Genomic DNA, 57,076 nt, shown 5'->3' on the forward strand with positions numbered 1-57,076 from the left:
CCGGCCTCGACACGAAGGCCGTGCTCGGGGTCGCCACCCAGCGGCTCATGGACCGCTTCTCGCAGCTCGCCGTCATCGCCGCCCGCGAGGCCGTCGCGGACGCCGGACTCGACCCCTCGGTGTGGGACAGCGGCCGGGTCGGCGTCGTCATCGGCTCCGCGCACGGCGGACTGCCCTTCTACGACGAGCAGCACACCGCCCTCACCGAACGCGGCGCCCGCCGGGTCTCGCCGAAACTCGCCCCGCTCACCGTCGTCAACGGCGCCGCCAGCAGCGTCGCCACCGACCTCGGCGCACACGGCCCCAGCCAGGCCGTCTCGACCGCCTGCTCCTCCGGCACCGTCGCCATCGGCACCGCCCATCAGATGCTGCGCACCGGCGCCTGCGACATCGTCGTCGCGGGCGGCGCCGAATCCGTCTGCTCCAGGCTGCTGATCGCCAGCGCCTGCCAGCTGAAGGCCGTCTCGACCCGGCGCGAGGACCCCGAGGCGGCCTGCCGGCCCTTCGACACCCACCGCGACGGCTTCGTCGTCGGCGAGGGCGCCGGCCTCCTCGTCCTGGAACGCCCCGAGCACGCGGCCGCCCGGGGCGCCGCCGTCCGCGCCCGCATCGCCGGCTACGGGGCCTCCAGCGACGCGTACTCCGCCGTCGCCCCCGACCCCGACGGGCTCGGCATCGAACGGGCCCTGCGTACCGCACTCGCGGACGCGGGGATGGCGGCCGCGGACATCGGGCACGTCAACGCCCACGGCACCTCGACCGTGGCGAACGACCTGATCGAGGCGACGATGCTGCGCCGGGTCCTGGGCGAACACCCCCTCGTCACGTCGACGAAGGCGATGACCGGTCACACCCTGGGCGCGGCGGGCGGCATCGAGACCGCGCTGACCGTCCTCGCCCTCCAGCACCAGCTCGTGCCGCCCACCGTCAACCTCGACGCCCCCGATCCGGAGATCCCGATCGACGTGGTGAGCAAGGAGGCCCGGCCGGGCGTGTTCGACGCGGCCGTGAAGACCTCGCTCGGCTTCGGCGGGCACAACGCCGCACTCGTCCTCACCAGGGCCTGACCGCGCAGCGGACGTAAGGACCGATGACCATGCCCGACGAGATCATCCGGAACCTGTCGGTGCACGGGCTGCGCTACAGCTACCGCACCCTGACGCAGCCCTCGCCCCGAACCGAACCGGTCATCGTCCTCGGCGGCGCCCTCCAGGGGATGTACGGCTGGCCGCAGATGGACGAGCACCTGGGCCCGCACGCCCCGGTCGTCACCGCCGACCTGCCCGGCATGGGAAGCGCCGATCCGCTGCCGCCCGGTACCGGTGACGACCTCCTGTTCGCGGCCGTCGCCGGCATCATCGACGACCTGGGCGTGGCCCGGGTCAACCTCTTCGGCTTCTCCTACGGCACCTCGATCGCCTTCGGCTGCGCCCGGCGGAACCCCGGCCGGATCGCCCGGCTGGTCCTCGGCGGCGTACCGGCGTACATCAGTGACGCCCAGCGCAGCCAGTGGGGCCGGGCGGTCGAGCGGCTGGGGGACGGAGACATGGAGGGGCTCGCTACGCTGACCGCCGAGGCGCTGATGTGCCTGGACCCACAGCGCCAGGTCCACCGCAGGGAGCTCGCGCGGCGCTATGTCCGGCGTTCGTTCGTGCACGCGCTCACCCATTCCCCGCACGCGGCACAGTCGCTGCGCAGGTCGCTGGGCCACCGGCCGGACTTCTCCGGCGGGCTGAGCGGGGTGCCCGCGCTCGTCTTCGCGGGCGAGCACGACACCGTGACCTCGCCCGAACGGCAGCGCGCCTTCGCGGCGACGATCGAGGGCAGCCGCTTTCTGACGATCGGTGACTCCGACCACTGGGTGGTGCTGGAGCGGCCCGACGACGTCGCGGACCTGGTGGCCCGCTTCTTCACCGACCGCCCCCTGGAGCAGGCCCCCGCCCTGTGGCCGATGGCCTCGCTGCCGCGCCCGCGTGCGGGCGCGGCAGGTCCGGTCCTGCCGCGGCCGGGCGGCTGAGCCGCCTTCTCGAAGGCGAGCCGCCCGGCCGGCGGGATCAGTGGCGGCCGTCGACCTTGACTCGCACGATCTGCGGGTCGTGGTCGCTCGCCTGGTCCGCGAACTCCGCGTTGATGTGCACGACGTCGTAGTCGAACCGGCGGATGCCGGGGCTCGTCAGGATGTGGTCCAGCGTCTGGGAGTTGCCCTCGTACACATAGCTGTACTGCTCGTTCGCCGGCAGTGTGGTGATGAGCGGCTTGAGAGCCTTGCCCGCGGTCAGCGCGGACATCGTCGGTGAGAACGCGAAGTCGTTGAGGTCGCCGAGCGTGACGACCCGCGCCGACTTGTCGGCCGCCAGCAGGGACTTCACGAAGGTGTTGACCTCCGCCGCCTGCTGGACACGCTTCGTCTCCGAACTGCGCGACGGCTCCTGGTAGCGGCCGTGCAGCGGCTGGTCGCCGCCCTTGGAGGCGAAGTGGTTCCCGATGACGAACACCGGCTTCCCATGGAAGCGGAACTCGCCGACGAGAGGCTTGCGGCTGTCGGACCAGGCCTCGCTCGCCGGGTTGATGCGGCCGGGTGACACCGACAGCGTGACGCCCTTCCTCGTCGGAACCGCCGTCACCGCGGTGGTCGCGTCGCCGCCCGCCCGGTCCACGAAGGAGACCCGGTGCGGGTTGAAGAGGAACACGTTGCGGATGTTGCCGCCGGGCTCGCCGCCGTCCTGGCCGTCCTGCGGGGCGACATAGCGCCAGGCATACCTGGGTCCGCCCGCCGCTACGATCGCGTCGGTGAACCGCTTCAGCGTCGCCTCGGAGCCGACCGTGCCGTCGCTGACCGCGCCGTTGTCGTCCTGGATCTCCTCCAGCGAGACGATGTCGGGGGAGGAGAGGCTGACCGCGACGCCCTCGGCGAGGGTGTCGAACTTGGCCTGCTCGTCCAGCGCGTCCAGGTTCTCCACGTTGTACGTGGCGACGGCGAGCTCGCCGCCCTTCTGCTTCCGGGTGACCTCGCGGCGGAGGTGGTTGTCGGTGAGCGTGCCGAGCTCGGTCGCCTGGAGGTTGTAGCCGCCGAACGAGGCGTAGTCGATCACGCCGGTGGTGGTGCCGGACAGCACGTCGCCGACGTTCCCGACGGGGAAGGGGCGCGTGGTGTCGAGCGACATCACCTTGATCCGGCCGGTGTTCTGGTCGGTGTACGAGGAGTACAGCGTGCCGCCGCGACGGGTCGGGTTCTGCTTCGGCTCGACGGTCACCCAGATCTCGTCGTACGAGGTCGTGGCACCCGTGACGCGGGTGTCGGCGATCCGTACGCGGGTGCCTTCGAGCGACTCGTAGAGGTCGAGTGCGTACGTCGACGGCTCCAGCGGCAGGGCGTCGACCGAGGCGCCGCCGGCCGAGGGGACGTACGCGGCGGGTACCGCGGCCGCGTCGAGCACGACCGGTGCCGGCAGGGCGTTGCCCGACGAGAGGACCGTGGTCCTGGGGGAGGTGATCTCGGTGATGGACTGCGTGGTGGCCGACGGGTAGTACTCGTCGACCGTGCCGCTGACCAGTACCGAGTCGCCCACCGCGACCGCCGGGGCGGTGGAGCCGGTGTAGACGAAGACGCCCTCGCCGGTCCGCGGGTCCGCGTCCGGCGCGGTGTCCTGGATCCAGAAGCCGCGCGAACCCGTGGTGCGCACCGCGGTGACGATGCCGGGCACCCCGGTGACCGCCTGGCCGTCCAGCGGGGAGACCCGGGTGATGCCCTGGATGTCGTGCACGCGCACGGTGCCGGGCTCGGTCGGGTTGCCCGGGTCGCCGGGGTCCTCGCCGCCGGACGTCTGCCCGGCCGCGTTGACCGGGGTGGGGGCGGCGGCGGACAGGTCCGCGGCGTTGTCGTCGGTGTCCAAGAGGGAGGCCGCGCGCGCCACGGAGGCGGTGGCGGAGGCGCCCGTGGCCGGTCCGACGCCTTCCCGGACGACCGCGGAGCCGTAGCCCACCAGGTCCACGATGCGGGTGTCGGCGGTGCAGTCGGCCGCCGTCTTGCAGGTCAGCGGCGTGGTTCCGGAGACCAGCGCGACGGTGCCGCTGGCGGCGGACATGGCGACGGTGCCGGTGGCGTCCGGGGCGGGCAGGGCGACGGTGCCACCGGTGCCCGCGGCCTGGGCGACCAGGTAGCGGCCGCCGGGCGCGACGGATCCGGTCAGCGCGGAGACCTGCCAGAGCGACCCGGCGGACGGGGTGCCGGGCAGGTACTGGACGCTGAAGCCGGACAGGTCGTACGCCGCCGTACCGGCGTTGGCCAGCTCGATGAAGTCGCGGGTGAGCGTCGCACCCGAGTTGCCGCCACCTCCGTACACCTCGGAGATCACGGCGGTCGAGGAAGGCGCCGCGAAGGCGGCGGGCAGTGCGGTCGCGGAGAGGGTTACGGCGACCGCACCGGCCAGCAGGACGGAACGAGATCTGGAAATGTGCACGGTGAGCTGCCCCTCAGAGTGTGATGAGGGGCATAAGCTATGCGCGTAGAACCGGTCATGACAAGGCATCAGAGGTTAATTCCAGGAATCGTCCTGGCGAGCTCAGGGCGCGCGACCCGGAGCGCACGCCTCAGGGCACGGGCTCAGGGCGCGTGACCGGGGTACGCGCCTCAGGGCCCGAGCTCAGGGTGTGTGACGGGGCACGCGGCCGCCTGCCGCCCCGGGCTACCGCCGGCGCCTCAGTTCGCTGACCCTGAAGTCGCTGATCCGGAAGTGGCTCAGCACGGTACGGAACGCGAAGTGCCCGCCGGTGTAGGGCTCGGGGTCGCGGTAGTCGAAGACCAGCCGTCCGTTGTCCCACCACTGGACCGTCGACCCGTCCGAGACGATGCGTACGTGGTTGGGCTCGTTGGCCGTCAGGAGCGGTTCGGTGTAGTCGAGCAGGAGGGGGCGGACGCCGGCCTCGCCGACGTAGCGCCGCAGACGGGTCGTGGCGTTGTAGTTCGCGCCGTAGCCCGAGTAGTACGTCGTGAGGTAGTCGTACTCGGGGAGCGCGCCGCCGCGCCGGGTGGCGAAGATGTCGGCCGGGGAGCGTACGTCGCTCGCGTTCCAGAAGTTGTTGAGGTCGGAGACCCGGTCGTTGGCCCCGCCCGCGGAGACCGGGGTGGCGGTGTACTCCAGGAGGTAGGGACCGCGCAGCGGCTGCCTGAACCAGACCGTGGCGCCACCGGGGACGTCGATGTCCAGAACGCCGTGCGAGGCGGTGACGCTGCCACCGCTCTCCAGCTCGGCCGTCCACTGCCCGAGGCCGTGCCGGAAGGAGTCGGAGGCGATGAGCCGGCCCCGCCGGGGGTGGTGCGGGCGCGGTGCAGCGGCTGCGGTGGCCGGGGCCAGGGCCGACAGTGCGGCCGCGGCAGCCAGGGCCCCGAAGCCGCGGCGGGTCGTGGGGGTCATGAGGTGAGGTCTCCTCGGGTGCGGCGGGGGAGGGGTGGCGGACAGAGCTGAACCCTGACTGTTGAATCGTTTCGGCGCCAGTGGTGTGGGAGATCCTGCAACGGAACTGCAATACGTCGACCACGTTTCAATCGACCCCGCAGCTGTGCCCTCCCGCCGGGGCGACGTCGCACCGCAGCTGTGCCCTCCCGCCGGGGCGTCGCACCGCCGCAATACGCGGGCAACACGCGCCACTTGTGCGGCTGTCCATGATGCGGGCAGTGGTTTGACCGGGTTACGTCGTTCCGGCTACCTTGCGCGACATGCAGCGATCCACACACCTGACGACGCGAGGTCATGTCGACCTCAAGCGTGTGTGCTCCGCCGCGTGTCATCAGGACTGAGAGCACGACGCCCGCGCGTCCGGCCACCGGGGCATTCTCCCGGGTGCGGTCCCCGGATCCCCGCAGGGTGTTTCTCTCCACCGGGAGAAGCAGAGCGCCTGGCTGACCCATCGTCAGCAGGTGTCTGCCACGCCCTCCTTCGAGGAGCGCGCACCGCGTCACCCGCTGCCATCGAGGACCTGGAAGACACGTGAAGAGTCTGTCCGCGGCCGCCCGCCGCCCCAGCCCCCTGCTCCGCTCCGACATACCCTCCACCGGACCTGCCCGCCGCGTCCCGGGCACCGGATCCGTGCTCGGTGCGATCCTCGACCACGGCCCGGTCGCCCGCTCCACCGTCGCCCGCCTCACCGGTCTCTCGCCCGCCTCGGTCAGCGGGCACGTCGGTCAGCTGCTCGCCCGCGGACTGGTCAGGGAGAGTGCGGAGACCGTCGGACCGAAGGGGCTCGGCCGGCCGCACATCCCCGTCGAGATCGACACGGACCGCTTCCTGGTGGCCGGGGCGCACATCGCCGTCGCCCACTCCACCGTGTCCCTGATGGATCTGCGTGGCCGGATCGTGGCCGAGGACCGGCAGCCTCACCGCACCACGGATCCCCGTCGCATGCTCGGTGAACTCGCCGCCCGCCTGACCCGGTTGGCCGCAGAGCATGGAAGCGGACGCACGCTGCTCGCCCTGGGCTTCGCCACCGGCCACTGGGTCGACCCCGCAGCCGGCGTGATCGTGGAGCATCCGCAGCTCGGCTGGCGCGATGTGCCGGTTCGCGACATCCTCTCCGCCGCGACCGGGCTGCCGGTCCATGTGGACAGCCACTCACGGGCGTTGGCACGGGCCGAGCAGCTGTTCGGTGAGACGTCGACCCGGACCAGCACGGTCCTGCTGTTCGTCGGCGCGGTCGTGGACGCGGCCTTCGCCACCGAGGGGGCCATGCACCGGGGCCCGCGGTCGGGGGCGGGCAGCGTGGCACATCTGCCGCTCGGTGCCGGCGGGACGGGCGGCGCGGAGCCCTGCTCCTGCGGGCGGACCGGCTGCCTCCAGTCGGAGGTCTCGGAGCGTGCCATGGTGCGGCGTGCGGCCGGGCAGGGGCTGGTCGTCGGATCGTTCCCGGAGCTGCTGGAACAGGCGCTGGCCGGTGATCCGCGGGCCGTTGCGCTGTTCCGTCGCCGGGCGCGCCTGGTGGGCCGGGCCGCGGCGCTTCTGCTGGACATGTTCGACCCCGAGGTCCTCGTGGTCGTCGAGCCGGGGGTCGGCCGGATCCCGGAGTGTCTGGCCGGCCTGCGGGCGGAGGTGGCGGAACGCTCGTGGGTCTGTGACGACCCGGCGCGGGTCGTCGTGCCGAGCAGTTTCACCGGTTCGGTCCTGGCCACGGCCGGGGGCGCGGTGGCGCTCGGCGCGCTGTACGTGGACCCGCTCGGCCCCTGGCCGGCGTTGCCGGCAGTGTCCTGACGCACTGTCACCCGCCGGCCGCCCCGTCATCGACTTAATTCAGTCAGTTGCATTGTTGACCGGACGCCGGGCCGAACGGGATGATGGATTCATGACCAGCCGACAGCGGAATTCAGGGTACGCGTCCTCGACGACGCGCATCTTCCGCTCGGCCGCGCCGGCGCTTCTTTCTGTCCGGCCGCTGTGTTGCCGCCCCTGTCCGGGCCTCCGGTAAACACCTGCTGAATTCTGGCGAAGGCCTCGCGCCGCCGCGCGCCTCTCTCTGCCGTACGCCTCGCTCCGCCTTTTGGCCGTTCTCTGCACCCCAGGCATTTCTCTGCCTCCTTCCAGCTTTCCATCCAGGGAGAGACGTTGACTGTCACCGTGTCCTCATACCGGGCGCCCGCCGCTGCCACCGCGACGGGAATCGCTCCGGACCGTTTCAAGCAGGCATTCCGCCGCTATCCCGCCGGAGTGGTGGTCGTCACCGCCGACGCGGGCCACGGCCCCATCGGCTTCACCGCGACCTCGCTCAGTTCTCTCTCACTCGACCCACCGCTGGTGTCGTTCGGGATCGGGACCGGCACCTCGTCCTGGCCGCACATCGAACGGGCCGGTACCGCCGTCGTGAACTTCCTCGGCGCCGAACAGCAGTCCCTGGCCACCACCTTCGCCACCAGCGGCATCGACCGGTTCGCCGCCCCCACCCGCTGGCGCCGCCTGCCGGAAGGGGAGCCGGTGCTCGACGGGGTGGCCGGCTGGCTGCGCCTGGAGACCGAACAGATCGTCCCGGCCGGCGACCACCGCATCGTCATCGCCCGGGTGGTGGACGCACGGCTCGACGAGGGACGCAGCCCGCTGCTCTTCCACGACGGCGCCTACCACTCCCTCTGATAGCCGGCCCACTCCAAAAGACTACGGATCAGGAATTCACCATGGCACGCCACGACACATACAGGACCGTCGGCCGCAGGTCGTTTCTCGCCCTCGCCGGCGGAGCGGTCATCGGCGGTCTTGCCGCCTGCTCACCCCAGGTCAAAACAGCGGCAAGCGCCGAGCCCGCAGGAAAACTCCCCTCGGGAGCGCCGCCGCCGGGGACGAAACTCTCCATAGCCGTCCGGTCCACACAACTCCAGCTGGGTCCCGCCGGATTGCAGAAGGAACTTCCCTTCACCGTTTCGCAGTGGCCGAACCTGAATGCGGGCCCCGATATCATCCAGGGATTCCGGGCCCATTCCATCGATCTCGCGGTCAATGCCGGAATTCCGCCGATCCAGGCCCACGCCATCGGCGTCGGAGCGAAGATCGTCGCCGTGCAGGTAAAGAAACATCCCTCGTACGTCTTCGCGACGGCACCCGGCTCGGACATCAGGTCCGTGGCGGACTTCCGCGGGAAGAAGATCGGCTTCTCCCAGGGACAGGCGCAGGGCGTCGTCGTCCTGCGCGCGCTGAAGCAGGCGGGCATCGCCAACAAGGACGTCGAACTGGTCGCCCTGCCCAGCACCCAGTTCCTCACCGCCCTGCAGTCCAAGCAGGTCGATGTGGCCCCGCTGGGCGAACCGACCTTCACCAAGTACCTCACCCAGTACGAGAAGGACGGGGCGCGGGGGGTGAGGACCGACGTCGTGGACCTGCTCTCGGTCCTCTGGGCGCCCAACGAGGTGCTGAACGACCGCGCCAAGGTGGCCGCCGTCCGCAGTTTCATCCCGCTGTGGGCCCGCGGCCTGACCTGGGCCTGGGAGAACACCGACGAGTGGATCGACACGTACTACGTCAAGGACCAGGGCGTCTCCCGCGAGGACGGCAAGCGCATCGTCGCCTCGCTCCGCAAGCCGCAGTTCCCGGTCAGTTGGGACAAGGCGATCGCGTGGGAACAGGAGACCGCCGACCTGCTGGCCGAGGGCGGCTTCGTGCCGAAGCAGGACGCCGCCGAGCTGTTCGACCGCCGCTTCGAGGGGATCGCAGCCAAGGCTGTGGCCGCCCAGTACCGGGAGACGTCATGACCGAACTGCTGACGAACACCCGCACCGCAGGCCGTGCGAGTACGGCCGCCGTGCCACTGAGGAAGGGGAAGGCCGGGGAACCGGCCGGCGGGCGGCCGCACGAGACGAAATCCGCCCCGCCCTCGCCCCGCACCCCCCGCCGGCGGCTCGGCCCCGGCCGCGCCGTCCCCTTCGGGCGGCTCATCGGCCCGGTGCTGGTCATCGCCCTGTGGTGGTTCGCCTCGGCCATCGGCTACCTCGACCCGCGGATCCTGTCCGGCCCCGGCACGGTCCTGTCCACCGCATCCGATCTTCTCTCCAGCGGCCGGCTCCAGGACAACGTCCTCATCTCGCTCCAGCGCGCCGGCCTCGGCCTGTTCTTCGGGGTGACCGCCGGGGTCCTCTTCGCCGTCGCCGCCGGACTCAGCCGCACCGGCGAGTACCTGCTGGACGGGCCGCTCCAGATCAAGCGCGCCATCCCCTCGCTGGCCATGCTCCCGCTGCTGATCCTCTGGCTCGGCATCGGCGAACAGATGAAGGTCACCGTCATCGCGCTCGGCGTCGCGGTGAACATGTACATCAACACGTACGCCTCGCTGACCGGCATCGACAGCAGGTACGTCGAGCTCGCCGAGGGGCTCGACCTGAGCCGCGCGCAGTTCATCCGCAAGGTCGTCGTGCCCGGTTCGCTGCCCGGCTTCTTCGTCGGACTGCGCCTCGGCGTCACCGCGTCCTGGCTCGGACTGATCGTCGTCGAGCAGATCAACGCCACCAGTGGCATCGGCTACATGATGTTCCAGGCCCAGCAGTACGCCCAGTCCGACGTGATCATCGTGGGCCTGGTGGCCTACGGGATCTTCGGCTTCGCATCGGACGCGGCGGTCCGCGCCGTCGAGAGGAAGGTCCTGTCATGGCGACGCACTCTGGCGGGCTGACCGCCCCCCGCGAGGAGACCGGGACGACAGCGGTCGCGAAACGCCCCGCCATCCGCACCCGGAGCCTGGTCCGTCGCTTCGGCGACCGCGATGTGCTCAAGGAGCTCGATCTCACCGTCGCACCGGGCGAGTTCACCGCCCTGCTCGGCCGCAGCGGCTCCGGCAAGTCCACCCTACTGCGGGCCGTCGCCCGCCTCGACCACACCGTCGAGGGATCCGGTGAACTCACCGTCCCCGACCGGGTGTCGCTCTCGTTCCAGGACTCCCGGCTGCTGCCCTGGCTCCGGATCATCGACAACGTGATCCTCGGCCTGCGCGGCCCCAAGGCCCGCGAACGCGGCCTCACCGCACTGGCCGAGGTCGGCCTGGAGGGCCGCGGCCGGTCCTGGCCGCACGAGCTGTCCGGCGGTGAGCAGCAGCGAGCCGCGCTGGCCAGGGCCCTGGTCCGTGAACCCGAACTCCTGCTGGCGGACGAGCCGTTCGGCGCCCTGGACGCGCTGACCCGGATCAAGATGCACGACCTGCTGCGCGAACTCTACGAACGCCACCGCCCCGCGGTCCTGCTCGTCACGCACGACGTCGACGAGGCCGTGGAACTCGCCGACCGGGTGCTGGTCCTGGAGGACGGCCGGATCTCCGTCGACCTCACCATCGACCTGCCCACCCCGCGCTCCCGCCGCGATCCCCGCTTCCAGGAGTACCGCGACACGCTGCTCACCGCTCTCGGCGTGGCGCAGACCCCGACCCTTTCCGAGAAGAAGGAAACCCATGGCCCGCACGCCTGAACGCAAGCAACTGCACCTCAACGCGTTCCTCATGTCCACCGGCCATCACGAGGCGTCCTGGCGGCTGCCCGGGAGCCCGGCCGAGGCCAACTCCGACATCGAGCACTACAAGAACCTCGCCAGGATCGCCGAACGCGGCAGGCTGGACTCGCTGTTCCTCGCCGACAGCCCCGTCCTGATGGGCGACCCCGGACGCCGGCCCGCCGCCAAGCTGGAGCCCACCGTCCTGCTCACCGCGCTCGCCGGGGCCACCGAGCGCATCGGCCTCATCGCCACCGCGTCGACGAGCTACAACGAGCCGTACAACCTGGCCCGCCGGTTCGCCTCGCTGGACCATGTCTCGGGCGGCCGGGCGGGCTGGAACATCGTCACCACCGCGGGCGCCGACGCGGCCCGCAACTTCGGCCTCGACGACACCCCGCTGCACCATGAGCGCTACCGGCGCGCCGGTGAGTTCGTCGAGGTGTCCACCAAGCTCTGGGACAGCTGGGCGGACGACGCGGTGATCGCCGACAAGGAACGCGGCGTGCACGCCCTGGCCGACCGCGTCCGGAGGATCGAGCACAACGGCGAGTTCTTCCGCGTCGACGGACCGCTGAACGTACAACGTCCCCCGCAGGGTTATCCGTTGCTCGTACAGGCCGGGTCGAGCGAGGACGGCAAGGACTTCGCGGCCCGGTACGCGGAGGCGGTGTTCACCGCCCAGCAGACCCTGGAGGAAGGCATCGCCTTCTACAAGGACGTGAAGCAGCGCGCCGAGGCCATCGGCCGCAACCCGGACGGCATCAAGATCCTCCCCGGCATCGTGCCCGTCATCGGTGACACCGAGGCCGAGGCGCTGGCGCTCGACGCCGAGCTGGAGAGCCTCATCGTCCCCGAGTACGCCAAGCGGCAGCTCGCCCAGCGGCTGAAGATCGCTCCCGACGACCTGGACCTCGACGCGGAGCTTCCCGAGGACATCCCGACCGAGGACGAGATCGAGGGTGCCAAGAGCCGGTACACGCTCATCGTGGAGCTCGCCAGGCGCGAGCGCCTGACCGTGCGCCAGCTCATCGGGCGGCTCGGCGGCGGCCGCGGGCACCGCACCTTCGCCGGCACCGCCGAGCAGGTCGCCGACACCATCGAGCAGTGGTACGACAGCGGGGCCGCCGACGGCTTCAACATCATGCCCGCCGTCCTCCCCTCCGGCCTGGAGGTCTTCGTCGACCGGGTGGTGCCGATCCTCCAGGAACGCGGCCTGTTCCGCACCGAGTACACCGCGAGCACCCTGCGCGGACACTACGGGCTGCCGCGGCCCGCCAACCGGCTCTTCGAGACCGTCGACCGCAACGAGGGCCACTTCGGTATCGGTCTGGCGGAGGCCCGGTGACGGACTGTCCGAACCCGGAAGCCGGTACGCACCGGCAGCCGCCGCCCGGCTGGGCGCGGCGGCTGCTGGGCTACTGCCTGCGGCACCGCACCGATCTGCTCCTGGCCTTCGGTGCCGCCGCGCTCGCCGCCGTCGCCACCGCCACCCTGCCCCTCGTGCTGCGGCACGTGGTGGACGGGGTGGCGGCCGGTACCACCGCCTCGCTGGCTCCCTGGACCGTCCTGCTCGCCGCACTCGGCGCCGTCCGCTTCGGTGCGAGTTTCACCCGCCGCTACCGCTCGGGCCGGCTCTCCCTCGGGGTGCAGTACGACCTGCGCAACGATGCGTTCGCCGCGCTGCTCCGGCTCGGCGGCGCCCAGCAGGACGATCTGCGCACCGGTCAGGTCGTCAGCCGGTCCATCTCCGACATCACCCTCATCCAGACCCTGCTGCAGTTCCTGCCGAACCTCACAGGCAACGCGCTGATGTTCCTGTTCTCGCTGGTCTTCATGGCGGTGCTGTCACCGCTGCTGACCGTCGTGGCCCTGGTCGTCGGCCCGCTGCTCTGGCTGATCGCCCTGCGCAGCCGCCGCGATCTCTTCCCCGCCAACTGGCACGCCCAGCAGGAGGCCGCGGAAGTCGCCTCCACCGTCGAGGCGACCGTCACCGGCGTCCGCGTGGTCAAGGGCTTCGGTCAGGAGCAGCGCGAACTCGCCGGACTCGAACAGCGCGCCCGCCACCTCTTCGCCTCCCGGCTGCGCGTCGTCCGCTTCACCAGCCGCTACAACCCGGCGCTCCAGGCGGTCCCCGCACTGGGCCAGGTCGCCGTCCTCGCTCTCGGCGGCTGGATGGCCCTGCACGGCCGGATCTCCCTCGGCACCTTCCTCGCGTTCACCACCTACCTCGGCTCCTTCGTCACCCCCGTGCGGCAGGTGGCGACCCTGCTCACCGTCTGGCAGCAGGCACGGGCCGGCGCGGAACGCGTGCTGGAGGTCGTCGACGAGGCGCCGGTCATCACCGACGCCCCCCACGCCGGGCAACTGCCGGACGAACCCCCGGCCATCGGCTGGCACGACGTCACCTTCGGCTACGGCGAAGGCGCCCCGCTCCTGAACGGCTTCACCCTGGACATCCGCCCCGGCGAGACCCTCGCCCTGATCGGTCCGGCCGGCTCCGGCAAGTCCACCGCGGCAGCCCTGCTGCCGCGCTTCTACGACGTACCGTCCGGATCGGTACGGGTGGGCGGCCACGACGTCCGCGATCTCGCCCTCGCCTCTCTCCGCTCCCGGATCGGCTACGTCTTCGAGGAGAGCCTCCTGCTTTCCGACACCGTGCGCGCCAACATCGCCTACGGGGTGCCGGACGCCACCGACGCGCAGATCCGCGCGGCGGCCCGGATCGCCTGCGCCGACGAGTTCATCGAACGGCTTCCCCGGGGGTACGACACCGTCGTCGGCGAACAGGGCCTCACGCTCTCCGGCGGCCAGCGCCAGCGCATGGCGCTCGCCCGCGCCCTGATCGGCGACCCGGCCGTCCTCGTCCTGGACGACGCCACCTCGGCCATCGACGCCCGGGTGGAGGCGGAGATCCACCACCGGCTGCGCCAGGACGACCGGCGTCGCACCACCCTGATCGTCGCGCACCGCAGATCGACGCTGGAACTCGCCGACCGCGTCGCGGTTCTCGACGGCGGCCGCGTCACGGACACCGGCACACCGGACGAACTCCTGGCCGGATCCGCCCTGTTCCGCGAACTCCTCTCGACGGACGACAGCCTCGACGACACCGCCGCCCCGGACCCCGGCACCGCCACCGGCTGCCCCACCCCGCACCTGTGGCTGCGTTCCGAGGGGAGCGACGACGAACAGCTGGAAGGGACCGCGGTGCGGGCCGCGCAGGCGCTCGCCGAGGCCGCGGCCACCTCGGGCCCGGGACGCGCCGGCCCCGGCGGCGGGGTGCTCGGCTCGGCACCGCCGAGCCCCGAACTCATCGCAGGACTGGCCAGACTTCCGCTGCCCGCGGCCGACCCCCAGGTGCCCACCGACCAGGCCGTCGCCTCCGAGGCCGACTTCGGCCTCGCCGCCCTGCTAAGGCCCTTCCGGCTGCCGCTCCTCCTCGGCCTGCTGCTCGTCGCGCTCGACGCCGGCGCGCAGATCACGGTGCCGGTCCTCGTCCGCCACGGCATCGACCAGGGCGTGGCCCACCACGCCGGGCACGTCCTGCTCGCCGCGGCAGCGGCCGCGGCCCTGGTGGTCGCCGCGAACTGGCTGATCGGGGTGGCCCAGGTCCGCACCACCGGACGCACCGGTGAACGGCTCCTCTACACCCTGCGGGTGAAGACGTTCGCCCAGCTCCAGCGGCTCGGCCTGGACTACTACGAGCGCGAGCTCGGCGGCCGGATCATGACCCGGATGACGACCGACGTCGATGCCCTGTCGAACTTCCTCCAGACCGGTCTGATCACCGCCGTGGTCAGTCTGCTGACGGTCCTCGGCGTCCTGGTCACCCTGCTGGTGATCGACGCGGAACTGGCCCTCGTCCTGCTCGCCGCACTGCCGCTGCTGATCCTGGCCACCGCGGTCTTCCGCCACTACTCCGTCCCCGCCTATCGCGAGGCCCGGGAACGGATCAGCGCAGTCAACGCCTGCCTCCAGGAGAACGTCACCGCGATCCGCGTCACCCAGGCCTTCCGCCGCGAAAGCCGCAACGCCGCCGACTTCGCCGAACTCGCCTGGTCCTTCCGGGACTCCCGGCTGCGCGCCCAGCGCTACATGGGCACGTTCTTCCCGTTCGTCGAGTTCCTGGGCACGCTGTCCTCGGCAGCCGTGCTCACCGTCGGCGCCGGGCAGGTCCGCTCGGGCGAGCTGAGCGCGGGCACGCTCATCGCGTTCCTCCTCTACGTCGAGCTGTTCTTCTCGCCGATCCAGCAGCTCTCGCAGGTCTTCGACGGCTATCAGCAGGCCGTCGTCGGCCTCGGCCGGCTCCGCAGCCTGATGCGCACCCCCACGGGCACCCCGCCCGCGAAGGACGCCCGGCCGGTGCCGGCGCTGCGCGGCGAGGTCGAGTTCGACTCGGTCTCCTTCGGGTACGCGGGCGGCGGCGGCCAGGAGGTCCTGCACGAGGTCTCCCTGCGCATCGCGCCGGGCGAGACCGTCGCCCTGGTCGGTGCGACCGGGGCGGGGAAGTCCACCGTCGTGAAGCTCCTCGCCCGGTTCTACGATCCCTCCGCGGGCACGGTCCGGGTGGACGGGCACGATCTGCGCGACCTCGACCTGCCCGGCTTCCGCCGCCGCCTGGGCGTCGTTCCGCAGGAGGCCCATCTGTTCAGCGGCACCGTCCGCGACGCCATCGCCTACGGGCGCCCCGACGCCACCGACACCGAGGTGGAGCTGGCGGCCCGCGCGGTCGGGGCGCACGAGATGGTCGCCGGGCTGCGGCTCGGCTATCTCCAGCCGGTGGGGGAGCGGGGCCGGAACCTCTCCGCCGGGCAGCGCCAGCTCCTGGCCCTGGCCCGGGCCGAACTCGTCGACCCCGACGTCCTGTTGCTGGACGAGGCGACGGCCTCGCTGGACCTGGCCACCGAGCGCAGGGTGGCCGCGGCGACGGAGGTGCTGGCCCGGCGCCGTACCACCGTCGTCGTCGCCCACCGGCTCACCACGGCGGTCCGCGCCGACCGGGTGGTGGTACTCGACGCGGGAACCGTCGTCGAGACCGGCACCCACACCGAACTGCTCGCCGCCCACGGCCCGTACCGGCGGCTGTGGGACGCCTTCCGGGAGACCGGTCACGCGACACCGGTCGACCACCTGAATGTCAGTGAACTCGTCAAGGAGAACGCAGGATGACGGAGTACCGCGATTTCGGCCGCACGGGCGTCAAGGTCAGCCCACTGTGCCTGGGCACCATGATGTTCGGCGCCCGGGGCAACCCGGACCATGACGACAGCATCCGGATCATCCACCACGCCCTGGACTCCGGCATCAACTTCGTCGACACCGCCGACGTCTACTCCGCAGGTGAGTCGGAGACCATCGTCGGCAAGGCCCTGGCCGGCGGGCGCCGCGACAACGTCGTGCTCGCCACCAAGTTCCACGGCAGCCTCGGCACCGACCCCAATGAGCAGGGGAACTCCCGCCGTTGGATCATCCGGGAGGTGGAGAACAGTCTCCGCCGGCTCGGCACCGACTGGATCGACCTCTACCAGGTGCACCGCCCCGAGCCCGGCACCGACTTCGACGAGACCCTCGGCGCCCTCTCCGACCTGGTCCACCAGGGGAAGATCCGCTACATCGGCACGTCGACCTTCGAACCGTCCGCCATCGTCGAGGGCCAGTGGATCGCGGAGCGCCGCGGCCGCGAACGCGTCGTCGCCGAGCAGCCTCCGTACTCACTGCTGGCACGCGGCATCGAGCGCGAAGTGCTGCCCACGGCCCAGCGGTACGATCTCGCGGTTCTCTCCTGGAGCCCCCTGGCCGGCGGCTGGCTCTCCGGCCGCTACCGCAAGGGCGCCGACCAGCCCGCATCCAGCCGGGCCGAGCGGCAGGCCGACCGTTTCGACATCGCCTCCACGGAGAACACCGCCAAGCTCGACGCCGCCGAGGCGCTCGCCCAGCTGGCCGACGAGGCCGGACTCACGCTCGTCCAACTGGCCCTCGCCTTCGTGCTGGAGCACCCGGCGGTCACCTCCGCGATCATCGGCCCGCGGACCCTGGAGCAGCTGACGAGCCAGCTCGGCGCGGACCGGGTACGGCTGAGCCAGGACGTCCTCGACCGGATCGACAAGATCGTCCCGCCGGGCACCAACCTGTCGTCCCGTGACGCCGGTTACCACCCGGCAGAACTCACCGACCCGGCGCTGCGCCGCCGTTCGCACCCGGTCGGATAGTTCAGGACACCGGCACGCGGTCCAGGAACCCGCTGACCGAGCTGATCCGCCCGTCGTCGGCGAGAGTGATCACGTCCGAACCGGCGACGGGCGCCGAGCCGTCGGCCGCCGCCACCAGCTCCCAGCCGAAGCGAGCGAGGGCATGGTGCCCGTCCACCGCCCCGGCCGGCCGGAACGTGAATCCGGGGAACTGCTGCTGCGCGCCGCTGATCGCGGCCGCCAGGGCCTCGTGTCCCCGCACGTCGGCCAGCGGGTCGGTGTAGGTGGCGTCCTCGGTGAAGGCAGCGGCGACGGCCTTCTCCAGCTCCTCGGGGGTGGCGGCGTTCCAGGCGTCGAAGTAGCGCTGGACGGCGTCGTCGTAAGCGGTCATCGTGCGGTCCTCTCATCGGGCCCCGGCCGATGGGCCGGGAGCGCTGTGCTCGTGAGGAACACGATGTCCGAGGGGGCGGACGGCGTCGATTACCTCCGGGGTAAGCGCGGCCGGGGGCGGTCCCGGCCGGGGTCAGCGCCGGTGCTCGTCCAGGAAGCGCATGAGGGCGCTGTTGACCTCCTCGGCATGGGTCCAGCCGATGTTGTGCGGCCCGTCCGGGATCTCCACGAGGCGGCTGTCGCGGATGAGGTCGGGCAGTCTGCGGCCGGTCGAGTCGATCGGCAGGATGCGGTCCTGGTCGCCCTGCACGACGAGTGTGGGCACGTCGTTCTTCGGCAGGTCCTCACGGAAGTCCGTCAGCCACGTGGGTACGCACGCGAGCGTGGCGTGGGCAGCCGCGCCGGCCGCCACGGTCCACTGGGAGCGCAGTGCCTGGTCGCTGATCCGCGTGCCGCCGAGCGCGTCGGTGTTGTTGAAGGCGTCGAGGAAGTCCGTCAGATAGGCGGGCCGGTCCGCCACGATGGCGCTCATGATGCCGTCGAAGACGCCCTGGTCGACGCCGGCCGGGTTGTCGTCCGTCTTCAGCAGGAACGGCGGGATCGGTGCCACCAGCACCGCCAGACCGACCCGGCGCGAGCCGTGGTTGCCGAGGTAGCGGGTGACCTCGCCGGTCCCCATGGAGAACCCGACCAGCACGGCGTCCTGGAGGTCGAGCTTCTCCATCACCGCGTTCAGGTCCGCCGCGAAGGTGTCGTAGTCGTAGCCGTCCGTGGGCCGGTCGGACCGCCCGAAGCCGCGCCGGTCGTACGTGATGACGCGGTACCCGGCTGCGAGCAGGACCGGCAGCTGCTTCTCCCACGACGCGCCGTTCAGCGGGAATCCGTGGATGAGGACGACGGGCCTGCCGGTCCCGTGGTCCTCGTAGTACAGCTCGATGCCGGCGGAGTTCTCCTGCCCGACGGTGATGTACGGCATGTGTCTCTCCCATGTGGTGGAGTGATTCTGCGGATTTCCTGCGGATTTCTGCGGATTCCTGCGGTGGTGCGGCTGAAGGGGCGGGGGCACAGCGGCACCCGGTGCCGAGGACCGAGAGTGTGAGGCGCCGCAGATCCTGGCCGCGGTGAGGGGCGCGAGGCGCCGCAGTTCCCGGCCGTGGCGGGACTTCTCCCGCCTCTACACCTGGCCGTCCGGAATGACGTGCATGGCCGCCTCCTCGGCGGACGCCGCCGCCCCGTCGATCCCGACGTCCTCGCCCGCCATGCTGTCCGGTTCGTTCAGGTCCAGCTCCCGGGTGAGCCGGCCGGCGCGTACGCCCCCGACCTCCGAGTCCCAGGGCTCGCCGTCCCCGTCGGACACGTCGCCCACGCCGTCTCCGGGCGGATCGCCGTTCTCGGGCAGCTCCCGGGCCAGCCGGCCGTCCAGCGTCTCCCCGCTGAGCTGCTCGGACCCGGTGGTGCCCAGGTCCTCCACGGCCCACGGACGCTCGGGAGGCGAGTACCCCTCGTCCAGGACATCGGCGAGCTGCCGGTTGTCGAGGGTGTCCGCCGTGTCGAGCTGCTCGACGGGGTCGGAGGCCTCCGGCTGCTGGGGCTGGTACACATCGTCGCCCCGGTCGGCACCTTCCATGACGCTTCCCTTCCCGGTTCGGGGATCCCGGTCATGCCTGCCGTACGACGCGGGAGCAATAGGGCATATCCACCCGATTGCCATCAAACTTCCCATACCCCTTCAGGATAGGCGGCCAGGGCCTGGGCCCGCACCGTGCGGGCGTGCACGGTGCGGGGGCGGCCGGTGTGCGGGACGATGGAAGGTGCAGGCCGGCCCGCGTACGCCGCACGAGCGGAGCCCTTCGCGCAGGCCGGACCGCACAGTCCGTCCGAAGGCCGTCATGGGGAGGCCGTCATGGATTATCCGGAGAGCTATCAGCTGGTGTTTCAGTCGTCGGCCGTCGAGGACGACACGGTGATCGTCCGGCGGACCGCACAGTCCGGGGCGGGCGGATACCCGGTCTACGAGGACGAGACCGGCATCGTCCGCGCGGAGATCAGTGAGCGCGGAGAGGTGCGCATGCTCGCCAGTGGCGGGCACCAGCTCCTCGGTACGCCGCTGGTGGTGCCGGAACCGACCGCCTGAGCGGGCCGGGCCGCCCCCACTCCCGTGGTGACCGCCCCGGGAGTATGGGCGCATGACCGAACCGCTTCCGCTCCCGCTCGCGGGCATCACCGTCGTCAGCCTGGAACAGGCCGTCGCGGCGCCCTTCGCCACCCGTCAGCTGGCCGACCTCGGCGCCCGCGTCATCAAGGTCGAGCGCCGAGGCGGCGGCGACTTCGCCCGCCGCTACGACACCACCGTGCACGGCCAGGCCAGCTATTTCGTCTGGCTCAACCGCTCCAAGGAATCCCTGACCCTGGACCTCAAGGAACCCGAGGGCTGCGAGATCCTCCATGAACTCATCGCCGGAGCCGATGTGTTCGTGCAGAATCTCGCCCCCGGGGCGGCGGACCGGATGGGCTTCGGCTCGGCCGCCCTCCAGGCCAGGTACCCCTCCCTCATCACCTGCACGGTCAGCGGCTACGGCACGAGCGGATCGTGGTCCGGCCGCAAGGCGTACGACCTTCTGGTGCAGTGCCAGACCGGTCTGCTGTCGATCACGGGCTCGCCCGACGAACCGGCGCGCTCGGGCATCTCCGTCGCGGACATCGCCGGAGGCATGTACGCCTACAGCGGCATCCTGTCCGCCCTCTTCACCCGGGCCACCACCGGCCGGGCCCTCACGGTCGAGGTCTCCCTCTTCGACGCTCTCGCCGAGTGGATGAGCCAGCCCGCGTACTACACGCGCTACGGCGGCACCCAGCCGCCGCGGATCGGCGCGCAGCACGCCACGATCGCACCGTACGGCCCCTTCACCGCCGCCGACGGCAAGGACGTGATGCTCTCCATCCAGAACGAGCGGGAGTGGGACGCCCTGTGCGTCACCGTGCTCGGCCTGCCCGCGCTCGTCGACGATCCCCGGTTCGTCACGGGCCCGGACCGGGTCGCCCACCGCGAGGAGCTCAACGCCATCGTCGCCGAACGGTTCGCGGACCTCGGAAGCGAGGACGCCATGGAGCTCCTGGACCGGGCGGCCATCGCCAACGCCGGCGTGAACTCCGTCGCGGAGTTCCTCGACCACCCCGCGCTCACCGAGCGCGACCGCTGGCGCGATATCTCGGTGCCCGGCGCCCCCGGCCCCGTGCAGGCGCTCCTGCCGCCGGTGGATCTCGGCGGGGTCGGTCCGCGGATGGACCCGGTCCCGGCGGCGGGCCGGGACACCGGGCGGATCCTCGCCGAGCTGGGCCGCAGCGCCTCGGACATCGAGGGGCTGTGCGCCCGGGGCGTCGTGGAGGTCGCGGATCCTTATCACGCAGACACGTCCGACCACATCGTGCCGACGCAGGACAATTCGTCTTGAGCCGTCCAACACTTGGTCGAAATTTTGCCCCTGATGGGCTGCATCCGGGGGACACCAGGCACACTCGACCTGTAGGAATCTCGCCACGAAGAGGATCACGCATGATCACGTTGAAGAAGGAAGACGGCCCGGCGGATCTGGACGGGGTGACCCACCTGTCCATCGGGGTGTCATGGGACCCCACCGTCGGCGCCAGTGGCGGCCTGATGGGGAAGCTTCGCCAGAAGAAGGGCACCGACCTCGACCTGATCGCCATCGCGATGCAGGGCGCGGAGCCCGTACGTCTGGCCGGCCTCGACTCCCTCGACCCGCTGGGCAACGGTTCGCTGGCTCACAGCGGCGACAACCAGACCGGGCACGGTGACGGTGACGACGAGACCGTGACCGTCGACTTCGCCAGGGTGCCGGGCAACATCACGTCCGTCGTCTTCATCGCCGCCGCGTACAAGAAGCACAGCTCCTTCCAGAGCGCGCGCAACATCAGCTTCAAGGTGTACGACGCGACGGGTGGCACCACCCAGCAGGTGGCGGACATCTGGCCGAGCCTGCTCAGCAACGACAACGGCTGCGCCGTGGCCAAGGCGTTCCGCGTCGGCGGGAGCTGGAAGCTCGAGGTGATCAACGAGACGGGGAAGATCAAGCAGGGCGACGAGCAGGCCCTGATGCGCTTCGCGGTCAGCAAGTAGCCGGTAGCGAGTAGCCGGCAGCAGGCGGCACGGCGCGAGCGCCCCGCCCCGGCCCGTACACGCGGCAGTCACTCGACCCGCCGCGTACGGGCCGGGGCCGTCGCGTTCCCGGCCGCCAGCGGTGAACGCGCCAGTTCCACGCAGCCCACGGCGATCAGGCAGAGCGCCAGCAGCTCGGGGAGCAGCCACCAGCCGGTGCGCAGCTCCTCGCCGAACAGGGTCACCCCGTACAGGACGCTGATCAGGGCGTCACCCAGGGTCAGGCACGGCTGGACCGCGACGAGCGTGCCGGCCTGCAGCGCGTTCTGGAGGAGGAACAGCGCGCCGACGCCCGCCGCGGCGGTGGCGTAGAGCTGCCACGACGAGAAGAGCGCGGCCGCCCCGCCGCCGTCGTCGAGCCGCGCCATGGCGTCCTTCATCAGGGCGGCGGTAAGCGCGTACGCGCAGGCGGCGGCCAGGCCCAGCAGCGCCGCCCTGGGATTGCCGCGGGTGGCCAGGGCGCCTCCGATCAGAGCCGCCTCGAACAGGCCCGTCAGGATCAGGGCGGGAACCCACGCCGCCCCGTGAACCGTGGCGCTGCCCCCTTCGGGAGCGGCCGACGCCATGCCGAGGGCCAGACCGGACGTCACGGCGGCCACCCCGAACCACACCGGCCGGGGCAGCCTCACCCGCATCATGAAGCCGGCCATCAGGAGTGTCGCCGGCAGCTCGATCACGAAGATCGGCTGCACCACCGCGATCGGCCCGGTGGCCAGCGCCACGGCCTGGCACACGGCGGCGACGATCACCAGGCCGATGCCGGCCAGCCACACTTTCTGGCGCAGCAGATGGCCGATCAGTGACAGGCGCATCGCCTTGCTGTCCGGGGCGGTGAGGGCGGCGCGGCGCTGGAGGACGGAGGCCGCGCCGTTGCTGAGCGCGGTGAGGATGGCGAACAGGACGCTGATCACCGGTCCATGATGCGGGTGCCCGGCGTGCGATCCGGGGTCCCGCCGCCGGTCGGCATGGCGGAAGACGTCATGTTCACCAGCAGCTGTCCCCATCAGGACCGAACCTGACCGCATGGCCGCGTAGCGTGCCCTTCATGGCCGTGAAGAAGAAGACCTCTGCCGCCGCCGTCCCGCCCGCCGTGCTCTCACCGCAGGCGCTGGGGCGCGCGACCCTGGAGCGCCAACTCCTGCTCCGTCGTGCCACGATGAGCGCCGAGGACGCCGTCCGCCACCTCGTCGGCCTCCAGGCGCAGAACACCAGGCCGCCGTACTACCAGCTCCTCGCCCGGCTGGAGGGCTTCGAGCCGGCCGAGCTCGCCTCGCTGATGGAGTCGCGCGAGGTCGTCCGTATCGTCACCCTGCGCTCCACGATCCACACCCACACGGCCGACGACGCCCTGACTCTGCGTCCGCTCGTGCAGGAGGCCCGCGACCGGGAGCTCAGGATCTTCAGCAAGGGGCTCGTGGGAGTGGAGCTGGACCGGCTCCGCGACCTCAGCAGGGCGTACGTCGAGGAGACGCCCCGTACCCCGAAGGAGATCCGCGAAAGGCTGCTCGTCGAGTGGCCCGACGCGGACCCGCAGGCGCTGAGCACGGCCGCCCGCTGCCTGCTGCCGCTCGTCCAGGTCACCCCGCGCGGGGTGTGGGGGAAGAGCGGCCAGGTCGCACTGACCACCGCGGAGCACTGGCTAGGCAGACCCTCCGAGCCGGCTCCGGCGCCCGATGCCACGGTGCTGCGCTATCTCGCCGCCTTCGGACCGGCGTCCGTCAAGGACATGCAGTCGTGGGCCGGGCTGACCCGGATGCGCGAGGTCTTCGAACGGCTCCGCCCGAACCTGGTCACCTTCCGGGACGAGAACGGCGCCGAACTCTTCGATCTGCCCGACGCGCCGCGCCCCGACGAGGACACCCCCGCCCCGCCGCGCTTTCTGCCCGAGTTCGACAACGTCCTGCTCGGGCACGCGGACCGGTCCCGTGTGATCCCGCCCCGTTTCAAGGGACGCAACGGGGTGGGCAACCAGGCGTACGGCAGCCTGTTGGTCGACGGATTCCTCGCCGCGATCTGGCGGCCGGAGTCCGACGGAGGCGGCGCGCCGACGACCGTCACCGTGCAGGAGTTGCGTCCGTTCACCGCGGCCGAGCGGGACGCCGTCACGGACGAGGCCGTGGCCATGCTCGCCGTGATGACGAAGGCCGCCACCGACGGCAACGGCTACGACGTCCGGTTCGCCTCGTTCATCGACTTCGACGGGTGAACGGGGCGCCGCCCCCGGCAGCAACGAGGCTCGTGGCACCCGTGCCGGTACCGGGCCGGGACCGGATCGAAAAGGATCGGACCGGACCGGATCAGGTCTGACCCGAACTGACCCGAACTGTTCCGGGCCGATCCGAACTGATCCGAGCCGGAGTCCCTAGTCCGCGCGGCCCGTGGCCGCCACCGTCACCCCGAGGCCGATCATCGCGAAGCCGCCCGCCCCGCCGATCATCGAAAGCCGCCGGTCCGAGCGGGCGAACCAGCTCCGGGCCGCCGAGGCGCCGAGCCCCCACAGCGTGTCCGTCACCAGACCGATGGCGATCGGCACCAGGCCCAACAGCAGCATCTGCGCCGGGAGATGCCCCGTCGAGGGGTCCACGAACTGCGGCAGCACAGCGGCGAAGAAGACGATCCCCTTCGGATTGGTGACCCCGACGAGCACTCCGTCCGCCACCGTACGCACATCACCGCGCGCGGGCCGCTCCGGCGCCGCCACCGAGCCGAGGTTCATCTCCCGGCGGTGCCGGAACGCCTGCACGCCCAGGAAGACCAGATACGCCGCGCCCGCCAGTTTCACCGCCAGGAACACCGTCGCCGACCGCTCGACGAGTGAACCGATCCCCAGCGCGACCGCGATCACCAGCACATAGCTGCCAGCCACATTGCCCAGCACCGTGGCCAAGGCGGTACGGCGGCCGTGTGCGAGAGCCCGGCCGATCACGAACAGCACGCTCGGCCCCGGGATGACGATCACCAGCAGCGACATCGCCGCGAACGCCAAGTACTGATGGGTGGACACCATGTCCCTCACCCCCTCACCACCGAACCTACGGCAGCAGCCCCGCCCGCCGGGCCGCAACGACCGCCTCCAGCCGGGTATGCGCGCCCAGTTTCCGCATGGCAGAGCGCAGATAGCCCTTCACCGTCTCCGGCCGCACCCCGAGCCGGTCCGCCGTCACCGCGTTCGTGGCACCCGAGGCGACACAGGCGAGCACGTCCACCTCGCGCGGCGCCAGCTGGAACCCGCGCACCGCGGGCACCCGGGCACCCGTCGCCGCGGCGAGCCGCCCGCACACCGCGAGCAACTCGTCGCGCAGCGCGGGGTCGACGACCTTCGGCGCGAGGGCACGCAGCTCGCGGTGCGCCTCCCGGACGTCCTCCCACGCCCCGGGCGCGGCCCGGGGGTCGGTGACCTCCTCCCGGGTCACGGCGAGCAGCTGCTGAACCTCGTCCCGGACGGCCAGCGCCTGCTCCACGTCGCGGGCCGCCGAGACAGCCGCGTCGAACGTACGGTCCCCGAGCGTGAGGGGCTCGCGCAGCGCCCCGTACAGCACCCCCCGCACCTTGCGGCGTACGACGACGGGCACGGCGACCACCGAGCGCAGACCCTCCGCGGCGACCGCCGTGTCGTACTCGTGGCTGATGTGACGCGAGGAGTGGTAGTCGGTCACCGCGCACGGCCGCGACAGCGCGATCGCCTTCCCGCCGAGACCGCTGCCGGCCGAGATCATGAGCCCGCGCAGGGCCGTGGTCTGCGCCCCGTTCAGCTCGGCGATCCTGGCGTGGCGGGTGTCGGAGAGCAGCCCGCCGAAGGCCACGGGCAGCCCGCTCGTCCGGCGCAGCCGCAGCAGCGCCGCTTGCATCTCGACCGCATCGACCGATTCCGGCACGCTGACGCCTCTCCGCCCGGCTCCGGGGAACACGGCATTCCCCACAGCACCCCCGTTCGGGGGTGGTGAGACCTGGGTCACTGTTTACATGATGTTAAGTGACCGGTCCGGTCCGCAATGAGGAGGGCACATGTCGGCACCCAGTGCGACGGAGACATTCCGGGCCGCCCGGGACTTCCTGCTTCGCCACCGCGAGGACTACACCGCGGCCTACGAGGGCTTCAGCTGGCCCCGGAGCGACCACTTCAACTGGGCGCTCGACTGGTTCGACGTCATCGCCGAGAACAACGACCGCACCGCCCTGCACATCGTGGAGGAGGACGGCGGACGCACCGAGACGTCCTTCGCCCGGATGTCCGCCCGCTCCAACCAGGCCGCGAACTGGCTGCGCGCCCAGGGCGTACGCGAGGGCGACCGCATCCTCGTCATGCTCGGCAACCAGGTCGAGCTGTGGGAGACCGCCCTCGCCGCGATGAAGCTGCGCGCCGTCGTCATCCCCGCGACGCCGCTGCTGGGCCCCGTCGACCTGCGCGACCGGGTCGAGCGCGGCCGGGTGCGGCACGTCCTGGTCCGGGACACCGACACCGGCAAGTTCGACGAGGTGCCCGGTGACTACACCCGGATCTCCGTGGGTGCCGACACCGAGGGCTGGATCTCGTACACCGGGGCCGACGAGCAGCCGGAGACCTTCACGGCTGACCGGGAGACCGACGCCGACGAACCGCTGATGCTGTACTTCACCTCGGGCACCACCGCCAGTCCCAAACTCGTCGAGCACACCCATGTCTCCTACCCCGTGGGCCACTTGTCGACGATGTACTGGATCGGGCTCAAGCCCGGCGACGTCCACCTCAACATCTCCTCGCCCGGCTGGGCCAAGCACGCCTGGTCCAATCTCTTCGCCCCGTGGAGCGCCGAGGCGACCGTCTTCATCTTCAACTACACCCGCTTCGACGCCGGCCGGCTGATGGCCGAGATGGACCGTTCCGCCATCACCAGCTTCTGCGCCCCGCCCACCGTCTGGCGCATGCTCATCCAGGCCGACCTCTCCCAGCTGAAGACCCCGCCGCGCGAGGTCGTCGCGGCCGGTGAGCCGCTGAACCCCGAGGTCATCGAAACGGTCCGGCGCGCGTGGGGCGTCACCATCCGCGACGGCTTCGGCCAGACGGAGACCGCCGTCCAGGTCGCCAACACCCCCGGTCAGGTCCTGAAGGCCGGGTCGATGGGACGCCCGAGTCCCGGCTTCAAGGTCGTCCTCCTCGACCCGGTCAGCGGTGAACCCGGGGCCGTCGAGGGCGAGATCTCGCTCGACCTGTCCGGCCACCCGGTCGGCCTGATGACCGGCTACCACGGCGACCCGGACCGCACCGCGGAAGCCATGGCGGGCGGCTACTACCGCACCGGCGACATCGGTTCCCGCGACGCCGACGGCTACATCACGTACGTCGGCCGCGCCGACGACGTCTTCAAGGCCTCCGACTACAAGATCTCCCCGTTCGAGCTGGAGAGCGCCCTGCTGGAGCACGAGGCCGTCGCGGAGGCCGCGGTCGTGCCGGCCCCCGACCCGGTGCGCCTCTCCGTCCCGAAGGCGTACGTCGTGCTCGCCGAGGGCTGGGAGCCGGGACCGGACACCGCCAAGGTGCTCTTCGCCCACTCCCGGGCGGTGCTCGCCCCGTACAAGCGGGTCCGCCGGCTGGAGTTCGCGGAGCTGCCGAAGACCGTCTCGGGGAAGATCCGCCGCATCGAGCTGCGCGAGCGCACCGCTCAGGGCACGGGGACGGAGTACAGCGAGGGGGACCTGACATGACGGAGCCGTCCTACGCCCACGGCACCGGCACCACCCCCCTCCTCGGCGACACCATCGGACGCAATCTCGACCGGGCGATCGAGGCGTATCCGGGCCGCGAGGCGCTCGTCGACGTACCGTCCGGACGGCGCTGGACGTACGCCGAGTTCGGCGCGGCCGTCGACGAGCTGGCCCGTGCGCTGATGGCCTCGGGCGTGGCCAGGGGGGACCGGGTCGGCATCTGGGCGATCAACTGCCCGGAGTGGGTGCTCGTCCAGTACGCGACCGCGCGCATCGGCGCCGTCATGGTCAACATCAACCCCGCGTACCGGGCGCACGAGCTGGAGTACGTGCTGAAGCAGGCAGGGATCTCCCTCCTGGCCGCCTCGCTCGCGCACCGCACCAGCGACTACCGGGCCCTGGTCGCCGAGGTCCGGGCGAACTGCCCCGACCTGCGCGCCGTGCACTACATCGGCGACCGCTCCTGGGACGAACTGCTCGCCGTGGCCGGATCGGTGACCGCCGGACAACTCGCTTCCCGTGAGGCCGGACTGTCCTGCGACGACCCGATCAACATCCAGTACACCTCGGGCACCACCGGCTTCCCCAAGGGAGCGACCCTCTCCCACCACAACATCCTCAACAACGGCTACTTCGTGGGCGAGCTGGTCGCGTACACGGAACAGGACCGCGTCTGTCTGCCGGTGCCCTTCTACCACTGCTTCGGCATGGTCATGGGAAACCTCGGCATCACCTCGCACGGTGCCTGCATCGTGATCCCGGCCCCCGCGTTCGAACCCGCGGCCGTCCTGGCCGCCGTCCAGGAGGAGCACTGCACCTCGCTGTACGGCGTCCCCACCATGTTCATCGCGGAACTGGACCTCCCCGATTTCGCCTCGTACGACCTCTCCTCGTTGCGTACCGGGATCATGGCCGGATCACCCTGCCCGGTCGAGGTGATGAAGCGGGTCGTCGCCGAGATGCACATGGACGAGGTGTCCATCTGTTACGGCATGACGGAGACCTCCCCGGTCTCCACCCAGACCCGCCGCGACGACGACCTGGAGCGCCGCACCGGCACGGTCGGCCGCGTCATGCCGCACATCGAGGTCAAAGTCGTCGATCCGGCAACCGGCGTGACGCTGGAGCGCGGTGTGTCCGGCGAACTGTGCACCCGCGGCTACAGCGTGATGCTCGGCTACTGGGAGCAGCCCGAGCGGACCGCGGAGGCGATCGACGCGGGGCGCTGGATGCACACCGGGGACCTCGCGGTGATGCGCGAGGACGGCTACGTACAGATTGTCGGCCGGATCAAGGACGTGATCATCCGAGGTGGCGAGAACGTCTACCCGCGAGAGATCGAGGAGTTCCTCTACCGCCACCCCAAGGTCGCCGATGTGCAGGTGGTGGGCGTGGCGGACGAGCGGTACGGCGAGGAGATCCTGGCCTGCGTCATTCCCGCCGACCCGGGGGACCCGCCGAGCCTGGCGGAGATCAGCGCCTTCTGTCACGAGCGGCTGGCGCACTACAAGGTCCCGCGACTGCTCCGGATCATGGAGGCCTTCCCGATGACGGTCAGCGGGAAGGTCAGGAAGATCGAACTGCGGGAGAACTACGACCGGTAGGGCCAGGGCGCGGGGTGTCGGGGTGCCGGGGCGGCGGGGCGGCGGGTCAGGCCTCGGACCTCTGGGGGTCGGCCGTGGCCGGTTCCGGTGCGGCGGGGTCGGGCGCATTGGTGCGGCGCGTGGTTCCCAGGTGCCAGAGGAGGGCCACGGCGGTGACGCCGGCGGCTGCCGGCCCCAGTTCGGCCGGTGCGAGCCCGAACCACTCCTGCGCCAGCCCGCCGAATCCGCCGCCGAGGGCGATCCCGATGTAGAGCGCGGAGGAGTTGAGACCGAGCAGGACCGGTGCGGCGGCGGGGCTGAGGGAGATGAGCCGGTGCTGCTGGGGTACGACGACGCCGCCGAGGGCCACGCCCCAGACCACGGCCCAGACCAGGGTGGGTGCGAGGGCTCGGATCGCCGACGGGGTCAGCACCAGGGCCAGAGCGGCGAGAGCGAGGGCGCCGGTGAGGACGCGTGCGGAGTCGTGGCGGTCGACCAGGCGCCCGGCGGTGATGTTCCCGGCCAGGACGCCGACGCCCCAGGCCAGCAGGATCAGGGTGAGGAGGGATTCGTTGCCGCCCGTGGTGTCCCGCAGCGCCGGGCCGATGTAGGTGTAAAGGGTGTAGGCGCCGAGGAAGGCGAGTGAGGTGACCGCCAGCAGCGCCAGTACGCGGCCCTGACCGAGGGGGCGCAGACGGTCGGGCAGCGAGGCGGCGGGGAGCCTCACCTCGGGGAGACCGACGGCGATGCCGACGGCCGCCAGCAGGCCGATCCCGGCCACGGCCCACAGGGTGACATGCCAGTCGGAGCGGCCGATCACCGTGCCGAGAGGCAGTCCCAGCGCGGTCGCCAAGGTCAGGCCGCCCAGGACGAGGGCCAGGGCCCGGCCGCGGCGTTCCGGCGGTGCGATGGCCGCGGCGGTACTGGAGGCCGCGGCGGTGATGGTGCCCGCTCCCACGGCGGTGACGATGCGGGAGACCATCACCACGCCGTAGCTGGTTCCCAACGCCGTGACGACGTTGCCGATCACGAACACGGCCAGGGCGATGAGCAGTGCTGAACGACGGTTCAGGGCACTGGTGAGGGCCCCCATGACGGGCGCGGACAACGCCATCGTCAGGGCGAAGACCGTCACCAGCTGACCGGCCGCCGGGGTGGAGACCCGCAGGTCGGCGGCGATGGAGGGGAGCAGGCCCGCGATGACGTAACTGTCGGTGCCGACGGCGAACGTCGCCGCGGCCAGGGGGAGTAAGCGTGTGAGCATGGGTCGTGCCGCCCTTCCGGAGCAGTGCGGAGGTAGGTGATCGGCACTCTAAGCAATACATGGATGCTTGTCCATGTATCAATGAATGACTAGGCTGGGGCCTGTCACGGATGGAGGTAAACGATGCGTGAGGTGATCCAGCCGGCGACCGAGGCGATCCGGATGGTCGAAGTGCTGCGCGCGCTGGCCGATCCGGTGCGGCTCGAGATCGTCCAACGGCTCGCCGTCACCGGCGAGGAGAGCTGCAACGCCATCGGCGGTGATCTGGACGTGCATCAGACGACGCTGTCCCACCACTACCGGGTGCTGCGCGAGGCGGGGGTCACCTGGACCACCGTCCAGGGCCGCTCCCGAATGGTGCGGCTGCGTCGCGACGACCTCGACGTCCTGTTCCCCGGCCTGTTCGATTCCGTACTCAACGGGGCCCGCCGCTGTGCCGAGCCGCGATAGTCGGCATTGCCCTCGCCCGTCCATGCCTGGATTCGAGGGTGGAGATGACCGACGTCACGCGTGCGATCGCGGCTGCGACTTCGGTCGCCGCATCGCTCGACCTGCCGGCCAGCTGCCGGGCCGCACTTCGCACTTGGGGCTGCGGTCAGGCGGCTTCGATGATGTCGCCGGCGGCGCCCTGGGTCGCGGCTGCCCATTCGATCAGGAGTACTTCGTAGGCCGCGGACTCCATGGGGGACCAGTCCTGGCCGGCCCGCGCGTCCACGAGCGCGCGGATCGCCTCGTTCGCCTCGACGGCGGCGGGGTGGGCCGGTTGTGCGGGAAAGGTGATGTGCGACGGAGCCGCGGGTGTCGCGGGTCTGGAAGGTGTCGCGGGTGGAGAGAGCCGTGGAGTTAAGACCATGCGCCCCACTCTAGGGCCCGTCACCGACAACAGACCGAACATCTGTGGCCCCTGGCTCGAACGTGACCGATAGCACTCACTGTGGCCGGACGGTTTCTGTGAGGTGCGGCACGTCGCGCCGCATGCAGACCCGCGGCCACCGGTCGAGGCCGTGTTCCGCCTCCTCGGCGCGAATCCTGCGCAGCCCGTCGGTGAGGTCGGACTCCGTCAGGACGCGGAAGCCGAGCCGGGCGTAGTACGGCGCGTTCCACGGCACGTGGGAGAAGGTCGTCAAGGTCAGCGCGCGCAGGCCGCCGGCCGCGGCCCAGCCGGCGACGTGGTCGATCAGCGCGCTGCCCAGGCCGCGCCGGGCTGCCGACGGATGGACGGAGACCTGCTCGACATGGGCGGAGCCGTCGACCTCGTCGGCGATGAGATAGCCGAGCAGCCGGTTGTCGGGGCCCGTGGTCACCCAGGCGCGGCCGGCCTCGTGGTAGCCGTTCAGCAGCTCCAGGGGCGGTGGGTCGTCGTCGGCCACCCGGGACATGCCGAGGGTGCGGAAAGGTTCACCTGCGGCGCGCTCGATGGCCTGAAGAAGCGGGAGATCGGAGCGGCGGGCGAGACGGATACGCATGGTTCAGTATGGCGCGCTACGCCTGTTCGGGAGTTGGTGTGCCGGACTCAGGCGCCGGTGCTGAGCAGTTCGTCCGCCGGGCTGTTCACCGGTTGCGGGGTCCCGGTGAGGTCCATGACGAACAGCGGGATGCCGAGGCCGTCCGCCCGCTCCCTGGCGTCCGGCGCGTACCCCGCGAGCGAGAAGAACACGCTCGACACCGAGGTGCTGAGCGCGTTGAGCCACAGGCATTCGACGTCGCGCAGGGCGGTCGGCCGGGTCGTGGAGTCGACCTGGGCGATCAGTCCGGCCGCCCGCAGATCGATCCGGGACGCCGGGCGTTCGGCGGGCTGCACGACGTCGCGGTAGCCCAGCCACTTCAGGTACAGCGCGGCGGCGCCGACCGCGTCGCGTGCGGTACGGATCGTCTGCGGCCGGAAGGCGGGCCGCGGTGCCGGAGCCGTACGCGGCAGAGGTATGTGCGACGGCCGCACGGACCGGGAGGACGCGCCGCCCGCGCGGCCGGAAGCCGTCACCGGCCGGACCGGGATCCGCAGCACGGCCCCGCACGGGCAGCACAGCTCGGGCTGCGGCCACTGGTCGTGCCGGCCGCAGCCACGGCAGCGCACCGTCACCCAGTCGTCGTTCCAGGTGCGATGGGTGATCTGAGTGACGGGGGCGCCGCGCAGCAGGGGCGGGGTGGTCGGCGCGCCGCAGGGACACGGGTAGACGGGGGTGACGTACGCGTGGTCGCGGCGGCAGGCCGGGCACCGTACCGGCACTGATTCCACCCTCGGACTCCTTCCGGCCACTGATTCCGGCCCACGGGCATGTGGCCGGCCCCCTGAATCCGGGCCGGCTCCGCTCCGTACCCCCATGCTCCACCAAGAGCGAGGCCCGGGGGAGGGACTTGGGGTACTTCGCGGGGCCCGTCCGCGCTCGTGGCGCCCCGCGCCCCCTCTCTTGACGGCTGTCCGGGCGCACTTTAGATTTGCTTCCGTATCGCAGAATCAAACTTCCGTAATGCGGAATTGGTGCTCTCAGGTGGCGCGACAGAGCCCGACTCCACCCAGGTCCGAGCAGGAGCACTCAATGCCTCGAATGACCGCTGCCCGAGCGGCAGTTGAGATCCTCAAGCGCGAAGGCGTCAGCAACGCGTTCGGTGTGCCGGGCGCGGCGATCAACCCCTTCTACGCGGCCCTCAAGGCCTCCGGCGGGGTTCATCACACGCTCGCCCGCCACGTCGAGGGCGCCTCCCACATGGCGGAGGGCTACACCCGGGCCCGCCCGGGGAACATCGGCGTCTGCATCGGGACGTCGGGCCCGGCCGGCACCGACATGATCACCGGCCTCTACTCCGCCATCGCGGACTCGATCCCGATCCTGTGCATCACCGGCCAGGCCCCGACCGCCGTGCTCCACAAGGAGGACTTCCAGGCGGTCGACATCGCGTCGATCGCGGGGCCGGTCACCAAGGCCGCCACCACCGTCCTGGAGGCCGCGCAGGTCCCCGGCGTCTTCCAGCAGGCCTTCCACCTGATGCGCACCGGCCGCCCCGGCCCGGTCCTCATCGACCTGCCGATCGATGTGCAGCTCACCGAGATCGAGTTCGACCCCGAGCTGTACGAGCCGCTGCCGGTGCACAAGCCCGCCGCGAGCCGCAAGCAGATCGAGCGCGCGCTGGAGATGCTGAACGCCTCCGAGCGGCCGCTGCTCGTCGCGGGCGGCGGCATCATCAACGCCGACGCGTCGGAACTCCTGGTGGAGTTCGCCGAGCTGACCGGCGTCCCGGTCGTCCCGACCCTGATGGGCTGGGGCATCCTCGCCGACGACCACGAGCTCAACGCCGGCATGGTGGGCCTCCAGACCTCGCACCGCTACGGCAACGCGAACTTCCTGGAGTCCGACTTCGTCCTCGGCATCGGCAACCGCTGGGCCAACCGTCACACCGGCAAGCTGGACGTCTACACCCGCGGCCGTAAGTTCGTCCACGTCGACATCGAGCCCACCCAGCTGGGCAGGATCTTCGCCCCCGACCTGGGCATCGCCTCCGACGCCAAGGCGGCGCTGAAGCTGTTCGTCGAGGTGGCACGCGAGCTGAAGGCGGCCGGCAAGCTGAAGGACCGCTCGCAGTGGGCGGCCTCCACGCAGGAGCGCCGGGCGCAGCTGCAGCGGCGCACGCACTTCGACAACGTGCCGCTGAAGCCGCAGCGGGTGTACGAGGAGATGAACCGGGCCTTCGGTCCGGAGACCCGGTACGTCACCACGATCGGCCTCTCCCAGATCGCGGGCGCGCAGATGCTGCATGTCTACCGGCCGCGCCACTGGATCAACTGCGGCCAGGCGGGCCCGCTCGGCTGGACGATCCCGGCCGCCCTGGGCGTCGCGACGGCCGACCCCGAAGGCTCGGTCGTCGCGCTCTCCGGCGACTACGACTTCCAGTTCATGCTGGAGGAGCTCGCGGTCGGCGCGCAGCACCGCATCCCGTACGTGCACGTCCTGGTGAACAACTCCTATCTGGGACTGATCCGCCAGGCGCAGCGCAACTTCGACATCGACTTCCAGGTCAACCTGGAGTTCGAGAACATCAACTCGCCGGAGCTCGGCGCCTACGGCGTGGACCACGTCAAGGTCGTCGAGGGGCTGGGCTGCAAGGCGATCCGCGTCACCGAGCCGGACCAGCTGCTGCCGGCCTTCGAGGAGGCCAAGAAGCTGGCGGCGGAGTTCCGGGTGCCGGTGGTGGTCGAGGCGATCCTGGAGCGGATCACGAACATCTCGATGAGCGGCACGGATATCGCGTCGGTCAACGAGTTCGAGGACGTCGCGTCGGAGCCGTCCCACGCCCCGACGGCGATTCGTCCGTTCGTGAAGGCCTGATCCGTCGGGCCTGCGGCCCCTGCTTCCCGTTCACCGTTCACCGGGTGAGCAGGGGCCGACGTGTGGCTGCCCACGATCCACTGCCCGGGCGTGGCAGTGGGTCAGGACAGGACCAGCAGGTCCATCCAGCTGGTCGCCGGCTCCGCGGGGCCAGCCTCGGCCGCCGCGCGCAGGTCCGCCATCCCGGCGGCGAACTCCTCGTCGGTGATGCCCCGCAGTTTGGAGTCGGCGTCGCGGCGGATGCTGTCCGCGAACGCCGCCAGCGTGGGCGCGCTCTCCTGCGGTACGGAGTGCAGAGCGACCCGGGAGAAGCCCGCGGTGGCGAACGCCTCGCAGATCCGTTCGACACTCGGGTAGGTGCTGATGGCGCGCTCGGTGGCGGGGAAGTACCGCACCCGCAGGTCGCGGGCGGCCCGTCCGGGGAACACGTTGCGGATGAGGACCGGAGCCCCGGGCTTCAGGGCCCGGCGCAGTTCGCGCGCCGCCGCCCGCGGGTCGGACAGGTGATGGATGACCGAGCCCAGCCAGGCCGCGTCGGCGCACCCGTCGGGTACGGGCAGGCTCTCGGCGCGCCCGTCGTGCACTTCGATGTCCTCGGCAGAGGGAATGAGGGCGCGCATCGCCTCGGACGGTTCGACGGCCAGGACGCGTACGCCGAACCACTCGTGGAACGCGGAGGCGAAGGCGCCCGTCCCCGCGCCGACGTCAAGAACTGTCATTCCGGGGGCGAGACGTGCCTCCTTGCTGATGATCTCGCGCCAGGCCGCGAGCCCGGCGCGGGGAACCTCCCGCGCGGCCCGGTAGTCCTCGGCAGTGCGCCGGTCGTACGGAACCGCTGTCATGTGCCCTCCAGGTGGTGCGCTGCTGTGCCGACTCGGCCGGTCCGCGGTGCGAGTCCGTTCAGTACGGGGGTCAGGTCCGGTTCCGTGCCGGCTTCCCGATCACCGAAGATCCCGTAGAAGAGCCAGCCTCTCGGGGGTGCGAGGGTGGACGCCGCGAGGGGGAGGATCCCCGGCCTGTCGTCGCCGGCGAGCAGCCCGGCATCGGACAGGGCGTGGACGAGCCGCTCGAAGTAGTCGTCGTCCGCGACCGGCACGAAGGCCATGCGGAGCCTGACACCGAGCCGGGCGGCGATCAGCGCGGGCGAGAAGCGGGCGTTCACCTCAAGTACGGGGACGAGCTCACCCGACGTGGTCGTCATCGAGTCGACGGCAAGCGGCCCGTGGTAGCCCTCGGCGGCCACCGCGGCCGCCACCGCCTCCACGGTCTCGCGGTACCCGGCGCGGTCGAGCTGTTCCAGCAGCGCGGCGCCCGCCGGGCCGGAGCCCCGGAAGGAGTGCCCCTCGTTGACCAGTTCGCGGGTCCCGTGCCAGGTCACCTGCCCCGCCGGACCGATGTCCAGGTGCGTGACGAAATCGGCCGCCCGTTCGTACAGCGGCTGGACGACGAGTTCGATCCGGTCCTCCCGCCGGGCCAGGGCGCGCAGGAGCCCGTCCAGCCTGGTGACCGTTTCGACCACGAAGTTGCCCTGGCCCGAGACGCCGTAGGGATCCTTGACCACGCACGGCGCCCCGGCGGCGGCCGCGCGCAGTTCGTCCGCCGAGGTGACGACCACGCCCGAGCCGGGGAAGCCGAGCCGGGTCGAGAACGTCTTGGAGTTGACCCGGCGGACCGTCCCGGCGTCGGGCTGCTGTCCCTCGAGCCCCATGCGGGTGAGCGCCGCCCGGGTGCTCGGCAGTACCGCGTACGGGGCGCAGGCCAATCCCGCGAGACCGGCCGTGTCCATGCCGTGCGCCGCGAGCCGCTCCTCCACCGGCTCCCCGGTAGGACCGGGCACCGGCAGGTGCCGGGCGCCGAAACCGGCCGCGTGCATCATCTCGGTGAAGGCCGCCGGGGGCCGGTGATGGGTGAGGAGCACGTCGGCGGGGCGGCAGAGCGCCGCGAGCAGCTCGTCCATGCCGCTCAGCAGACGCTCCGCGTGCGGGTCCCGCAGAGCGGGCAGCTGGGCGAGTCCCTGGGGCCGCCACTGCCGCTCGGCGTCGCAGCTGCCGAACCTGACGGTGCCCCCCGCAGCGGTCATCCGGAGACGTCCTGAAGGGCGGGCCCAGCGGAAAGGAAGCGCTCCTCGATGCGCGCCAGGGTCCGGAAGTCGTCGACGCTGACGGTTCCCAGGTCGATCGGGCGGCCGGAGACCTCTTCCAGGAGGTAGATGAACTCCAGGAAGTCCAGGGAGTCGACGAGCCGCCCTTCGATGAGGTCGAGTTCGGTGCCGATCTCTCCGGTCAGCTCGGGGTTCTTGCTGTAGAGCCAGTCGACTACCTGCTTCATGAGCGCTTCTCCTGTGTGTTGTGGGTGTGGACGGGGCCCGGCGCCGGCAGGGCCGGGGCGCCGACCGCGATGGCGGCGGCCCAGTCGCCCTGGTGGGTGATGCTCACCGACCAGGAGGTGAGTGCCCTGCGTCCGGCCGCGGCGAGGGCGCTGCGGTGCGCGTGGACCAGAGGCGCCCCGCCGGACGCACGCAGGATCTCGATGTCGCGGTGCAGGACGAAGTCGTCCTGAGGGGTGAGCAGTTTGATGAACGCCTCCTTGGCAGCCAGACGGCCGGCCAGAGTCGCGTGGCTGCCGTTGCGCACACCGTCCAGCTCGCGCAGCTCCCGCTCGGTGAACTGGTCGCCGAGCCAGCGGGGCCCGAGCCGGGCCAGCCGCTCGCCCACCGACGGGATGTGCGTCAGGTCGACGCCGACCGCTACCGGCGCACCGGCTGCCAGCTCATCGAGGAGGGCGGTGAGGCGGGACCTCTCGGTGGTCGTGGCCGCGCTCACCGGGCGCCGCCGACGGCTTCGGCGTCCGTCCGGATCGCCCCGCGCAGCTCGTCGCGCAGCCGGGCGACCACGGCGGCGGCGGGCAGTACCGCGTTCACATGGCCGACACCGGCCCCGGCGTACCGGGCCATCTCGTCCACCCGACCCTCGGCCTCCACGGTGGGAGCCGCCGCCGAACCACGGGGAACGGGCCGGCGGGCACCCATGACCGTGGTCCAGGCGATCAGGTGGGCCGGCAGCGGCTCGGCCGCCTCGGTGACCGGGCTGCGCAGGACACGATGGACCCTGCCGGGCCAGCCGATCGAGAACCGGTCCGTCATCACTGTGTCGCCCGGCCCGGCCACGGTGAGCGCCTGCCGGTACGCGGGGTGCGCGCCGGACTCCTCGGTGGCCACGAAAGCCGTCCCGCACAGGGCGCCCGACGCCCCCAGGGCGGCGAGTCCGAGCAGATCCGCGCCCCGGTGCACGCCCCCGGCGGCGAACAGTGGCACACCGAGGCGCCGCTCGGCGGTCCGCGCCAGGAGCTGCCGCACCGGGAGGGTCCCGAGGTGGTGGCCGCCCGCGTCGGTTCCCTGGAGCACCACAGCGCGGGCGCCCATCGCGACGGCCGCGTCCGCGTCCTCGGCGGTTCCGACCTGGACCACCAGGCGGTGACCGGCCTTGCGTACCTCCCGCGCGAACGGAACGGGCGGCAGGCCGTAGCTGTTCACCACGAGTTCGCGGTCCGCCGCTTCCAGGACGGCCCCGAGCTGATCGGCCAGCAGCGCCCCCGCGACCTCGGGAATCACGTTGACACCGAAGACGGCGGGGGTGGCCCGCGCCGTGGCCGCGACCAGGCCGGAGGCCAGGGCCCGGTCGCTCTTGTAGAGGGCGACGGTGCCCAGTGCCCCGGCGCCGCTGACGGCGGCGGCGAGCGCGGGGGTCGCCACCCCTCCCATCCCGGCCTGGATCAACGGCAGTTCGGCCCCCAGGGCGGCCGCCCCCGCGGCCAGCGGCGGGGGCAGCCGGAGAGCGGGGTCAGCCCCGGACATCGCGGAGCCTCGCCAGGGCCGACTCGGCGCTGCCGTGCGTCAGTTCCATCGTGTGGACCCAGCGCTCCACACCGAAGGCGGTGCAGCTGCTGTGCGCGGTGGCGCCTTCGGTGGTGATGCCGAGGCGTTCGCCGAAGAAGTTGCGGTGCCGGTTGACGGAGGCGATGGCCGTGCCGTCCTTGGCGAGGAACTCGTACTTGACGGGGTCCAGCGCCATCAGCTTCGCGCGGGAGCCGGTCTTGTCGTAGAAGGGGTCGTTGGCGGGCTCGTAGCTCAGCTCCACGCCCAGATCGGCGGCGAGGGCGGTGATGAACTCCTTCGACGCGGCCAGGTGTTCCGCCGCGCCCTGCGAGGTGCCCAGGTAGATGACCTCGCGCATGTGGAAGCCCCACAGGCGGCGCAGCCCGTCGTAGTGCGTCTCGTTGCGGAAGCAGCGTCCGACCGAGGTGAGGCGCTGCCCGGCACCGACCTCCTGGCCCTCCAGGGAGAGCAGCAGCCCGTAGCAGGTCGCGGAGGGGAGCATGTAGCCGGTGGCGGCCAGGGACACGTCCGCGGGCGCGGATCCGGCCGCCAGCCCGTCGATGCCCTCCTCGGTGAAGCGCCCCGCGGACACGCCCAGGTGCGGGAAGTTGTGGAAGTAGTCCAGCCGCGCCAGCCCCTCGGCGGGAAGCAGCGGGGGGCCGACGACGGCGGGGGCTTCCACCTGGGCCGCCAGCTGGGTGAACAGGTCGTCGAGGGCGTGGAACAGCGCGGTGCGGGCGGGGCCCAGCGGCACGAGACCGGGTCCCGGCTGCCGGAGCGCGGCCGTGTCCGACGGCGGGGCGGAAGAGGTGGCGTGCGTGGTCATGGGGCGGCTTCTCCTTGAGTCCGGTGCGGTTCCCGCTCGGCGCGGCCGGTGTGCGGACGCCGTCGGGTGGTGGTGCGGTCGGACGGCGCTCAGCCGAGCAGGCCGATCCGCTGGTAGAAGGCCGTGGTGCGGGAGGTGATCGAGGCGTGCGCCGCCTGCCGGGCCGGGTCGGCCAGCAACCGGGTGCGGAAGGCGAAGGGGTCGGGGATGCCGGCGTCGCGGTAGACCTCGACGCTGTACAACTGCTGGATGGACGTCTCGATGTAGCGCTCCACGTAGGTGCGGGCCATGGCCTTCTCCTCGGCGTCGCCGGCCTCGCACAGCCGCTCGTACAGGGCGCGCACCAACTGGCAGCCGAACGCGATGTGCCGGGACTCGTCCTGGTGGTGGACCCGGTTGATGGCGCGGATCGTCTCGGGCAGCGTCGCGTCGGCGGCCATCCTGCTGTTGAAGTGGTCGACGATCTGCTCGAAGATCAGGATCCGGCTGAAGACGATGAAGTTGTCGAGCAGCGCGGAGTGGCTCTTGGCGGGGAAGGCCATGGACCGGTCGGCGTAGAGCTTCTTGCCGTACCGCAGGCAGAACTCCGCGAAGAACCACATGTGTTCGTTCTCCTCACCCAGGAAGTGGTGGAAGAACGGGGTAGGGATCTCGTATCCGGGGGCGTGGATACGGGCCACGACCTCCTGGAGCAACTCCCGGATGCCGTGCACGTTCAGGCTGTAGAAGTTGACGCTCTCCCATTTGGCCAGCGCCAGGTACTGGTCGCGGGTGAGCCCGGCGGCGGCGTCGGTGCCGTGCACCGACATGAGGTCCTCGCTCATCCACAGCGCGCCCTCGGGAATGCTGTCGGGCCAGTCGAACGTCTGGTACGGGTTGTAGTAGTCGTTCTCGGCGGCGGCGGTCAGCCGCTTCACAGCGGCGCTGAACTCGTCGTCCCAGACGGATACCGTGGCAGTGCTCATCGTGACTTCCTTAGCGGAGGGGTGCGGAGGGGAAAGCCGGTCACCGGTGATCAGCGGAGTGTCTCCAGCGCGACGGTCCCCGCCACGCTCTCGACCAGGAGCGTCTCGAAGGACCGCAGGAGCCGTTCGATCTCCGGCCTGGGGATCAGACGGGTGTCGGCCATGAGGTGGAGCAGGCAGGTGTCCGGCTCGTACGCGGTGTGCACGAAGAAGGTGGCGTCCTGGCGCTCCCACACGCCGACGCAGGACACCTCGGTCTTCCCGGTGAGCGCCCTCAGCTGTTCGGCCGATCCGTCGGTGGCCGGCAGACCGGGCCAACGGTCGTGCATCCGCTTGTCGTTGAAGAAACAGGAGAGGTCCAGCTCGCCGCCGCTCGCCACCCGCGCCCCCTCCAGTACTTCGTCCATGGCCAGCGGGTCGTACTGCGCGTGTCGGTAGGCGTTCATGCCCACGAGGAAGGTGCGCCGGACGAGTTCCTCGAACGAGCCCGTGCCGCTGTCGACGGCGAACAGGGCGTTCTCGGCCATCGCCGCGATCAGCCGCCGGCTGCGCTCGTCGTGGCGGTTGACGGCGATGAGCTGGAGGACCGCCGTGTCGTGTCCGCTGTACGAGCCGAGTACGGCGGCGGTCGCGGCGAGCAGCACCGTCTGGGTGCTCACCCGGCAGCGGTCGGCCAGTGCGGTGGCAGCCACGGCGACGGCGGGTGAGTCCATGCGCAGGCGCACGAACCGCTCCGGCGCGGGGTCGTCGGCGGGCCGGGTGAACATTGCGGGGGGCACCCGGCCCAGAGTGGTGCGCCAGTAGGCCAGGGAGGCGGCGCCACGGGCGGCGCCCGCGCCCTCGGTCTCGAACGCGGCCTGGTCGAGGGGCTGCCAGTCGGAGGAGGGCCCCGCCCGGCCGTCGAGCAACGCGGCCAGGTCGGCGAGGAGTTCGCGTACGGCCCAGAAGTCGACGCCGAGGTGGGAGAAGGCGAGGGCCAGCTGGCCGGGGACCCCCGCCTCCAGCACCAGGGCGCAGCGCAGGGGGAGTTCGCTGTCGTGGTCGAACGCGGTGCCCGCGAGTTCCTGGGCCAGGCGGCCGGCCGTCTCGGCGCCCGTTCCCGGTGAGGTGTCGTACACGGTGTACGCGAACACCCCCTCGTCCGTGACCTCCTGCTCGGGGCCGGTGGCGGCCTGCCGGAAGTGGGTGCGCAGAGCCTCGTGCCGGCACAGCAGTTGCCCGAGGGCGGCAGCGACCTGGGCCTCGGTGCGACCGGGCGGCACGGGCAGGGTCCGGCGGATGTTGAAGTAGTGGGATCCCTCGCCCAGCCAGCGGATGGACTTCCAGATCGCCTGCTGGCCCCAGGTCATCGGGGCGCGGTCGGCCCGGCGTCCGTGGAAGCGCGACGAGCCGGTTCGGCTGTCGTCCATGGTTGGTTCCTTTCGTCGCCGCGCAGGGCCGTGCCGCGGGCGTGAGGCGCGGGGCGGCAAAGGGCTCGGGGCCGGCGCATGGCGGTGTCCGACGGCATGCGCCGGGCGCCCCGGGACCGGTTCCCGCGGCTGGATGAATGAGAAGGGGGCCGGCCGGCGCTCAACGGATGTCCGCAGCCCGATTAGGGCGCGAGGTCACACGAGAGTTCGCTCGGGAAGGCGGCTGCGGCCGTCGGCCAAGTTGTGGGCACGGGGCCGCCGCACGCCACCCCCGCAGGCGTCAGCTGGAAGACGAGCGGGGGCCGGGCGTCACTGCACGGCCCTGCTCGGAGTCGGGACGTTAGCAACCTGGTTCGCGAAACGTCTAGACCAAATAGGGGAGTTGAACAATTGATGACCATCGAGTGAACAACCGCTGCCCCGTGTGCCCGGGATTCCTTGACGGCTTGAAAGGTCTAGTCCAAACTGCGGGTGGCGCTGATCGGAGCGAGGCGAAGCGCGTGGCCGGCGGACAACCCGCACCGGGCCCCCATGCCGCCGCTCGCGCGCCTCCCACGGCCCGCAATGGTGCGGGACCTCCATCGCACTACCCGAAGAGGATTTCGAGTGCGACCCGCACACCACGTCACGGAGCCCGGATGGTTCGTGCGACGCGCCGCCCGCTGGCGCTCCGTCGGCAGGCTCCTGCGCCACACGCACCCCGCACTGCGGACGGCGACCATCGCCCTGCACATCACCGTCGGACTGCTGCCGGTCGTCTTCATCGCCTGGACGAGCCGGCTCATCTCCCGCGTCCCCGACGCCCTTTCGCCTTCCGGCGGTTCGGGATGGGCGGTGCTGGGGCTGGCGCCCCTGCTCGCGGTCTGCGCGTTCGTGGTCCAGCAGCTGCTGGCACCCTTCCAATCGGCGCTGGGCGAACTGGTCACCCGGCAGGTGGACGGCGCGTGCATCGCCCGCCTCATGCGGTGCGCGCTGATCGGCCTGCCGGTCGCCGAACTGGAGCGCCAGGATGTCCTGGACATCCTGTCCGACGCCCGGGGTGGGTTCGAGCGGGTGTCCCCCACACCGGGCGACGCCGCCGCCGGGGCTCTGGCGCTGATCGCCCGCTACGCCCAGCTGGCCGGTGCCTCGGTGATGGTCGCCCTGGTACTCGGTCCGGGGCCGGGAATCCTGGTCGCCGTCACGGCCCTGGTGATCAGGTTCGGCCAGCGCGGCTCACTGGACCGCTTCGGCGCCCTGCGGATCGGGCTCGCGGGGGAGCGGAGGAAGCTCAACTACCTGCGCCGCACCGCCGGCGGGCCGGCGCTGGCGAAGGAGGCCCGGATGCTCGGGCTGCTCCCCTGGCTGCGCGAGCGCCACACCGCTCAGGCCCGGGGCTATCTGGACCCCCTGTGGGAAGGACGGCGGCGGCTCCTCTTCTGGCCCTTCGTGGGATTCGCGGCCGTCGGCCTGGTGGGCGGCGGCGGCTCGCTGTACGTCCTGGCCCGGGAGGGCGCGAACGGCTCCCTGTCCCTGCTCCAGCTCTCCGTGGCCCTTCAGGCCGTACTGATCCCCATGCGGTTCGGCGTGTACTTCCCGGAGAGCGACGTGCAGACCCGGGACGGACTCGCCGCGTACCACGCGCTGACCCGGCTGGAGTCGATGGCGGCGGGCGGACCCGCCGGCCCCGAGCGGCAGAACGGCGCCCTCGCCACCGTCCCCGAGGGAGCGATCCGCTTCGAGGACGTCACCTTCCGCTACCAGGACGACGGGCCGGACGTGCTGAGCGGCCTCGACCTGGTGCTGGAGCACGGCAGGTCCACCGCCGTTGTCGGGCTGAACGGAGCGGGCAAGACCACCCTGGTCAAGCTCCTCGCCAGGCTCCACGAGCCGTCCGTGGGCCGTATCACCGCCGGCGGCACTCCCTTGTCCGGGTTCCCGGCGGCAGACTGGCACCGGCGCATCGCAGTGATCTTCCAGGACTTCACCCGCTACCAGCTCACCGCCGCCGAGAACATCGGACTGGGCCGCCCGGACCGGATGGACGACCGGGAGGCCCTCCTCGCGGCAGCCGGCCGGGCGGGTGCCCGCGAGGTGATCGAGCGCCTGCCGAACGGCCTGGACACCGTGCTCTGCGGCCAGTACGAGAACGGAAGCGATCTCTCCGGCGGTCAGTGGCAGCGCGTCGCGTTGTCCCGCGCGCTGCTGGCCGTGGACGCCGGTGCCTCGCTGATGATCCTCGACGAGCCGACCGCGCAGCTGGACGTCCGCGCGGAGGCGGCCTTCTTCGACCGCTTCCTCGAGATGACCGAGGGGATCACGAGCGTGATCGTCGCGCACCGCTTCTCCAGTGTGCGCCGCGCCGACCGGATCGTGGTGCTGGCCGAAGGGGCGGTGGCCGAGTCCGGGACCCATGAGGAGCTGATGGCGCTCGACGGACGCTACGCGGAGCTGTTCCGGATCCAGGCGGAACGCTTCGCCGAGGAACAGGCCGAGGACGCCGCGGTACGCGCCACGGCCGGAACACTCCCGCGTGCCGCTCAGCCCGTTTCGACCCCGGAAGGTGCCAGGTGAAGACCCTTTTTCTCGCGGTCCACCAGTTGCTGCGGATCGCCGTACGGTGCGACGCCCGGCGCCTGACCCGGGCCGTCGCCCTGATGGTCGTGGGCTTCCTGTCCACACCTCTGATCGCGCTGTGCCTGAAGTCGCTGACCACGGCCGCGGTGGCGCACGACGCGTCCGTGGCCACCTGGCTGGCCCTGTGCACCGCGCTGCTGCTGGTTCTCGAACTGATGATGAACCACTTCGCGCATCTCTCGTACTTCGAGCTGGGAGAGCTGGAGGAACTGAGCCTGCAGAACGAGGTGATCGCGCTCGCCCACGGCAGCAGCGGCCTGGAACAGTTCGACAGTCCCGGGTACGCGGACACACTCGCCCTGATCAGGGAGGAGCTGCCCCGCACCCGGGCCTGCCTGGAGGCGGTGCTCCAACTCGGCGGTCTTGTGCTCCAGATGGCCCTGACGTCGGTGCTGCTCGGTCTGCTCGACCCGTGGCTGCTGCTCCTGCCGCTGGCCGGCGCGGTCCCCGTCGTCGCGGGCAACCGGGCCCAGCTCCTGATCGACCGCGCGAAGGAGCTCACCGCACCGGAGAACCGGCTGGGCCGCCACCTGCTGGAGGTGGCCACCACTCAGTCGTCCGTCAAGGAGATCCGGCTCGCCGCAGCCGAGGACGTCCTCCTGCGCCGCCACCGTGCCGACTGGAACCGGGCGAGCCGGGCGATCGGCGGTGCCCAGTTGACCGCGGCCGCGCTGCGCGCCGCGGGCCAGCTCGTCTTCGCCGCCGGCTACGGCGGAGCGATCTACCTGGTGGTCGGCCGGGCCGTATCCGGCGGGGCGGGCCTCGGCGATGTCATCCTTGTCATCACCCTCGCCTCGCAGATCAGCCTCCAGGTCTCGACCGCTCTCGGGCTCCTGACCGCGCTCCAGGGTGCCGGGCGCGCCATGGAGCGGCTGGCCGAACTGCGCGGCCCCGCCGCGCACGGCGACGACGCGCTCACCGACGTACCCGCCGTGCTCACCCGGGGCATCAGGCTGGAGAACGTCAGCTTCAGCTATCCCGGGAGCGACCGGAAGGTCCTCGACGAGGTGACCCTGGACATCCCGGCGGGCACCGCGCTGGCGGTCGTCGGCGAGAACGGAGCCGGCAAGAGCACCCTGGTGAAACTCCTGTGCGGCCTCTACCGCCCCACCTCCGGCCGCATCCTGGTGGACGGGGCCGACCTCGCCGGATGCGACGCCCGCCAGTGGCAGTCCCGGACCGGAACGCTCTTCCAGGACTTCGCCCGGCTCGAACTGCGGCTCCGCGACAACATCGGCATCGGAGATCTCGGCCGTCTCGACGACGATCCGGCGCTGCACACCGCCCTCCGCGCCGCCGAGGCGGAACAGGTCGAGGAGCGGGTCCCCGGCGGCCTCGACGGGCTGCTCGGTCGTGGTTACGGCGACGGCGCCGAACTCTCCGGCGGCCAGTGGCAGAAGCTCGGCCTGGCCCGCGCCCTGATGCGTCGCCGTCCCCTGATGGTGGCGCTCGACGAGCCCGCCTCGGCCCTCGACGCCATGGCCGAGCACGCGCTGTTCGAAAGGTTCGCGGACCTGTGCGCGGGGGCGAGCGCCGAGACCGGGGCGATCACGCTGCTCATCTCGCACCGCTTCTCGACCGTCCGGATGGCGGACCTGATCGTGGTGCTGGAGAAGGGCCGCGTCTCGGAGCTGGGCACCCATGCGGAACTGGCCGCGGGCGGCGGCCTCTACGCGGAGCTGTACGACCTCCAGGTCCGGGTCTACAGCTGAGGAGTACGGGTCCGGCCCTGGGCGCGCACGCGAAAGGGCGTGGAGTACGGGACCGTAATCCGTACTCCACGCCCGGTTCGGGAAAAAGGGAGGAACAGGGGCCGCGGCGAGGCGCGAAGGGGGCGCCAGGGACCGGCTCGTTCAGGTCAGGAGCCGGCACCGCCACCCACACCACCGCACTGGCATCGCACCGCCGCCGCGGCCCCGGGGGTGTCTGGCGGATACCCGCGGCGTCCGCGGGTATCCGCCAGACACCCCCGTCCTGCCCGCGCCCCGCACAACCCCTCATCCGGGTGGGCGCGACGACGCGAGCAGGGCTTGGGGGAGAGGGGCTCAGTCCTCGCGCAGCGCGCGGACGGCCTCCTCCACGCGCTTGCCGTACTCGGCGTCCGCTGCGTGGAAGTGGGCGAGGTTCTTCTCGATCACGTCGTCCCGGGTGACCTGGGAGAGGCCTCCCGCGATGTTGGCGATCAGCCGGCCCTTCTCGTCGTCCGACATCAGCCGGTACAGCTCACCCGCCTGGAGGAAGTCGTCGTCCTTCGTGTGGGCGGGCGCCTCGTGCGTGCCGGTCCAGCCCTGGACGGCGATCGGGGCAGAGAACGCCGCGTCCGTCTGGGCCGGGCCCGCATACGAGTTGGGCTCGTAGTTCTTGTCGTGCCGGGCCCCGTTGCGCGTGGCGTGCAGCCCGTCGCGGCCGTAGTTGTCGACGACGGTCGTGCGCGGCGCGTTCACCGGCAGGTGGGTGTGGTTGACGCCCAGCCTGTAGCGGTGCGCGTCCGCGTAGGCGAACAGCCGGCCCTGGAGCATCTTGTCCGGGGACGGACCGATGCCGGGCACGAAGTTGTTCGGGGAGAAGGCGGCCTGCTCCACCTCGGCGAAGACGTTGTCCGGGTTGCGGTCCAGGACCAGCCGGCCCACCCGCTGGAGCGGGTAGTCGCTGTGCGGCCACACCTTGGTGAGGTCGAACGGGTTGAAGCGGTAGTCGGCGGCCTCGGCGGCCGGCATGACCTGCACGTACAGCGTCCAGGACGGGTTCACCCCGCGCTCGATGGCCTGGAGCAGGTCCGTCTGGTGGGAGCTGGCGTCCTTGCCGACGAGCTCCGCGGCCTGGTCCGCGGAGAGCGAGCGCACACCCTGGTTCGTCTTGAAGTGGTACTTGACGAAGAAGGCCTCGCCCGCGGCGTTCGTCCACTGGTAGGTGTGCGAGCCGTAGCCGTTCATGTGGCGGTACGAGGCGGGGATGCCGCGGTCGCCCATGAGCCAGGTGATCTGGTGCGTGGCCTCGGGGGCGTGCGCCCAGAAGTCCCAGACGTTGTCCGGCTCCTGACGGCCCGTGAACGGGTCGCGCTTCTGTGAGTGGATGAAGTCGGGGAACTTGATCGGGTCCTTGATGAAGAACACCGGGGTGTTGTTGCCGACCAGGTCGTAATTGCCCTCGTCCGTATAGAACTTGAGCGCGAAGCCGCGCGGGTCGCGTACCGCGTCCGCGCCGCCGAGCGAGTCGGCGACCGTCGAGAAACGGATGAACGTCTCGGTGCGGCGGCCCACCTCGGAGAGGAAGTCCGCGCGGGTGAAACCGGTGATGTCGTCGGTCACCTCGAAGTATCCGTACGCGCCGGAGCCCCGGGCGTGCACCACGCGCTCCGGGATGCGCTCCCGGTTGAAACGGGCGAGCTTCTCCAGGAGATGACCGTCCTGGAGGAGGATCGGGCCGCCGGCGCCGGCGGTGGCGGAGTTCTGGTTGTCGGCGACCGGGGCGCCGGACTCGGTCGTAAGCACGCGCTGCGTCATGGTGTCGGGGCGACCTTCCGTACGGGAGCTGCTGAACTGCGACGCCCTGGGGGCTCCAGGAGCGTAAGTACGCTCCGAACCCGACGTCAACAGTTTGTTGAAAACCACGGTGAAGGTGGTGCGTGGAGAGGTGTTCCGGACGGCGCCGGCGCCTGGGCGCGACAGGACAGGTGTCAGCGCCGACGCCGCCCGGAAGTCTGTGGGCCGGGGGATACGCACCCGGCGGGGTGGTGCCGGCCGGGCCCTGCGAGGGGCCCGGCCGCTGCGGATCAGGCCCGGACGGGCTGACCGGAGAGGCGTTCGACCGAGCGCAGCAGCGCCGAGTGGTCCAGGCCGCCGTCGCCCTGCGCGCGCAGTGAGGCGACGAGCTGGGCGACCACACCGCCGACCGGCAGTGCGGCGCCGACGTTGCGGGCGGCGTCCGTGACGATGCCCATGTCCTTGTGGTGCAGGTCGATCCGGAAGCCCGGAGCGAAGTCCCGGTTCAGGAAGTTGTCCTTCTTGCGGGTCAGTACGGTCGAGCCGGCCAGTCCGCCGTTGAGGACGTCCAGCGCGGCGGCGAGGTCGACCCCGGACTTCTCCAGGAAGACGACAGCCTCGGCGCAGGCCTGGATGTTGACCGCGACGATCAGCTGGTTGGCCGCCTTCACCGTCTGGCCGGAGCCGTGCGGACCGCAGAGCACGATGGTCTTGCCCAGCGCGTCGAGCACCGGCTTCGCGGCGTCGAAGTCGGCCTGCCCGCCGCCCACCATGATGGACAGCACGGCCTCGATGGCACCGGCCTCGCCGCCCGAGACAGGGGCGTCCAGGACCCGGATGCCCTTCTCGGCGGCGTTCTTCGCCAGGTCCACCGAGGTCTGCGGGGTGATCGAGGACATGTCGATCAGCAGCGCGCCGCGCCTGGCGTTCTCCAGGATGCCCTCGGGGCCGTACGCGATCGCCTCGACCTGCGGGGAGGCGGGCACCATCGTGATGACCACGTCCGCGTCCCCGACCGCCTCGGCGATCGAGGACGCGCCGGTGCCGCCGGCCGCGACCAGCCGGTCGACCTTGTCCTGCTCCAGGGTGTAACCGGTGACGTCGTAACCGGCCTTGATCAGGTTCTCGGACATGGGCGAACCCATGATGCCGAGCCCGATCCACGCAACCTTGGGGAGGTTGTTGCTCATGAGGGTGCCTTCCGATAAGCGTGTGTACGAGGGGGAGTCCGCCGTCCTCAGCGGGCGGCCCGCGCGGTGGCCGGGAGCCACTCGAAGGACTCGGCGCCCGTCCGGCCGCCCGGCTTGTACTCCAGGCCGACCCAGCCTTCGTAACCGGCCTTCGCCAGCTCGTCGAGGAGCTGCTCCAGCGGGAGTGAGCCGGTGCCGGGCGCGCCGCGCCCCGGGTTGTCGGCGATCTGGACGTGGCCTGTCCTGTCGGCGTACGCGGTGATGACCTGGCTGAGGTCCTCGCCGTTCATCGACAGGTGGTAGAGGTCCAGGAGGAACTTCGCGTTGCCGAGGCCGGTCGCCGCGTTGATCCGGTCGACGACCTCGATCCCGGCCGGTGCGCTGACCAGCGGGTAGCGAGGTGACTCCGGCTGGTTCAGGGTCTCGATCAGCAGGACGGCCCCGATCCGGTCGGCCGCGCGGGCGGCGATGACCAGGTTCTCCAGGGCGATTTCGTCCTGCACGGCGGGGTCGACGCCGTCGACCCGGTTGCCGTAGAGCGCGTTGAGCGCCTTGCATCCGACCGAGGCGGCGAAGCCGGCCGCCACCTCGATATTGGCCCGGAAACGCTCCGACTCCGTACCGGGCACGGAGAGCGCGCCGCGGTCGGGGCCGGGGAGCTGTCCGGCGTAGAAGTTCAGCCCCACCAGCTGGGTGCCCGCGTCGTCGAGCGCCTTCTTCAGCGCGTCGAGTTCGGCCTGCGGAGGGGCGGGGGTCTCGATCCATGGCCACCACAGCTCGACCGCCGTGAAGCCCGCCGCGGCGGCTGCCGCGGGTCGCTCCAGGAGCGGGAGTTCCGTGAAGAGGATCGAAAGGTTGACATCGAAGCGCTGGTCCGGGTAGCCCATGAGGGTTTCGGCGCTCCTTCCGTATTGCGGAAGTTAGTTTCTGCTCAACGGAAGATTGCCTGGGAGGTGGGCGGGCTGTCAAGGGGGCGCCCGGAATTCGGGCCGGTCACGGACGGTCGTGACCGGGCACGGCCTGGTCCGGACATGCGGAAGCGGGGCGGACGCCCCGACGGCCGTCCGCCCCGCTCCTGCTTCCCGTGCCGCGTTACCCGGCCGGCACCGTGTCCTGGAACGCCGTCCCCGCCGTGCGGTACGCGCTCACCCGGGCACCGACCTGCGCAGGGGTGAGGACCTGGTCCTTCACGTGCAGGACGTAGTCCACCTGCTGGTCGTACGAGCGGGGCGTCGTGCTCGTCTGCCCGGCCAGATCGATCAGCCACTGGTTGAAGTTGATCGACATCCCCCGCTCCGGCAGATATGCCGCACCGTGTGTGCCGAACACCTGGCCGTCGATGTAGTACGTGATCGCGCTGTCGTCGATCGTCACGACCAGGTCGTGCCAGCCCGCGTAGCTCTGCCGGGCCTCACTGTGCTGGTTGACCGCCTCCCACGGGTCCGGGCGGTAGGTCTCCCACGAGGTCGTGTAGAGGATGTTGCCGCTCTCGCCCCAGCCGCCGTTCGGCAGGTACTCGAAGTCGTACTCCGCGTAGTCGTCCGCCATCGGCGCCTTGAGGTCGTTGATGGTGAAGAACGTCTGGACGAGATGGTCGCCGTCCGGGCCGGACACGGGAGCGTCGCTGAACTTCACCCGGGCCGCGTAGGTGCCGTTGCGGAACTTCATCGACCGGGTCAGGATCTCGGTCTGCTTCGTCGACTCACCGCTGCCCGCAGTCGACGTCTCCAGGTTCATCACCGAGTTTCCGCTCTCGGTGGCGAACGTGACGTTCTCCGGCGCCCAGGTGGCGCCGGGCACGCCCGGTCCGCCGGAGTTGGAGCGGACGTTCCAGCCGTGCGCGGCGATCTGCGGGTCCGTGTGGCCGCTGTAGTTGAAGTCGTCGAACAGCGTGGGCGCACCCTCCGGCGGATCGGTCGGGTCCGGCGGGTCGGTCGGATCGGTCGGGTCGTTGCCCTCCGGGGCCTCGCCCCAGACCGTGGACCCGCCGAGCTGCGCGGTCACCTTCGACCAGTCGCCGTACGCCGTCCGGCCCGCGTCGAACGAGTAGTCGTCGCTCTGCACCAGGGGCTGCCAGCTCGACCGGTAGAAGCGCAGCTGCATGTCCCCCGTATCGGCGCCCGGCGCGAGTGAACCGGCACCCGCGGTGAATCCGATCTCCAGATAGCGGTCGGCGGTGGCGGTGGGGGAGGTGAGCGTGCCGAACGTCCCGGTGATGTTCGCGCAGCCCTTCACCGCCCAGGAGCAGGCGAACCGGTAGGCGTCGCCCGCCGCCTCGCCCTTGAAGTAGTAGCGGACCTTGACGGCGCTGAGCTGCACGGCTCCGCTGCCGGTGTTGCGTACCTTCAGCCAGGGTTCGCTCTGGTCGGCGGTGACTCCGGACGCGCTGGTGCGGTACTGCACGGCGAGCGATCCGTCGGCGGCGCTCGCCGACGACGGGACGGCGGCCAGCGCCGTACAGCCCAGTGCCAGCGTGGCGGCGGCTGCCGCCGCCGCACGGATCCGGCTCTTCTTGACTGACTTCATGACACCTGTTCCTCTCCGGAACGGTCGTGGGGGAGTGGTTCCTGCCGAGGTGGCGCTGTTCCTGGGGAAGCGGTCTGGAGCGACCGGGGGTTCAGGGGGCGGTGGCGGACGCCGAGCGCGTCGAGCCGCGCCGTGTGCCTGCCGAGGCGGGACAGGAATCCGGGCCAGTCGCTGCGGCCGCCCGACCAGGCGCGGTCCGCGAGGGCGCACAGCCGCGGATAGGTCAGATACTCGATCTGCTCCGGCGTGCTCGCGTACTCGGTCCACAACTGGGCCTGGGTGCCCAGCACCCGGGCCGCGTCCGCCGCGTCCCAGCCGTCCGGCACCGGCCGGTTGCCGTGGACGGCCCGCAGAACGACGGGCGGGCCCGGCTGGGCGGCCGGTTCGCCGGGGTCCGTGGACTGGGCGTAGTCGAGGTACGTGGCCCGGTGGTGCGCGGTGACCACCTGATGGCCGCGGCGGGCTGCCGCCAGGGCGTGGGCCGGGTCGCGCCACGTCATCACCGTGAATTCGAGGGGGAGTTCGGTGCCCGTCTCGGCCCAGCCCACCGGGCGCCTGCCCCGTTCGGCCAGGAAGGACCCGATGCGGCCCATGAACCAGCCGTGCAGCGCCCGGGCGTCGGTCAGCCCCTCGGCGGCGGCCCGCGCCCGCGCCGCCGGGCTCGACTCCCACTCGGTGGTCGGGCACTCCTCTCCGCCGATGTGGATGTACGGGGACGGGAAGACGTCCATGACCTCCTCGAGTACCGTCCGGCAGAAGTCGAAGACCTCCTCGTGGACGCCGAACACCGTGTCGCAGACGCCCCAGCGGGTCCACACGTCCAGCCGCCGCGACGGATCGTTGCCCAGCTCGGGGTAGGCGGCGAGGGCGGCGCGCACATGGCCGGGCATCTCGATCTCGGGCACCACGCGCACCCCGCGCGCCGCCGCGTAACGGACCAGGTCGCGCAGTTCCTGCCGGGTGTACGCCCCCGAGTGCGGAATCCCGTCGTAGGACTCGTCGCCTCGCCCCGGCGGCCCGGACATCGACTGCCTGCGGTGACCGCCGATCCCGGTCAGCCGCGGGTAGGCGGCGACGGGCATCCGCCAGCCCTGGTCGTCGGTGAGGTGGAGATGGAGCGTGTTGAGCTTGTGCAGCGCCATCAGGTCCACGTACCGGCGCAGATAGGACACCGGCTGGAAGTGCCGGGCCACGTCGAGCATCGACCCGCGCCACGGGTGTGCGGGCACGTCGCTGATCTCGACACAGGGCAGCATCCACGGCGCGTCCCGCTGCGCCGTGCCCGACAGGGCCTCGGCGGGCAGCAGCTGACGGATCGTCTGGACGCCGCAGAGCAGGCCCGGGAGCCGCGCGGCCCGCAGCAGCAGGGCGTCCGGGCCGATGGTGAGTCCGTACCCCTCCTCGCCGAGGCCGCCCAGCTGCGGGTCGAGGGCCAGCACGATGCGGCCGGTGGCGGAGGGGGCCAGGGGCAGGCCCGTCGCGGGGGCGAGCAGGGTGCGCAGCAGGTCGGCGGCGCCCTCCGCTCCGGGGTAGGCCCGCACCGAGGTGTCCTGGTCGAGGGTGAACCGGCCGGGGCGGGCCGAGACCTTGCGGGGGCGGGGTACGAGGGACTGTTCGGGGAGTGATGCGGGCACGGGGGTGGCCTCCGGGGTTCGGATCTCGGGCGTCAGCCCTTGACGGCCCCGGCCGCGAAGCCGGAGGTGACATGGCGCTGGAGCAGCAGGAACACGACCAGCGCGGGCAGGGCGAAGAGGGTCGAGGCGGCCATGGTGGCGCCCCAGTCGGTGCCGAAGGTGTTCTGGAACGACGACAGCCAGACCGGCAGTGTGCGGCTGTCCTGGTGCTTGATGATCAGGAAGTTGGCGTACGCGAACTCGTTCCACGCGGTGATGAAGCCGAACAGCGAGGTCGCCATCAGCCCCGGCGCGAGCAGCGGCAGCGCCACCCGCCGGAAGGCACCGGTCCGGGTGCACCCGTCGACCTGCGCGGCCTCCTCCAGTTCCGGCGGAATGGTGGCGATGAAGCCGCGCAGCACCACGATCGAGAACGGCAGCGTGACCATGAAGTAGACGAGGGTGAGCGTAGGCAGCCGGTCCAGCATGTCCGTGTCGCGGGAGATGATGTAGATCGGGATGATCAGCGACTCCCAGGGCGCCATCTGGGCGATGAAGACCATGAGCATGAACTGCCGGCGGCCCTTCCACCGCATCCGGGCCACGGCGTACGCCGAGCCGATGGCGACCAGCAGCGCCAGCAGGATCGAGCTGAGCGTCACCAGGATGCTGTTGCGCCAGAACAGTTCGAACCCGTCGGCCTGCACGGCCGTGCGGAAGTGTTCGAGCGTCCAGGTGTGCGGGAAGAGCTTCGGATCGGCGGTCTGGATGTCCCGCGACGGCTTGAGCGCGGTCGAGACCATCCAGTAGACGGGGAACAGACAGACCAGGACGGTCAGTACGGCGGCGGCGTTCAGCGGGATCCGCCGGATTCTCGGGCGCAGCAGGGTCATCGGTACTCGTCCTCCTGACGGAACATCTGGCGGAAGTAGAGGACGAGCACCCCGGACATCAGGACCACGGTGAGCATCGAGGCGGCCGAGCCCAGGTCGTAGCGCTGTCCGGCGAGTGCCTGCTGCACCGCGTACACGGGCAGGATCGTCGTGGCGTCGCCCGGCCCCCCGCGGGTCATCACCCAGATCTGGACGAACGCCTTGAACGTCCAGATGACTTCGAGTGAGAAGACCAGCAGGAAGATGGGCCGGAGCATCGGGAAGGTGACCGAGCGGAAGATCCGGGAGCCGGACGCCCCGTCCAGCCGCGCGGACTCGTACAGCTCCGCGGGGACCGTGGTGAGCGCCGAGTAGACGGTGATCGCCGCGAACGGCACCGACTGCCAGACGATCAGCAGGACCAGGATCGAGAAGGCGGCGGTGCCGTGCGCGAACCACGGGTAGCGGTCGAAGGAGGAGAACCCGGCCCCGGTCAGCAGCCGGTTGACGATGCCGAACTCGGAGTGGAACAGCCACTGGAAGACCGTGGTGGCCGCGACCACGGGCATGGCCCACGCCAGCACCAGTGAACTGAGCACCACCGTGCGGCCGAACCGGCCGAGCCGCTCGGTCATCAGCGCGACCAGGGTCGCGATCACCATGATCAGGACCACGTTGACCGCCATGAACAGGAAGGTGCGCCGCACCACCTCCCAGAACCGCGGGTCGGACAGCAGCGTCCGGTAGTTCCGCAGTCCGACGAACTCCGCGTCGCCCATGATCAGCTGGCGCAGCCGGAAGTCCTGCAGCGAGATGAGCACGGCTCGCAGCAGCGGGTAGAGCAGCAGACAGAGCATGCCGCCGACGGCGGGTGCGATCAGGACGTACGGCCAGAGGCCGCGCGGCTCCCCGGACCGCCGCCGGCGCGGCGGTCCTGCCGTGCCGGTCGCCGGGCGGCGCAGGCGGCTGGGGGGTGCGGTCCGTTCCCGGATGACCGACACGGCACGCCTCCTTTCGATGGTCGGGCGAACGGGCTTCGAAGGATCGGGCGGGGAAGGGGATCAGGACGTGGTGTTCATGGCCCGGGTGATGTCGGCGGAGGCCTTGGCGGCCTCCTTCGCCGGGTCGCCGCCGGTCAGGACGGCCGCCATGTAGTCCTTGATCGGGTTCTCCGCCTCGACGGCCGCCCAGCCGGGCGTGTTGGGCGTCGCGTGCCCGTTCGCCGCGCCGACCGCCATCGCGGCCGCCCCCGGATCGCCCGCCACCGCCGAGGCGAGCGACGTCCGGTTCGGTACGTAGCTCATGGCCACGGCCAGCTTCTTCTGCCAGGCGTCACCGGTGAGCTCCTTGATGAAGGTCAGTGCCGCCTCCTGCTTGCCGGACGCGGTGGGGATGACCAGGTCGGAGCCGCCGGTGAAGACGGCGCCCGGGGTGTCCGCGCTCTTGCCCGGGATCGCGAAGAAGCCGAGCTTCCCCTTCAGCTCCGGGTTCTTCTCCATGACGACGTTGGCGCCGCCCGGGGTGGAGATCACCTGTGCCACCTTCCCCTGGGCCATCACGTCGGCCTGGGGAGGGGAGTCCTCGTCGGAGTCCTTCGGCCCCTTGCCGAGCGCCTGGAGCTTTCCGTAGAACTCCAGTCCGCGCAGTGCCTCCGGGGTGTCCAGAGCGCCCTTCCACTTCCCGCCGGACTCGGTGGCGAGGTCACCCCCCTCGTCCCAGACGAAGCCTGCCAGCGCGTACCACATCTGCCCGGGCAGATAAATGCCCTGTGTGCCGCCCTTGTTGAGCTTGCCGGTGGCCTCGATCCACTGCTCTCGCGTCTTGATCGCGGACGCGTCGACGCCCGCCTTCTCGAACAGGTCGGTGCGGTAGATGACGACGCGGTTGGCCGCGTAGTACGGGATGCCGTACTGCTTGCCCTCGTACGCCCCCGGCTCGGCGAGCCCCTTGAGCCAGTCCTTGCCGTTCAGCTCGTCGACCTTGTCGCTCAGGTCGAGCAGGCCGCCGCTCTGCGCGAACTGCGCGACCTGGGTGTTGCCGCTCTCGATCACGTCGGGTGCGTCGTTGCTGGCCAGCGCGGCGGTGATCTTCTCGCCGATGCCGTCCCACTCCTGGATCTGCACCCGGACCTTGATCGTGGGGTGTGCGGCCTCGAAGCCCTTCACGAACTCCTTCTGGAATTCGGCGGAGACGCTGTCGCGCATCAGCCACACGTCGATGTCCGTCCGCCCGTCGGCGGACGTGCCGGCCGAGTCGGTGGACGAGCTGCAAGCACTGAGAACGGCGGCCATCACGAGCGCGGACCCACCGGCAAGCAAGCGGTACTTCACGGTTCACCTCTGGGAGACAGGACCTGACCACCTGACCAGTGAAGCCCACTGGACAGCTCACCTCTTGATGGTGGATGAAGGTGGCATAGACCAATGAGGTCGTCAACCCCCTTGGTGTGAAAGGGTTCTATGGATATCTCGGGAAATCTCGCCGGGATGATTCTCGCCGGAGCGGCTACAATCCACCTGACCAGTAGCTCAGTTGGAGTGACTGGTTGGTCAACTGGTCAATGAGTGACGTGTCAGGAGGGGCAGCGCATGGAAGCCGACGCATCGGGGACGGTGCTCAAACGGGAACGGGCCCGCGACGCCGTGCTGGAGCTGATCGAGTCGCGCCGCCCGGGCGACGCCATCCCGTCGGAGCGCGCCCTCTGTGCCACCCTCGGCGTCTCCCGGCCCACCCTGCGCGCGGCGATCGACGAGCTGGTGGCCGCCGGGCTCCTGGTGCGCGAGCACGGCCGCGGCATGTTCGTCGCCCCCGCGAAGATCACCCAGGAGCTGATCTCGGCCGACCTCGCCCTTTCGGTCCCGCAGGCCGCCGGAGCATGGTCGAGCCGGCTGCTGGAGTTCACCACCCTCCAGGCCGGCGCCCGGGTCGGCCGCAAGCTGCGCATGTCACCCGCGGCGGAGATCGTCTACGTCGCCCGGCTGCGGCTGGTCGACGGCGCCCCGATGGCGATCGAGCACCTGCACATCAGGGCCGAGCTCGTCCCCGGCCTGTCCGCCGAGGAGCTGGAGAGCGGCGACCTGTACGAGCACCTGCGCGAGCGCCACGACGTGCACGTCCACGAAGCGGTGCAGGCCATCGAACCCACCGTGGT

Annotated in this window: 49 protein-coding genes (2 of these 49 cut by a window edge); 21 read left to right on the forward strand and 28 right to left on the reverse strand. The window is 71.2% G+C overall.

Annotated elements, in window-relative coordinates; translation table 11 throughout:
- Window positions 1-1,067: the 3' portion of a beta-ketoacyl-[acyl-carrier-protein] synthase family protein gene (locus ACIOEW_RS06080; protein ID WP_401961747.1), read on the forward strand. It extends 181 nt beyond the left edge of the window; 1,067 of the gene's 1,248 nt are visible here — the last part of the coding sequence; its start codon lies beyond the left edge, outside the window; the stop codon is at window positions 1,065-1,067.
- A gap of 29 nt (window positions 1,068-1,096) precedes the next feature.
- A complete protein-coding gene (locus tag ACIOEW_RS06085; protein WP_362546662.1) occupies window positions 1,097-2,017 on the forward strand; it encodes an alpha/beta fold hydrolase in 921 nt (306 codons plus the stop codon).
- 37 nt (window positions 2,018-2,054) lie between these two features.
- Here ACIOEW_RS06085 and ACIOEW_RS06090 read toward each other — a convergent pair whose 3' ends face one another.
- The gene (locus ACIOEW_RS06090) at window positions 2,055-4,460 is read right to left on the reverse strand and encodes an endonuclease/exonuclease/phosphatase family protein (RefSeq protein ID WP_401961748.1); all 2,406 of its coding nucleotides are present in this window, start codon (window positions 4,458-4,460) and stop codon (window positions 2,055-2,057) included.
- Window positions 4,461-4,685: 225 nt separating this feature from the next.
- Window positions 4,686-5,414: a DUF6250 domain-containing protein gene (locus tag ACIOEW_RS06095; RefSeq protein ID WP_362546656.1), complete on the reverse strand. Its 729-nt coding sequence runs from the start codon at window positions 5,412-5,414 to the stop codon at window positions 4,686-4,688.
- A gap of 573 nt (window positions 5,415-5,987) precedes the next feature.
- On the opposite strand from ACIOEW_RS06095, the gene ACIOEW_RS06100 reads away from it, so the two are divergent.
- From ACIOEW_RS06100 to ACIOEW_RS06135, 8 genes are all read left to right on the forward strand, one after another.
- Complete coding sequence (locus ACIOEW_RS06100) at window positions 5,988-7,241, forward strand: ROK family transcriptional regulator (RefSeq protein WP_362546653.1); 1,254 nt, start codon at window positions 5,988-5,990, stop codon at window positions 7,239-7,241.
- 351 nt (window positions 7,242-7,592) lie between these two features.
- Entirely contained in the window at window positions 7,593-8,114 is a 522-nt protein-coding gene (locus tag ACIOEW_RS06105) for a flavin reductase family protein (protein ID WP_401961750.1), read from the forward strand.
- A 41-nt stretch (window positions 8,115-8,155) separates the two neighbouring features.
- On the forward strand, window positions 8,156-9,223 hold the full coding sequence (locus tag ACIOEW_RS06110; RefSeq protein WP_401961751.1) for an ABC transporter substrate-binding protein: 1,068 nt from the start codon (window positions 8,156-8,158) through the stop codon (window positions 9,221-9,223).
- Complete coding sequence (locus tag ACIOEW_RS06115; RefSeq protein WP_401961754.1) at window positions 9,220-10,137, forward strand: ABC transporter permease; 918 nt, start codon at window positions 9,220-9,222, stop codon at window positions 10,135-10,137. The genes ACIOEW_RS06110 and ACIOEW_RS06115 overlap by 4 nt, the downstream gene beginning before the upstream one ends.
- Window positions 10,113-10,922 carry an ABC transporter ATP-binding protein gene (locus tag ACIOEW_RS06120; protein ID WP_401961756.1) on the forward strand — a complete coding sequence of 270 codons (810 nt, stop codon included), beginning with the start codon at window positions 10,113-10,115 and terminating at the stop codon, window positions 10,920-10,922. The genes ACIOEW_RS06115 and ACIOEW_RS06120 overlap by 25 nt, the downstream gene beginning before the upstream one ends.
- On the forward strand, window positions 10,906-12,291 hold the full coding sequence (locus tag ACIOEW_RS06125; protein WP_401961758.1) for an LLM class flavin-dependent oxidoreductase: 1,386 nt from the start codon (window positions 10,906-10,908) through the stop codon (window positions 12,289-12,291). The genes ACIOEW_RS06120 and ACIOEW_RS06125 overlap by 17 nt, the downstream gene beginning before the upstream one ends.
- Window positions 12,288-16,115 (forward strand): ABC transporter ATP-binding protein, encoded by a 3,828-nt coding sequence (locus tag ACIOEW_RS06130; protein WP_401961761.1) that lies wholly within the window; start codon window positions 12,288-12,290, stop codon window positions 16,113-16,115. The genes ACIOEW_RS06125 and ACIOEW_RS06130 overlap by 4 nt, the downstream gene beginning before the upstream one ends.
- Window positions 16,112-17,155, forward strand: a complete 1,044-nt coding sequence (locus ACIOEW_RS06135) for an aldo/keto reductase (RefSeq protein WP_401961763.1) — start codon at window positions 16,112-16,114, stop codon at window positions 17,153-17,155. The genes ACIOEW_RS06130 and ACIOEW_RS06135 overlap by 4 nt, the downstream gene beginning before the upstream one ends.
- A gap of 1 nt (window position 17,156) precedes the next feature.
- Here the strand turns inward: ACIOEW_RS06135 and ACIOEW_RS06140 are convergent, their stop codons facing one another.
- From ACIOEW_RS06140 to ACIOEW_RS06150, 3 genes are all read right to left on the reverse strand, one after another.
- Complete coding sequence (locus ACIOEW_RS06140; RefSeq protein WP_362546630.1) at window positions 17,157-17,525, reverse strand: nuclear transport factor 2 family protein; 369 nt, start codon at window positions 17,523-17,525, stop codon at window positions 17,157-17,159.
- Between the two features lie 132 nt (window positions 17,526-17,657).
- Window positions 17,658-18,500, reverse strand: coding sequence for an alpha/beta fold hydrolase (locus ACIOEW_RS06145; RefSeq protein ID WP_401961766.1), 843 nt, complete (start codon window positions 18,498-18,500; stop codon window positions 17,658-17,660).
- A gap of 198 nt (window positions 18,501-18,698) precedes the next feature.
- Window positions 18,699-19,151: a DUF5709 domain-containing protein gene (locus ACIOEW_RS06150; protein ID WP_362546624.1), complete on the reverse strand. Its 453-nt coding sequence runs from the start codon at window positions 19,149-19,151 to the stop codon at window positions 18,699-18,701.
- A gap of 276 nt (window positions 19,152-19,427) precedes the next feature.
- On the opposite strand from ACIOEW_RS06150, the gene ACIOEW_RS06155 reads away from it, so the two are divergent.
- The 3 genes from ACIOEW_RS06155 to ACIOEW_RS06165 all read left to right on the forward strand — a co-directional run bounded on the left by ACIOEW_RS06155 (window position 19,428) and on the right by ACIOEW_RS06165 (window position 21,662).
- Entirely contained in the window at window positions 19,428-19,658 is a 231-nt protein-coding gene (locus ACIOEW_RS06155) for a DUF6296 family protein (RefSeq protein WP_362546621.1), read from the forward strand.
- Between the two features lie 52 nt (window positions 19,659-19,710).
- Window positions 19,711-20,976, forward strand: coding sequence for a CaiB/BaiF CoA transferase family protein (locus ACIOEW_RS06160; protein WP_401961769.1), 1,266 nt, complete (start codon window positions 19,711-19,713; stop codon window positions 20,974-20,976).
- A gap of 101 nt (window positions 20,977-21,077) precedes the next feature.
- Window positions 21,078-21,662: a TerD family protein gene (locus ACIOEW_RS06165; protein ID WP_362549205.1), complete on the forward strand. Its 585-nt coding sequence runs from the start codon at window positions 21,078-21,080 to the stop codon at window positions 21,660-21,662.
- A 68-nt stretch (window positions 21,663-21,730) separates the two neighbouring features.
- On the opposite strand, the gene ACIOEW_RS06170 is transcribed toward ACIOEW_RS06165, so the two are convergent.
- The gene (locus ACIOEW_RS06170) at window positions 21,731-22,612 is read right to left on the reverse strand and encodes a DMT family transporter (protein ID WP_401961772.1); all 882 of its coding nucleotides are present in this window, start codon (window positions 22,610-22,612) and stop codon (window positions 21,731-21,733) included.
- 134 nt (window positions 22,613-22,746) lie between these two features.
- Here ACIOEW_RS06170 and ACIOEW_RS06175 point away from each other — a divergent pair, with 134 nt between their 5' ends.
- Window positions 22,747-23,907, forward strand: a complete 1,161-nt coding sequence (locus ACIOEW_RS06175) for a winged helix DNA-binding domain-containing protein (RefSeq protein ID WP_401961774.1) — start codon at window positions 22,747-22,749, stop codon at window positions 23,905-23,907.
- Between the two features lie 156 nt (window positions 23,908-24,063).
- Here the strand turns inward: ACIOEW_RS06175 and ACIOEW_RS06180 are convergent, their stop codons facing one another.
- Together ACIOEW_RS06180 and ACIOEW_RS06185 are read right to left on the reverse strand one after the other, a co-directional pair.
- Window positions 24,064-24,708, reverse strand: coding sequence for a LysE family translocator (locus ACIOEW_RS06180; protein ID WP_362549198.1), 645 nt, complete (start codon window positions 24,706-24,708; stop codon window positions 24,064-24,066).
- 25 nt (window positions 24,709-24,733) lie between these two features.
- Window positions 24,734-25,576, reverse strand: coding sequence for a LuxR C-terminal-related transcriptional regulator (locus ACIOEW_RS06185; RefSeq protein ID WP_362549195.1), 843 nt, complete (start codon window positions 25,574-25,576; stop codon window positions 24,734-24,736).
- A gap of 130 nt (window positions 25,577-25,706) precedes the next feature.
- Here ACIOEW_RS06185 and ACIOEW_RS06190 point away from each other — a divergent pair, with 130 nt between their 5' ends.
- Together ACIOEW_RS06190 and ACIOEW_RS06195 are read left to right on the forward strand one after the other, a co-directional pair.
- Window positions 25,707-27,383 carry an AMP-binding protein gene (locus ACIOEW_RS06190; protein WP_401961776.1) on the forward strand — a complete coding sequence of 559 codons (1,677 nt, stop codon included), beginning with the start codon at window positions 25,707-25,709 and terminating at the stop codon, window positions 27,381-27,383.
- Window positions 27,380-28,987, forward strand: coding sequence for an AMP-binding protein (locus ACIOEW_RS06195; RefSeq protein ID WP_401961779.1), 1,608 nt, complete (start codon window positions 27,380-27,382; stop codon window positions 28,985-28,987). The genes ACIOEW_RS06190 and ACIOEW_RS06195 overlap by 4 nt, the downstream gene beginning before the upstream one ends.
- 46 nt (window positions 28,988-29,033) lie before the next feature.
- Here ACIOEW_RS06195 and ACIOEW_RS06200 read toward each other — a convergent pair whose 3' ends face one another.
- Window positions 29,034-30,230: an MFS transporter gene (locus ACIOEW_RS06200; RefSeq protein WP_401961782.1), complete on the reverse strand. Its 1,197-nt coding sequence runs from the start codon at window positions 30,228-30,230 to the stop codon at window positions 29,034-29,036.
- Window positions 30,231-30,353: 123 nt separating this feature from the next.
- On the opposite strand from ACIOEW_RS06200, the gene ACIOEW_RS06205 reads away from it, so the two are divergent.
- Window positions 30,354-30,680, forward strand: a complete 327-nt coding sequence (locus tag ACIOEW_RS06205) for a metalloregulator ArsR/SmtB family transcription factor (protein WP_362549183.1) — start codon at window positions 30,354-30,356, stop codon at window positions 30,678-30,680.
- Between the two features lie 145 nt (window positions 30,681-30,825).
- On the opposite strand, the gene ACIOEW_RS06210 is transcribed toward ACIOEW_RS06205, so the two are convergent.
- The 3 genes from ACIOEW_RS06210 to ACIOEW_RS06220 all read right to left on the reverse strand — a co-directional run bounded on the left by ACIOEW_RS06210 (window position 30,826) and on the right by ACIOEW_RS06220 (window position 32,466).
- On the reverse strand, window positions 30,826-31,083 hold the full coding sequence (locus ACIOEW_RS06210) for a hypothetical protein (protein ID WP_401961785.1): 258 nt from the start codon (window positions 31,081-31,083) through the stop codon (window positions 30,826-30,828).
- Between the two features lie 76 nt (window positions 31,084-31,159).
- Window positions 31,160-31,696: a GNAT family N-acetyltransferase gene (locus ACIOEW_RS06215; RefSeq protein WP_401961786.1), complete on the reverse strand. Its 537-nt coding sequence runs from the start codon at window positions 31,694-31,696 to the stop codon at window positions 31,160-31,162.
- A 47-nt stretch (window positions 31,697-31,743) separates the two neighbouring features.
- Window positions 31,744-32,466 carry a hypothetical protein gene (locus ACIOEW_RS06220; RefSeq protein ID WP_401961789.1) on the reverse strand — a complete coding sequence of 241 codons (723 nt, stop codon included), beginning with the start codon at window positions 32,464-32,466 and terminating at the stop codon, window positions 31,744-31,746.
- 310 nt (window positions 32,467-32,776) lie between these two features.
- Between ACIOEW_RS06220 and gcl the strand changes: the two genes are divergently transcribed.
- A complete protein-coding gene (gcl, locus tag ACIOEW_RS06225; RefSeq protein ID WP_401961791.1) occupies window positions 32,777-34,552 on the forward strand; it encodes a glyoxylate carboligase in 1,776 nt (591 codons plus the stop codon).
- A gap of 101 nt (window positions 34,553-34,653) precedes the next feature.
- Here gcl and ACIOEW_RS06230 read toward each other — a convergent pair whose 3' ends face one another.
- The 8 genes from ACIOEW_RS06230 to ACIOEW_RS06265 all read right to left on the reverse strand — a co-directional run bounded on the left by ACIOEW_RS06230 (window position 34,654) and on the right by ACIOEW_RS06265 (window position 41,626).
- Complete coding sequence (locus tag ACIOEW_RS06230) at window positions 34,654-35,394, reverse strand: methyltransferase domain-containing protein (protein WP_362549168.1); 741 nt, start codon at window positions 35,392-35,394, stop codon at window positions 34,654-34,656.
- Window positions 35,391-36,632: a hypothetical protein gene (locus tag ACIOEW_RS06235; RefSeq protein WP_401961794.1), complete on the reverse strand. Its 1,242-nt coding sequence runs from the start codon at window positions 36,630-36,632 to the stop codon at window positions 35,391-35,393. The genes ACIOEW_RS06230 and ACIOEW_RS06235 overlap by 4 nt, the downstream gene beginning before the upstream one ends.
- Window positions 36,629-36,880 carry an acyl carrier protein gene (locus tag ACIOEW_RS06240; RefSeq protein WP_362549163.1) on the reverse strand — a complete coding sequence of 84 codons (252 nt, stop codon included), beginning with the start codon at window positions 36,878-36,880 and terminating at the stop codon, window positions 36,629-36,631. The genes ACIOEW_RS06235 and ACIOEW_RS06240 overlap by 4 nt, the downstream gene beginning before the upstream one ends.
- Window positions 36,877-37,374, reverse strand: a complete 498-nt coding sequence (locus tag ACIOEW_RS06245) for a 4'-phosphopantetheinyl transferase superfamily protein (RefSeq protein ID WP_362549160.1) — start codon at window positions 37,372-37,374, stop codon at window positions 36,877-36,879. The genes ACIOEW_RS06240 and ACIOEW_RS06245 overlap by 4 nt, the downstream gene beginning before the upstream one ends.
- On the reverse strand, window positions 37,371-38,405 hold the full coding sequence (locus ACIOEW_RS06250) for an NAD(P)H-dependent flavin oxidoreductase (RefSeq protein WP_401961798.1): 1,035 nt from the start codon (window positions 38,403-38,405) through the stop codon (window positions 37,371-37,373). Before ACIOEW_RS06250 ends, ACIOEW_RS06245 begins: the two co-directional genes overlap by 4 nt.
- Window positions 38,392-39,252, reverse strand: a complete 861-nt coding sequence (locus tag ACIOEW_RS06255) for a hypothetical protein (RefSeq protein ID WP_401961801.1) — start codon at window positions 39,250-39,252, stop codon at window positions 38,392-38,394. The genes ACIOEW_RS06250 and ACIOEW_RS06255 overlap by 14 nt, the downstream gene beginning before the upstream one ends.
- A gap of 89 nt (window positions 39,253-39,341) precedes the next feature.
- A complete protein-coding gene (locus ACIOEW_RS06260) occupies window positions 39,342-40,217 on the reverse strand; it encodes a diiron oxygenase (RefSeq protein WP_362549152.1) in 876 nt (291 codons plus the stop codon).
- Between the two features lie 50 nt (window positions 40,218-40,267).
- Window positions 40,268-41,626 (reverse strand): condensation domain-containing protein, encoded by a 1,359-nt coding sequence (locus ACIOEW_RS06265; RefSeq protein WP_401961803.1) that lies wholly within the window; start codon window positions 41,624-41,626, stop codon window positions 40,268-40,270.
- 606 nt (window positions 41,627-42,232) lie between these two features.
- On the opposite strand from ACIOEW_RS06265, the gene ACIOEW_RS06270 reads away from it, so the two are divergent.
- Together ACIOEW_RS06270 and ACIOEW_RS06275 are read left to right on the forward strand one after the other, a co-directional pair.
- On the forward strand, window positions 42,233-44,179 hold the full coding sequence (locus ACIOEW_RS06270; RefSeq protein WP_401961805.1) for an ABC transporter ATP-binding protein: 1,947 nt from the start codon (window positions 42,233-42,235) through the stop codon (window positions 44,177-44,179).
- A complete protein-coding gene (locus ACIOEW_RS06275; RefSeq protein WP_401961808.1) occupies window positions 44,176-45,954 on the forward strand; it encodes an ABC transporter ATP-binding protein in 1,779 nt (592 codons plus the stop codon). The genes ACIOEW_RS06270 and ACIOEW_RS06275 overlap by 4 nt, the downstream gene beginning before the upstream one ends.
- Before the next feature lie 333 nt (window positions 45,955-46,287).
- Here the strand turns inward: ACIOEW_RS06275 and ACIOEW_RS06280 are convergent, their stop codons facing one another.
- From ACIOEW_RS06280 to ACIOEW_RS06315, 8 genes are all read right to left on the reverse strand, one after another.
- Window positions 46,288-47,745: a catalase gene (locus ACIOEW_RS06280; protein WP_401961810.1), complete on the reverse strand. Its 1,458-nt coding sequence runs from the start codon at window positions 47,743-47,745 to the stop codon at window positions 46,288-46,290.
- A gap of 269 nt (window positions 47,746-48,014) precedes the next feature.
- Window positions 48,015-48,914, reverse strand: a complete 900-nt coding sequence (locus ACIOEW_RS06285; protein WP_401961813.1) for a 2-hydroxy-3-oxopropionate reductase — start codon at window positions 48,912-48,914, stop codon at window positions 48,015-48,017.
- A 47-nt stretch (window positions 48,915-48,961) separates the two neighbouring features.
- A complete protein-coding gene (locus tag ACIOEW_RS06290) occupies window positions 48,962-49,801 on the reverse strand; it encodes a TIM barrel protein (protein WP_401961814.1) in 840 nt (279 codons plus the stop codon).
- A gap of 205 nt (window positions 49,802-50,006) precedes the next feature.
- Window positions 50,007-51,440 carry a cellulose binding domain-containing protein gene (locus ACIOEW_RS06295; protein WP_401961816.1) on the reverse strand — a complete coding sequence of 478 codons (1,434 nt, stop codon included), beginning with the start codon at window positions 51,438-51,440 and terminating at the stop codon, window positions 50,007-50,009.
- Window positions 51,437-53,074 (reverse strand): beta-N-acetylhexosaminidase, encoded by a 1,638-nt coding sequence (locus ACIOEW_RS06300; protein ID WP_401961817.1) that lies wholly within the window; start codon window positions 53,072-53,074, stop codon window positions 51,437-51,439. The genes ACIOEW_RS06295 and ACIOEW_RS06300 overlap by 4 nt, the downstream gene beginning before the upstream one ends.
- Before the next feature lie 32 nt (window positions 53,075-53,106).
- On the reverse strand, window positions 53,107-53,946 hold the full coding sequence (locus ACIOEW_RS06305) for a carbohydrate ABC transporter permease (protein ID WP_401961819.1): 840 nt from the start codon (window positions 53,944-53,946) through the stop codon (window positions 53,107-53,109).
- On the reverse strand, window positions 53,943-54,926 hold the full coding sequence (locus tag ACIOEW_RS06310) for a carbohydrate ABC transporter permease (protein WP_401961821.1): 984 nt from the start codon (window positions 54,924-54,926) through the stop codon (window positions 53,943-53,945). Before ACIOEW_RS06310 ends, ACIOEW_RS06305 begins: the two co-directional genes overlap by 4 nt.
- A gap of 60 nt (window positions 54,927-54,986) precedes the next feature.
- Window positions 54,987-56,255 (reverse strand): extracellular solute-binding protein, encoded by a 1,269-nt coding sequence (locus ACIOEW_RS06315; protein ID WP_362549121.1) that lies wholly within the window; start codon window positions 56,253-56,255, stop codon window positions 54,987-54,989.
- 258 nt (window positions 56,256-56,513) lie between these two features.
- Here ACIOEW_RS06315 and ACIOEW_RS06320 point away from each other — a divergent pair, with 258 nt between their 5' ends.
- Window positions 56,514-57,076, forward strand: partial view of a GntR family transcriptional regulator gene (locus ACIOEW_RS06320; protein ID WP_362549119.1) — the 5' portion only. Its footprint extends 277 nt past the window's final position; 563 of the gene's 840 nt are visible here — the first part of the coding sequence; its start codon is at window positions 56,514-56,516; the stop codon falls past the right edge of the window.

Source organism: Streptomyces sp. NPDC087901, from assembly GCF_044742205.1.
GTDB lineage: Bacteria > Actinomycetota > Actinomycetes > Streptomycetales > Streptomycetaceae > Streptomyces.

Coding starts and splice junctions, on each gene's coding strand:
- ACIOEW_RS06210 (WP_401961785.1), bottom strand. CDS start 31,083: ATGGTCTTAACTCCACGGCTCTCTCCACCCGCGACACCTTCCAGACCC.
- ACIOEW_RS06140 (WP_362546630.1), bottom strand. CDS start 17,525: ATGACCGCTTACGACGACGCCGTCCAGCGCTACTTCGACGCCTGGAAC.
- ACIOEW_RS06180 (WP_362549198.1), bottom strand. CDS start 24,708: ATGGTGTCCACCCATCAGTACTTGGCGTTCGCGGCGATGTCGCTGCTG.
- ACIOEW_RS06190 (WP_401961776.1), top strand. CDS start 25,707: ATGTCGGCACCCAGTGCGACGGAGACATTCCGGGCCGCCCGGGACTTC.
- ACIOEW_RS06165 (WP_362549205.1), top strand. CDS start 21,078: ATGATCACGTTGAAGAAGGAAGACGGCCCGGCGGATCTGGACGGGGTG.
- ACIOEW_RS06095 (WP_362546656.1), bottom strand. CDS start 5,414: ATGACCCCCACGACCCGCCGCGGCTTCGGGGCCCTGGCTGCCGCGGCC.
- ACIOEW_RS06260 (WP_362549152.1), bottom strand. CDS start 40,217: ATGAGCACTGCCACGGTATCCGTCTGGGACGACGAGTTCAGCGCCGCT.
- ACIOEW_RS06175 (WP_401961774.1), top strand. CDS start 22,747: ATGGCCGTGAAGAAGAAGACCTCTGCCGCCGCCGTCCCGCCCGCCGTG.
- ACIOEW_RS06150 (WP_362546624.1), bottom strand. CDS start 19,151: ATGGAAGGTGCCGACCGGGGCGACGATGTGTACCAGCCCCAGCAGCCG.
- ACIOEW_RS06120 (WP_401961756.1), top strand. CDS start 10,113: ATGGCGACGCACTCTGGCGGGCTGACCGCCCCCCGCGAGGAGACCGGG.
- gcl (WP_401961791.1), top strand. CDS start 32,777: ATGACCGCTGCCCGAGCGGCAGTTGAGATCCTCAAGCGCGAAGGCGTC.
- ACIOEW_RS06145 (WP_401961766.1), bottom strand. CDS start 18,500: ATGCCGTACATCACCGTCGGGCAGGAGAACTCCGCCGGCATCGAGCTG.
- ACIOEW_RS06160 (WP_401961769.1), top strand. CDS start 19,711: ATGACCGAACCGCTTCCGCTCCCGCTCGCGGGCATCACCGTCGTCAGC.
- ACIOEW_RS06110 (WP_401961751.1), top strand. CDS start 8,156: ATGGCACGCCACGACACATACAGGACCGTCGGCCGCAGGTCGTTTCTC.
- ACIOEW_RS06240 (WP_362549163.1), bottom strand. CDS start 36,880: ATGAAGCAGGTAGTCGACTGGCTCTACAGCAAGAACCCCGAGCTGACC.
- ACIOEW_RS06265 (WP_401961803.1), bottom strand. CDS start 41,626: ATGGACGACAGCCGAACCGGCTCGTCGCGCTTCCACGGACGCCGGGCC.
- ACIOEW_RS06135 (WP_401961763.1), top strand. CDS start 16,112: ATGACGGAGTACCGCGATTTCGGCCGCACGGGCGTCAAGGTCAGCCCA.
- ACIOEW_RS06235 (WP_401961794.1), bottom strand. CDS start 36,632: ATGACCGCTGCGGGGGGCACCGTCAGGTTCGGCAGCTGCGACGCCGAG.
- ACIOEW_RS06085 (WP_362546662.1), top strand. CDS start 1,097: ATGCCCGACGAGATCATCCGGAACCTGTCGGTGCACGGGCTGCGCTAC.
- ACIOEW_RS06115 (WP_401961754.1), top strand. CDS start 9,220: ATGACCGAACTGCTGACGAACACCCGCACCGCAGGCCGTGCGAGTACG.
- ACIOEW_RS06125 (WP_401961758.1), top strand. CDS start 10,906: ATGGCCCGCACGCCTGAACGCAAGCAACTGCACCTCAACGCGTTCCTC.
- ACIOEW_RS06285 (WP_401961813.1), bottom strand. CDS start 48,914: ATGAGCAACAACCTCCCCAAGGTTGCGTGGATCGGGCTCGGCATCATG.
- ACIOEW_RS06155 (WP_362546621.1), top strand. CDS start 19,428: ATGGATTATCCGGAGAGCTATCAGCTGGTGTTTCAGTCGTCGGCCGTC.
- ACIOEW_RS06255 (WP_401961801.1), bottom strand. CDS start 39,252: ATGACCACGCACGCCACCTCTTCCGCCCCGCCGTCGGACACGGCCGCG.
- ACIOEW_RS06195 (WP_401961779.1), top strand. CDS start 27,380: ATGACGGAGCCGTCCTACGCCCACGGCACCGGCACCACCCCCCTCCTC.
- ACIOEW_RS06230 (WP_362549168.1), bottom strand. CDS start 35,394: ATGACAGCGGTTCCGTACGACCGGCGCACTGCCGAGGACTACCGGGCC.
- ACIOEW_RS06205 (WP_362549183.1), top strand. CDS start 30,354: ATGCGTGAGGTGATCCAGCCGGCGACCGAGGCGATCCGGATGGTCGAA.
- ACIOEW_RS06215 (WP_401961786.1), bottom strand. CDS start 31,696: ATGCGTATCCGTCTCGCCCGCCGCTCCGATCTCCCGCTTCTTCAGGCC.
- ACIOEW_RS06250 (WP_401961798.1), bottom strand. CDS start 38,405: ATGTCCGGGGCTGACCCCGCTCTCCGGCTGCCCCCGCCGCTGGCCGCG.
- ACIOEW_RS06290 (WP_401961814.1), bottom strand. CDS start 49,801: ATGGGCTACCCGGACCAGCGCTTCGATGTCAACCTTTCGATCCTCTTC.
- ACIOEW_RS06295 (WP_401961816.1), bottom strand. CDS start 51,440: ATGAAGTCAGTCAAGAAGAGCCGGATCCGTGCGGCGGCGGCAGCCGCC.
- ACIOEW_RS06200 (WP_401961782.1), bottom strand. CDS start 30,230: ATGCTCACACGCTTACTCCCCCTGGCCGCGGCGACGTTCGCCGTCGGC.
- ACIOEW_RS06280 (WP_401961810.1), bottom strand. CDS start 47,745: ATGACGCAGCGCGTGCTTACGACCGAGTCCGGCGCCCCGGTCGCCGAC.
- ACIOEW_RS06305 (WP_401961819.1), bottom strand. CDS start 53,946: ATGACCCTGCTGCGCCCGAGAATCCGGCGGATCCCGCTGAACGCCGCC.